This window comes from Enterococcus termitis (genome assembly GCF_001730305.1).
GTDB classification, from domain to species: Bacteria; Bacillota; Bacilli; order Lactobacillales; family Enterococcaceae; genus Enterococcus_L; species Enterococcus_L termitis.
Genome location: NZ_MIJY01000047.1, coordinates 1 through 57,671 on the forward strand (window position 1 = coordinate 1; position 57,671 = coordinate 57,671).

The 57,671-nt window shown below is 37.9% G+C and carries 53 protein-coding genes (1 of these 53 running past the window's edge); 5 read left to right on the forward strand and 48 right to left on the reverse strand.

The features are described 5' to 3' along the window. Positions 1-406 precede the first annotated feature (406 nt). The 10 genes from BCR25_RS18875 to cysK all read right to left on the reverse strand — a co-directional run bounded on the left by BCR25_RS18875 (position 407) and on the right by cysK (position 15,609). A complete protein-coding gene (locus BCR25_RS18875; protein ID WP_069665165.1) occupies positions 407-718 on the reverse strand; it encodes a GNAT family N-acetyltransferase in 312 nt (103 codons plus the stop codon). Positions 719-833: 115 nt separating this feature from the next. Beyond that, positions 834-1,739, reverse strand: a complete 906-nt coding sequence (locus BCR25_RS18880) for a magnesium transporter CorA family protein (RefSeq protein ID WP_069665166.1) — start codon at positions 1,737-1,739, stop codon at positions 834-836. A 224-nt stretch (positions 1,740-1,963) separates the two neighbouring features. Next, positions 1,964-3,307 carry an FAD-dependent oxidoreductase gene (locus tag BCR25_RS18885; protein ID WP_069665167.1) on the reverse strand — a complete coding sequence of 448 codons (1,344 nt, stop codon included), beginning with the start codon at positions 3,305-3,307 and terminating at the stop codon, positions 1,964-1,966. A 219-nt stretch (positions 3,308-3,526) separates the two neighbouring features. Beyond that, positions 3,527-4,456 carry a homoserine O-acetyltransferase MetA gene (gene metA, locus BCR25_RS18890; RefSeq protein ID WP_069665168.1) on the reverse strand — a complete coding sequence of 310 codons (930 nt, stop codon included), beginning with the start codon at positions 4,454-4,456 and terminating at the stop codon, positions 3,527-3,529. Positions 4,457-4,654: 198 nt separating this feature from the next. Further along, positions 4,655-10,804 (reverse strand): Ig-like domain-containing protein, encoded by a 6,150-nt coding sequence (locus tag BCR25_RS18895; RefSeq protein ID WP_069665169.1) that lies wholly within the window; start codon positions 10,802-10,804, stop codon positions 4,655-4,657. A gap of 446 nt (positions 10,805-11,250) precedes the next feature. Then, entirely contained in the window at positions 11,251-11,880 is a 630-nt protein-coding gene (locus BCR25_RS18900) for a YczE/YyaS/YitT family protein (protein ID WP_069665170.1), read from the reverse strand. 185 nt (positions 11,881-12,065) lie between these two features. After that, entirely contained in the window at positions 12,066-13,415 is a 1,350-nt protein-coding gene (locus tag BCR25_RS18905) for an NADH oxidase (RefSeq protein ID WP_069665171.1), read from the reverse strand. A gap of 253 nt (positions 13,416-13,668) precedes the next feature. Continuing rightward, the gene (locus tag BCR25_RS18910) at positions 13,669-14,049 is read right to left on the reverse strand and encodes a RidA family protein (RefSeq protein WP_069665172.1); all 381 of its coding nucleotides are present in this window, start codon (positions 14,047-14,049) and stop codon (positions 13,669-13,671) included. A 13-nt stretch (positions 14,050-14,062) separates the two neighbouring features. Continuing rightward, positions 14,063-14,500 carry a peroxide-responsive transcriptional repressor PerR gene (gene perR / locus BCR25_RS18915; RefSeq protein WP_069665173.1) on the reverse strand — a complete coding sequence of 146 codons (438 nt, stop codon included), beginning with the start codon at positions 14,498-14,500 and terminating at the stop codon, positions 14,063-14,065. 179 nt (positions 14,501-14,679) lie between these two features. After that, positions 14,680-15,609, reverse strand: coding sequence for a cysteine synthase A (gene cysK, locus BCR25_RS18920; RefSeq protein WP_069665174.1), 930 nt, complete (start codon positions 15,607-15,609; stop codon positions 14,680-14,682). A 180-nt stretch (positions 15,610-15,789) separates the two neighbouring features. Here cysK and BCR25_RS18925 point away from each other — a divergent pair, with 180 nt between their 5' ends. Next, the gene (locus BCR25_RS18925; RefSeq protein WP_069665175.1) at positions 15,790-16,785 is read left to right on the forward strand and encodes a 4-hydroxy-3-methylbut-2-enyl diphosphate reductase; all 996 of its coding nucleotides are present in this window, start codon (positions 15,790-15,792) and stop codon (positions 16,783-16,785) included. A 41-nt stretch (positions 16,786-16,826) separates the two neighbouring features. Here the strand turns inward: BCR25_RS18925 and BCR25_RS18930 are convergent, their stop codons facing one another. The 3 genes from BCR25_RS18930 to BCR25_RS18940 all read right to left on the reverse strand — a co-directional run bounded on the left by BCR25_RS18930 (position 16,827) and on the right by BCR25_RS18940 (position 20,357). Next, entirely contained in the window at positions 16,827-17,669 is an 843-nt protein-coding gene (locus BCR25_RS18930; RefSeq protein WP_069665176.1) for a glucosaminidase domain-containing protein, read from the reverse strand. A gap of 352 nt (positions 17,670-18,021) precedes the next feature. Next, entirely contained in the window at positions 18,022-20,016 is a 1,995-nt protein-coding gene (gene tkt / locus BCR25_RS18935; protein WP_069665177.1) for a transketolase, read from the reverse strand. 98 nt (positions 20,017-20,114) lie between these two features. Next, complete coding sequence (locus BCR25_RS18940; RefSeq protein WP_069665178.1) at positions 20,115-20,357, reverse strand: DUF896 family protein; 243 nt, start codon at positions 20,355-20,357, stop codon at positions 20,115-20,117. 273 nt (positions 20,358-20,630) lie between these two features. On the opposite strand from BCR25_RS18940, the gene lexA reads away from it, so the two are divergent. Further along, entirely contained in the window at positions 20,631-21,251 is a 621-nt protein-coding gene (gene lexA, locus BCR25_RS18945) for a transcriptional repressor LexA (RefSeq protein ID WP_069665179.1), read from the forward strand. A gap of 49 nt (positions 21,252-21,300) precedes the next feature. On the opposite strand, the gene BCR25_RS18950 is transcribed toward lexA, so the two are convergent. The 22 genes from BCR25_RS18950 to BCR25_RS19055 all read right to left on the reverse strand — a co-directional run bounded on the left by BCR25_RS18950 (position 21,301) and on the right by BCR25_RS19055 (position 42,110). Then, positions 21,301-21,810 (reverse strand): dihydrofolate reductase, encoded by a 510-nt coding sequence (locus BCR25_RS18950; RefSeq protein ID WP_069665180.1) that lies wholly within the window; start codon positions 21,808-21,810, stop codon positions 21,301-21,303. 18 nt (positions 21,811-21,828) lie between these two features. Next, positions 21,829-22,776 carry a thymidylate synthase gene (locus BCR25_RS18955; protein ID WP_069665181.1) on the reverse strand — a complete coding sequence of 316 codons (948 nt, stop codon included), beginning with the start codon at positions 22,774-22,776 and terminating at the stop codon, positions 21,829-21,831. A gap of 11 nt (positions 22,777-22,787) precedes the next feature. Then, positions 22,788-24,674 (reverse strand): ABC-F family ATP-binding cassette domain-containing protein, encoded by a 1,887-nt coding sequence (locus BCR25_RS18960; protein WP_069665318.1) that lies wholly within the window; start codon positions 24,672-24,674, stop codon positions 22,788-22,790. A 69-nt stretch (positions 24,675-24,743) separates the two neighbouring features. Continuing rightward, positions 24,744-26,798 (reverse strand): cation:proton antiporter, encoded by a 2,055-nt coding sequence (locus tag BCR25_RS18965; RefSeq protein WP_069665182.1) that lies wholly within the window; start codon positions 26,796-26,798, stop codon positions 24,744-24,746. A 27-nt stretch (positions 26,799-26,825) separates the two neighbouring features. Continuing rightward, positions 26,826-27,104: a hypothetical protein gene (locus BCR25_RS18970; RefSeq protein WP_069665183.1), complete on the reverse strand. Its 279-nt coding sequence runs from the start codon at positions 27,102-27,104 to the stop codon at positions 26,826-26,828. A gap of 171 nt (positions 27,105-27,275) precedes the next feature. Beyond that, a complete protein-coding gene (locus BCR25_RS18975) occupies positions 27,276-27,758 on the reverse strand; it encodes a hypothetical protein (RefSeq protein ID WP_083242758.1) in 483 nt (160 codons plus the stop codon). Between the two features lie 35 nt (positions 27,759-27,793). Further along, positions 27,794-27,985, reverse strand: a complete 192-nt coding sequence (locus BCR25_RS18980) for a hypothetical protein (protein WP_069665184.1) — start codon at positions 27,983-27,985, stop codon at positions 27,794-27,796. 180 nt (positions 27,986-28,165) lie between these two features. Further along, positions 28,166-29,014, reverse strand: a complete 849-nt coding sequence (locus BCR25_RS18985; RefSeq protein WP_069665185.1) for a DegV family protein — start codon at positions 29,012-29,014, stop codon at positions 28,166-28,168. Between the two features lie 75 nt (positions 29,015-29,089). Next, on the reverse strand, positions 29,090-30,229 hold the full coding sequence (locus BCR25_RS18990) for an LCP family protein (RefSeq protein ID WP_069665186.1): 1,140 nt from the start codon (positions 30,227-30,229) through the stop codon (positions 29,090-29,092). 112 nt (positions 30,230-30,341) lie between these two features. Next, positions 30,342-31,190 (reverse strand): prephenate dehydratase, encoded by an 849-nt coding sequence (gene pheA / locus BCR25_RS20615; protein WP_069665187.1) that lies wholly within the window; start codon positions 31,188-31,190, stop codon positions 30,342-30,344. A gap of 12 nt (positions 31,191-31,202) precedes the next feature. Continuing rightward, the gene (locus BCR25_RS20620) at positions 31,203-31,703 is read right to left on the reverse strand and encodes a shikimate kinase (protein WP_069665188.1); all 501 of its coding nucleotides are present in this window, start codon (positions 31,701-31,703) and stop codon (positions 31,203-31,205) included. Positions 31,704-31,716: 13 nt separating this feature from the next. Beyond that, on the reverse strand, positions 31,717-33,000 hold the full coding sequence (gene aroA / locus BCR25_RS19005) for a 3-phosphoshikimate 1-carboxyvinyltransferase (RefSeq protein WP_069665189.1): 1,284 nt from the start codon (positions 32,998-33,000) through the stop codon (positions 31,717-31,719). Between the two features lie 37 nt (positions 33,001-33,037). Continuing rightward, a complete protein-coding gene (locus BCR25_RS19010) occupies positions 33,038-34,135 on the reverse strand; it encodes a prephenate dehydrogenase (RefSeq protein ID WP_069665190.1) in 1,098 nt (365 codons plus the stop codon). Between the two features lie 28 nt (positions 34,136-34,163). After that, the gene (aroC, locus tag BCR25_RS19015; RefSeq protein WP_069665191.1) at positions 34,164-35,330 is read right to left on the reverse strand and encodes a chorismate synthase; all 1,167 of its coding nucleotides are present in this window, start codon (positions 35,328-35,330) and stop codon (positions 34,164-34,166) included. A 12-nt stretch (positions 35,331-35,342) separates the two neighbouring features. Further along, on the reverse strand, positions 35,343-36,404 hold the full coding sequence (gene aroB / locus BCR25_RS19020; RefSeq protein ID WP_069665192.1) for a 3-dehydroquinate synthase: 1,062 nt from the start codon (positions 36,402-36,404) through the stop codon (positions 35,343-35,345). 62 nt (positions 36,405-36,466) lie between these two features. Further along, positions 36,467-37,492: a 3-deoxy-7-phosphoheptulonate synthase gene (gene aroF / locus BCR25_RS19025; RefSeq protein WP_069665193.1), complete on the reverse strand. Its 1,026-nt coding sequence runs from the start codon at positions 37,490-37,492 to the stop codon at positions 36,467-36,469. Positions 37,493-37,518: 26 nt separating this feature from the next. Further along, positions 37,519-38,388 carry a shikimate dehydrogenase gene (aroE, locus tag BCR25_RS19030; protein ID WP_069665194.1) on the reverse strand — a complete coding sequence of 290 codons (870 nt, stop codon included), beginning with the start codon at positions 38,386-38,388 and terminating at the stop codon, positions 37,519-37,521. A 473-nt stretch (positions 38,389-38,861) separates the two neighbouring features. Continuing rightward, positions 38,862-39,314 (reverse strand): hypothetical protein, encoded by a 453-nt coding sequence (locus tag BCR25_RS19035; RefSeq protein WP_069665195.1) that lies wholly within the window; start codon positions 39,312-39,314, stop codon positions 38,862-38,864. A gap of 81 nt (positions 39,315-39,395) precedes the next feature. Continuing rightward, complete coding sequence (locus tag BCR25_RS19040; protein WP_069665196.1) at positions 39,396-39,767, reverse strand: thioesterase family protein; 372 nt, start codon at positions 39,765-39,767, stop codon at positions 39,396-39,398. A gap of 5 nt (positions 39,768-39,772) precedes the next feature. Continuing rightward, a complete protein-coding gene (locus BCR25_RS19045; protein WP_069665197.1) occupies positions 39,773-40,984 on the reverse strand; it encodes a CCA tRNA nucleotidyltransferase in 1,212 nt (403 codons plus the stop codon). After that, on the reverse strand, positions 40,981-41,769 hold the full coding sequence (gene dapB, locus BCR25_RS19050) for a 4-hydroxy-tetrahydrodipicolinate reductase (protein ID WP_069665198.1): 789 nt from the start codon (positions 41,767-41,769) through the stop codon (positions 40,981-40,983). The genes BCR25_RS19045 and dapB overlap by 4 nt, the downstream gene beginning before the upstream one ends. After that, entirely contained in the window at positions 41,766-42,110 is a 345-nt protein-coding gene (locus BCR25_RS19055) for a nucleotide pyrophosphohydrolase (RefSeq protein ID WP_069665199.1), read from the reverse strand. The genes dapB and BCR25_RS19055 overlap by 4 nt, the downstream gene beginning before the upstream one ends. A gap of 162 nt (positions 42,111-42,272) precedes the next feature. On the opposite strand from BCR25_RS19055, the gene BCR25_RS19060 reads away from it, so the two are divergent. Next, complete coding sequence (locus tag BCR25_RS19060) at positions 42,273-43,163, forward strand: YitT family protein (RefSeq protein WP_069665200.1); 891 nt, start codon at positions 42,273-42,275, stop codon at positions 43,161-43,163. 66 nt (positions 43,164-43,229) lie between these two features. Here the strand turns inward: BCR25_RS19060 and BCR25_RS19065 are convergent, their stop codons facing one another. From BCR25_RS19065 to BCR25_RS19090, 6 genes are all read right to left on the reverse strand, one after another. Beyond that, positions 43,230-43,769: a ReoY family proteolytic degradation factor gene (locus BCR25_RS19065; RefSeq protein ID WP_069665201.1), complete on the reverse strand. Its 540-nt coding sequence runs from the start codon at positions 43,767-43,769 to the stop codon at positions 43,230-43,232. 9 nt (positions 43,770-43,778) lie between these two features. Next, positions 43,779-45,038 carry a tetratricopeptide repeat protein gene (locus BCR25_RS19070; RefSeq protein ID WP_069665202.1) on the reverse strand — a complete coding sequence of 420 codons (1,260 nt, stop codon included), beginning with the start codon at positions 45,036-45,038 and terminating at the stop codon, positions 43,779-43,781. Between the two features lie 3 nt (positions 45,039-45,041). Next, complete coding sequence (locus BCR25_RS19075) at positions 45,042-46,088, reverse strand: hypothetical protein (protein WP_069665203.1); 1,047 nt, start codon at positions 46,086-46,088, stop codon at positions 45,042-45,044. Between the two features lie 459 nt (positions 46,089-46,547). Next, complete coding sequence (locus BCR25_RS19080; RefSeq protein ID WP_010761417.1) at positions 46,548-46,823, reverse strand: HU family DNA-binding protein; 276 nt, start codon at positions 46,821-46,823, stop codon at positions 46,548-46,550. 246 nt (positions 46,824-47,069) lie between these two features. Continuing rightward, positions 47,070-48,380 (reverse strand): ribosome biogenesis GTPase Der, encoded by a 1,311-nt coding sequence (gene der, locus BCR25_RS19085; RefSeq protein ID WP_069665204.1) that lies wholly within the window; start codon positions 48,378-48,380, stop codon positions 47,070-47,072. A 226-nt stretch (positions 48,381-48,606) separates the two neighbouring features. Then, positions 48,607-49,947, reverse strand: a complete 1,341-nt coding sequence (locus BCR25_RS19090) for an aldehyde dehydrogenase family protein (RefSeq protein WP_069665205.1) — start codon at positions 49,945-49,947, stop codon at positions 48,607-48,609. Between the two features lie 203 nt (positions 49,948-50,150). On the opposite strand from BCR25_RS19090, the gene BCR25_RS19095 reads away from it, so the two are divergent. Continuing rightward, positions 50,151-50,927, forward strand: a complete 777-nt coding sequence (locus BCR25_RS19095) for a helix-turn-helix transcriptional regulator (RefSeq protein ID WP_069665206.1) — start codon at positions 50,151-50,153, stop codon at positions 50,925-50,927. Positions 50,928-50,993: 66 nt separating this feature from the next. On the opposite strand, the gene rpsA is transcribed toward BCR25_RS19095, so the two are convergent. The 5 genes from rpsA to BCR25_RS19120 all read right to left on the reverse strand — a co-directional run bounded on the left by rpsA (position 50,994) and on the right by BCR25_RS19120 (position 56,254). Then, entirely contained in the window at positions 50,994-52,205 is a 1,212-nt protein-coding gene (gene rpsA, locus BCR25_RS19100; RefSeq protein ID WP_069665207.1) for a 30S ribosomal protein S1, read from the reverse strand. Positions 52,206-52,394: 189 nt separating this feature from the next. Continuing rightward, entirely contained in the window at positions 52,395-53,063 is a 669-nt protein-coding gene (gene cmk / locus BCR25_RS19105; RefSeq protein WP_069665208.1) for a (d)CMP kinase, read from the reverse strand. 117 nt (positions 53,064-53,180) lie between these two features. Continuing rightward, positions 53,181-53,705 carry an SAG1386/EF1546 family surface-associated protein gene (locus tag BCR25_RS19110; protein WP_069665209.1) on the reverse strand — a complete coding sequence of 175 codons (525 nt, stop codon included), beginning with the start codon at positions 53,703-53,705 and terminating at the stop codon, positions 53,181-53,183. A gap of 81 nt (positions 53,706-53,786) precedes the next feature. Beyond that, a complete protein-coding gene (locus BCR25_RS19115; protein WP_083242759.1) occupies positions 53,787-55,226 on the reverse strand; it encodes a RecQ family ATP-dependent DNA helicase in 1,440 nt (479 codons plus the stop codon). 2 nt (positions 55,227-55,228) lie between these two features. Beyond that, complete coding sequence (locus BCR25_RS19120) at positions 55,229-56,254, reverse strand: helix-turn-helix domain-containing protein (protein WP_069665210.1); 1,026 nt, start codon at positions 56,252-56,254, stop codon at positions 55,229-55,231. Between the two features lie 39 nt (positions 56,255-56,293). Here BCR25_RS19120 and BCR25_RS19125 point away from each other — a divergent pair, with 39 nt between their 5' ends. Further along, the gene (locus tag BCR25_RS19125; RefSeq protein ID WP_069665211.1) at positions 56,294-56,506 is read left to right on the forward strand and encodes a ferredoxin; all 213 of its coding nucleotides are present in this window, start codon (positions 56,294-56,296) and stop codon (positions 56,504-56,506) included. Between the two features lie 58 nt (positions 56,507-56,564). Here BCR25_RS19125 and BCR25_RS19130 read toward each other — a convergent pair whose 3' ends face one another. Together BCR25_RS19130 and BCR25_RS19135 are read right to left on the reverse strand one after the other, a co-directional pair. Then, positions 56,565-57,290 carry an alpha/beta hydrolase gene (locus BCR25_RS19130; RefSeq protein ID WP_069665212.1) on the reverse strand — a complete coding sequence of 242 codons (726 nt, stop codon included), beginning with the start codon at positions 57,288-57,290 and terminating at the stop codon, positions 56,565-56,567. A 142-nt stretch (positions 57,291-57,432) separates the two neighbouring features. Continuing rightward, positions 57,433-57,671 carry the 3' portion of an ECF transporter S component gene (locus BCR25_RS19135; RefSeq protein WP_069665213.1) on the reverse strand. It continues 367 nt past the right edge of the window, so 239 of the gene's 606 nt are visible here — the last part of the coding sequence; its start codon lies off the right edge, out of view — the gene reads right to left on this strand; its stop codon occupies positions 57,433-57,435.

Below are 57,671 nucleotides of genomic sequence, written 5' to 3' on the forward strand. Positions count from 1 at the left end.
TTGTCTTTTCCCTTCAAAAATAACCACTTAAACAATAACAATAGAGAGGTAATGGGAATTCCCCCTTTGTCGCATTTACTTTTGATATATAAGAGTAGATTCATTTTTGATTAGAGAGACTTTAAATGTTTGTGTGGCTGACACACTTAAGCTTATGTAATTAACTAATGATTTCTATTTGCTTTTAAAGCTCGGAGCATTGTTCAAGTCAATAATAAATCGAGTATACAGTCCATTATATACTCGATTTATTTATCTATGAGCTTACTTTGTATGTCATTGGCACATATTTGATCCCATCTTTGTCTATAATCGTCGCACTTTCAGTGAAAAATCCTACTGTGAGTTTAACCAGAACTTTTGTAGGCATTTATAGCAAATGGACTTGAATTGACAGTTATTACAGTCAATTTTTCACGTGCTCAAACAAGGCTCTGGCGATCCCTTTTTTATGAAATTGTTCATCCACAAATAATAAACTAATATGATTAGGCAGTTTTATGCCAAGAACACCTACTATCTGATAATTTAAATAATAACCATACAGTTCTAGTTCATTCCTACTGATTAACTTTGAAATAAAATCTTTATCTATGAATCGATAAAAACTCGTGACTCCTTCTGGAGAATACTCAGGTACTTGAAATTTTTCAAAAACATTTGTTATCAAACTCAATCCGTCTTTTAGATCTGCTTCTGTTTGTATAAGTTTTATCATAGGATCCTCTCCTCCTGATTATAATAATACAATTATAACAAGAAGTAGCATGAATAACTTTGTGAGATCGTGAAAGAAGTTTTAATTACCTAACCCGCACGCTACCTCCCCTTCTCTACTTCATTAATTTGCGTAAAATCAACGACAGTCCAAACCATAAAATGACACTAATTACGATTGTGATCAACCAGCCAAAAACATTGTGTTCTAATGGCAAGGGCATATTCATCCCGAAAAATCCTGATATGATTGTCGGAATAGTCAACAAAATGGATAAGACAGTCAGTATTTTCATAGTATCGTTCAAATTATTATTTAAAACATTATTATATGTTCCAGATAGTTGTTGCAAAATTTGAGAAGATAATTGCGTCATTTCTACAAGTTGTTTCGCTTCAATCAATACATCTTCCAGCTCTTCTCTTTCGTTTTCGTTGAGTAAACGATGAATATAATGTGTTTTAACTTGCTCCAGCAGCATCACATTTTGCTTTGATGCAGAAACAAAATACACAATACCTGTTTCCAGATCAGATAATAGCAATAAATTTTGTTTGGTCGTTTTCTCCTTTAATTTATTATTGATTCGTTTCCGATCATTGTTCATTTCTTCTACAAATGGGAAAAATAAGTCCACAATCATAAATAAACTTCCGAATAAGAAATCAAAGATAGTCAGCTCTTGATTTTTCTCTAAAAACTTTTTCATTTCATAAAAAATGTGTTGATTTGTCTCGTTCGTCACAGTGATCAAATGAGTATCTTTCACAATAAAAGTCATTGGAATGGTTTCGTAATGATCATCAATCTTTTCTAACTTAGGTACATTAAAAATGAGCACGAATGTATTGGTGCTTTTATCATAATCTAAATGAGCTCGTTCGTTTTTGTCTAATGAATAAGCAACAATTTCCTCATCGATGGCATAGTCTTGATAGAGTTTTGTTAGTGTTTCTTTGTCGCTGGTATTAATATTGATCCAATAATCATCCGTATAGCTTAAAGGGGTTTTAGTAATCATTAGTTGTACTCCTCATTTCTTCAAAATACACTTTAAAAGTTAAATTGTGCGATTTTTCTGAAAAAGTCTTTTTGAAAAAAGTTGTTTGTGCAGTTTTGTCGAAAAGTCTTTTTGTTTTTTCAGAATGACTCAATTATACCGACAGCTGACTGTTAAAGCAAATGACTTCAGTGTAAAAAAATGGAAACATAACTCGTAACGTTATGTTTCCATTTTTTATTTATTTATCGTTCTGCTTTTAATGCGTTTAAAGCGGCTGTATTAATAATGTTCCAAGGTTTATCAAATGATGGTTGGAAGAAGAAGTCTGCGTAAGCCAAATCTTCAATCGTCATTTTCGCTTTAATTGCCAATGAAATGGCATTAATGTTTGCTGTCAAATCTGCTTTGGACATCAATTGTGCCCCTAGAATTTGAGTTGTTTCTGGATCATACACTAGTTTGAACCACGCTTTTTGTTTATCTGGGTTAAAGTCCATTAAATAATCCTCGACAACTAACACAGATTTTGTTTGCTTGTCTAATTTTTTAGCCATCTCTTCGTTGATACCTGTAGAAGCGAATTTATAATCAAATACGGCCAATCCTGAAGAGCCTTGAATACCAGGGAATGGTTTGACAGGTGCTTCTAAGTTCTTCACTGCAAAACGACCTTGCTTCCGGGCGTTGGTAGCTAAAGCAATATTGACTTCTGTATTACCAGGGTTGTATTTAATCAGTGTAGCATCTCCTACTGCAAATACATCTGGTGCACTTGTTTGCATGAATTCGTCTGTTTTGATCAATCCATTTGGATGAAGATCAAGTGTATCTTTCAACCAACCTGTATTTGGACGGACACCAACTGCTACAACAACTAGATCTGCATTGTACTCTGACTTATCTGTCACAACGCTTTGCACATGCCCTTCACCTTTGTAACTTTGAACAGTTTCATTTGTGACAACTTTGATGTTGTTTGCTTCCATTTCTTCAGTTAACACGTCGGTGAACTCTTTATCAAGATAAACTCCTAGTGGGCGATCCAAAATGTCGATAACCGTTACATTTTTTCCAGCTTTAGCGAATGATTCAGCTGCTTCGATCCCGATATAGCCGCTACCGATCACAACTACATTGTTTACTTCTGGATCGACAGTTTTTTGTTTCAATTTAATTGCCCATTTTCTGCCACGCATTAAATAGATATTTTCCAAATCTTTTCCCGGAAGATTTAGTTCAAATGGTACAGCTCCGGGACTAATAATAAGTTTGTCATAGTCTTCAGTACGTTCAGTACCAGTTAGTAAATCTTTGACTGTCACTTGATGAGCCTCAGGTTTGATTGCAGTAATTTCTGTGTTTGAAAAGACGTTGACACCTCTTTTTTCCATACCTTCAGCTGTCATATAACGAACTGAATTGACATCTTTTACTTTCCCTTCCAAGTAGAGCTGCATTCCGCAAGATAGAAAAGAAATAAAGTCTCCTTTTTCGTACCATTGAATTTCTGACTCTGGGTAAAGATTTAACAGCTCTTCAACTGCTTCGTAGCCTCCATGAGATGAACCTAAAACAATAACTTTCATATATTGATCCTCCAATACTATTTATTATATAATAAATAGTATCACATAATTGCATTAAAATACAAGCGTTTCTATAATTTATTCTCAATTAAACAATCTTAATTGAGAATAAATTATAGAGCTTACATAATATAATTATGGTTAACTAAATAATTAAAAAAAGAAAAAACATAAACCAGCTCTTATTGGGTTCCATGTTCTTCTTTTAAATTCATCTACTTATATTTCCTCTTTAGACAAAGAAGATAAATCGTAGGGTGTATTTTGATAGACAGCATAGTTTAACCAATTTGAAAAAAGTAATGAAGCAGCCATATGCCAACGTAATTGCGGGTATTTTTGGCTATCATCATTTGGAAAATAATGTTCAGGGAGCTTTGGTCGTATCCCCTTTGCTTGATCACGGTAAAATTCTTGCTGCAAGGTTTCTCTATCATATTCTAAATGCCCCATCGCGTAAAACGCACGATTATTCTTATTTCCAACGAGAAAAATTCCCGCTTCTGCTGATTCGGCTAAAATAGCTAGCTCTTCGACTCCTTCAATAGCTGCTCTATTAACTGTTGTATAGCGCGAATGCGGTGCCAAAAAAACATCATCAAATCCTTTTAATATGCTCCAAGTTGGTGTTAATACGTCATGTAAATATATTCCTGATAATTTTTTATCCAATGGATGCTTTTGGATATGATGATGGTAGTAAAGTCCAGCCTGCGCGCCCCAACAAATATGAAATGTCGAAAACACATGAGTTTTACTCCACTGAAATATATCAGTTAACTCATTCCAATAATCTACCTCTTCAAAAGGAAGTTGCTCAACTGGAGCTCCCGTGACAATTAAACCGTCATAGTACTTTTCTTTTACATCACTGAACTGATGGTAAAAACGTTTTAAATGATCCTTTGAGGTGTTTTTCGCTTCATGACTGCTCATATGTAAAAAATCAACATTAATTTGAAGTGGTGTATTACTTAATAAACGTAATAATTGTACCTCAGTCTCATCTTTTTTTGGCATCAAATTTAGAATTAAAATTTGTAAAGGTCGAATATCCTGATGCATGGCGCGATCTTCGTCCATCACAAATATTTTCTCTTTTTCTAAGACTTTAATTGCTGGTAATTCTTTTGGTACACGAATCGGCATACATATATTCCTCCCTTTCTTGTCATGTAAGTTTATTCTACGCTATAACATGACATAAAGAAAGTTTATTTAGTCCTGTTTATTCAGAAATTGTCGTACATTTCTGAATAGGAGTATTTTATTTCGCAACAAAAAACACGAGATAAAGACAACGTCCTTATCTCGTGTAACTTATGGAAGAAAAATCGTTTATTGAGCTTACTCTTCTTCTTTCCTATTCTTACGGTTAATACCGAATAAACCTAATGCACCAAGTAACAATGCACCAACTAAGCTCCAATTGCTAATGATTTCACCATTATTAGGGAGATCTTTTCTAGAACCTGAGCTTAAATTTTTCAATCCGGATTGTCCATTAGAACCATTACTATTACTATTTCCATTATTACCATTATTGTTACCATTGCCTGATCCTGGATCGACTGGAATTAGGAATTCCGTAGGCAGACTTTGGATGCCATTTTCATCAATAGCGATTGCTGTATCTTTTTCTCTTGGCATTACCATTCCGACTGGGATAGCGATGCTATAGTTTCCATTGGTATCTGTTTGGCCTGTTCCGACTAAAACGCCTTTATCATTCAGTAGATTTACTGTATTTTCAGGATCAGCCGTACCGGTCACTGTATAGCCAGTTGTCGAAGTACCTGTAACACTCTCCACAATTGGTGCTGAAACAGTTGCTACACCAGGATCTGAAGGTAATTCAAACAATGTAGGTGTACTTTGATTGTCGTCACTATCTTTTGCAATAGCGGTTAATTGTTCATTAGGTGTTGCTAATCCAATTGGTAATGTAATTGTAAAGCTACCCTCTTGATCAACCGCGAATGTTTGGGCACCAGAGATTTCTCCATCTGCAACTGCTTGACCTAAAAGTTCTCCGTCAGCATTGTAGATTTCAACTGTATTCCCATAAGTTGTAGTACCTACAATTGTATACCCAGTTAAAGAAGTACCTGTTGCTTTTTTGATAACTGGTGGTGCTACTGTAATTGTAGTAGGATCTGCTGGTGTCATGAATGATGTAGCTGAACTAGTATTGTTAGCCCCGTCTTTAGCTACTGCATTCAATTGTTCTCTTGCAGATGCAGCTCCTGTTGGAAGGATAATTGTATAGTCACCATTTTCATCTGCCACATCTGATCCAAGTACAGTTCCTTCAGTATTACGAATTTCTACTGTATTTTCAGCCGTCGCTTTACCTGTCACTGTATAGCCAGTAGTTGAGGTTCCTGTTACATTCTCAACGGTTGGTGCTAGAACATTTACTGGATCAGCTGGTGTTGTAAATGGTGTAGCAGAACTAGTATTACCTTCATCGTCTTTAGCGGTTGCCGTTAATTGTTCATTTGGTGTTGCAGAACCGGCTGGAATTGTTACAGTGTAATCGCCATTTTCGTCAGCTGTAGCCGAACCAATGACCGTACCACCTGTATTTTTAATTTCAACAGTACTTCCTTCCGGAGCAGTTCCTGTGACTGTATAACCAGTTGAAGAAGTACCTGTAACGCTGTCAATCGTTGGTGCGGTTACTACTACTGGATCTGCTGGTGTTACAAAAGTTGTGCCAGGACTAGTATTACCTTCTTCATCTTTAGCAGTTGCGGTTAATTGTTCATTTGGCGTTGCAGAGCCAGCTGGGATCGTGATTGTGTAATCGCCAATTTCATCTGCTGTAGCTGAACCGATTACTGTACCACCTGTATTTTTAATTTCAACAGTGCTGCCTTCTGGAGCAGTCCCTGTTACTGTGTAACCAGTTGAAGAAGTACCTGTAACAGAATCTACTGTTGGTGCAGTTACTGATACTGGATCTGCTGGTGTGGTAAAGGTTGTTCCAGGGCTAGTATTACCTTCATCATCTTTAGCAGTTGCGGTTAATTGTTCATTTGGCGTTGCAGAGCCAGCAGGTATTGTTATTGTGTAATCGCCATTTTCATCTGCTGTAGCTGAACCGATTACTGTACCACCGGTATTTTTAATTTCAACAGTGCTTCCTTCTGGAGCAGTCCCTGTTACTGTGTAACCAGTTGAAGAAGTACCTGTAACGCTGTCAACCGTTGGAGCAGTTACTGATACTGGATCTGCTGGTGTGGTAAATGTTGTTCCTGGACTAGTATTTCCTTCATCGTCTTTAGCAGTTGCTGTTAATTGTTCATTTGGTGTTGCAGAACCGGCTGGAATTGTTACAGTGTAATCGCCATTTTCGTCAGCTGTAGCCGAACCAATGACCGTACCACCTGTATTTTTAATTTCAACAGTACTTCCTTCTGGGGCAGTCCCTGTCACTGTGTAACCAGTCGAAGAATTCCCTGTAACAGAATCTACTGTTGGTGCAGTTACTGATACTGGATCTGCTGGTGTTACAAAGGTTGTTCCAGGGCTAGTATTACCTTCATCATCTTTAGCGGTTGCCGTTAATTGTTCATTCGGTGTAGCAGAGCCAGCAGGAATTGTTACAGTGTAATCGCCATTTTCGTCTGCTGTAGCTGAACCAATCACTGTACCGCCGGTATTTTTAATTTCAACAGTGCTTCCTTCCGGAGCAGTACCTGTTACTGTATAGCCATCTGATGAATTCCCTGTAACAGAATCTACTGTTGGAGCAGTTACCGTTACTGGATCTGCTGGTGTGGTAAATGTTGTTCCAGGACTAGTATTTCCTTCATCGTCTTTAGCGGTTGCCGTTAATTGTTCATTTGGTGTTGCAGAACCGGCTGGAATTGTTACAGTGTAATCGCCATTTTCGTCAGCTGTAGCTGAGCCAATCACTGTACCACCTGTATTTTTAATTTCAACAGTGCTTCCTTCCGGAGCAGTCCCTGTCACTGTATAGCCATCTGATGAATTCCCTGTAACAGAATCTACTGTTGGAGCAGTTACCGTTACTGGATCAGCTGGTGTTACAAAGGTTGTTCCAGGGCTAGTATTTCCTTCATCGTCTTTAGCGGTTGCCGTTAATTGTTCATTTGGTGTTGCAGAACCGGCTGGAATTGTTACAGTATAGTCACCATTTTCGTCAGCTGTAGCTGAACCAATCACTGTTCCACCAGTGTTTTTAATTTCAACAGTACTTCCTTCTGGAGCAGTCCCTGTGACTGTGTAACCATCTGATGAATTCCCTGTAACAGAATCTACTGTTGGAGCAGTTACCGTTACTGGATCTGCTGGTGTTACAAAGGTTGTTCCAGGGCTAGTATTTCCTTCGTCATCTTTAGCTGTTGCCGTTAATTGTTCATTCGGTGTAGCAGAGCCAGCAGGAATTGTTACAGTGTAATCGCCATTTTCATCTGCTGTAGCTGAACCGATCACTGTACCACCAGTATTTTTAATTTCAACAGTGCTTCCTTCCGGAGCAGTCCCTGTCACTGTATAACCAGTTGAGGAAGTCCCTGTGACATTATCAACTGTAGGTGCGGTTATTTCAACTGGATCGGTTGGAGTGGTGAATGGTGTAGGTGAACTTTGATGATCTAAGAGATCTCTTGCGATTGCAGACAACTGTTCACTTGGTGTTGCTGCTCCAATAGGAATCACAACTGTATAATCTCCATTCAGATCGACAGTAGTCGTACCAATCACTGTACCTCCAGTATTTTTAATGTCAACAAAATCACCAGGAGTTGCTTTACCTTTAACCGTGTAACCAGTAGCTGCTGTACCAGTTACTGTATCAACTGTAGGTGCTGTTACTTCAACTGGATCGGCTGGAGTAGTGAAAGTTGTTGGTAAACTTTCATTTTCTCCATCTTTGGCAACAGCTGTTAAAACTTCATTTGCGGTTGCTTGTCCTTGTGGGATTGTGATGGTGAAGTCACCATTTTCATTTACAATTCCTGATCCGATCGTTGTGCCTCCTATATTGCGAATATCAACTGTATCTCCTGCACTCGCAGTACCTTTCACGGTATAACCAGTTGCAGCAGTCCCTGTCGTTTCTGTTACTGTAGGAGAAGCTACATCAACGATTGGATCCGCTGGCGTAATAAATGCTGTTGGCAAGCTTTCATTTGCTCCGTCTTTTGCAATAGCAGTTAACGCTTCATTTGCTGTAGCAGCACCTCCTGGTAGAGTGATGGTAAAGTCACCATTCTCATCAGCGATTCCAGTTCCAATGGTTTCTCCGCTGAGATTCCGAATATTGATTGTATTACCTGCCACTGCTGTACCTTTAATCGTATAACCAACGGTCGAGTTTCCAGTAGTGCTTGTGACAACTGGTGGCAATAAAGCTTCTACGTCAGCTGGTGTCACGAACGGCGTTGGAGTACTTTCATTTTCTCCATTTTTTGCAATAGCAGTCAACGCTTCGTTTGCAGAGGCATTTCCTGGTGCAAGAGTGATAGTGAAGTCACCGTTCTCGTCAACAGTTCCAGTCCCGATTGTTTCGTCGCTAAGATTACGGATATCAACTGTGTCTCCGGCTGTTGCAGTACCTTTTATAGTATAGCCTGTTGCAGAGTTTCCGCTAGCACTTGTAACCACTGGTGGGAGTACCACTGCTACATCAGCCGGTGTAGTAAACGGGGTAGGAATACTTTCGTTCGCTCCGTTTTTCGCAACTGCAGTTAAAGCCTCATTTGCAGAAGCCTCTCCCTGTGCAAGAGTGATAGTGAAGTCACCATTTTCGTCAGCAATCCCAGTTCCAATCGTTTCTCCACTAAGATTACGAATGTCAACTGTATCTCCAGCTGTTGCAGTACCTTTTACGGTATATCCAGTTGTAGAAGTTCCGGTAGTGCTTGTGACAACTGGTGGTGACACAAGTGCAACATCAAGTGGTGTTTTGAATGGTGTTGGTGTACTTTCATTTTCCCCATCTTTGGCAACAGCTGTTAAAGATTCATTTGCTTCTGCTTGGCCTAAAGAAAGTGTAATAGTAAAATTCCCGCCTTCATCGGCTATTGCTGAACCAATTGTTGTACCATTGCTGTTACGAACGTCAACTGTATTTCCAGCAGTTGCTGTACCCTTAACTGTATTACCAGTTAGAGAGGTTCCTGTTGTACTCGTGACTACTGGAGGAGCGACAACGATTGCATCCGCTGGCGTAGTGAATGGTGTTGGTGTACTTTCTTCATCGCCATCCTTCGCGATGGCATTCAATGCTTCGTTTGCAGTTGCTTGACCTTGTGCAAGAGTGATTGTGAAGTTTCCGCTCTCATCTACAAGACCAGTTCCAATTGTCGAACCGCTGCCGTTACGAATATCAACAGTATTACCAGCAGTTGCTGTACCAGTTACTGTGTAGCCTGTTGCTGAAGTTCCTGTGGTATTTGTTACAACAGGTGGTGCAACTGCTGCCGCAGTTCCTGCATAATAAAGGTCGGAAACTCCATTTGCAGTTTTAATTAAAGAAACGTCAATAAAATCTGCTTTTACAACTGTTCCAACAAACCGAGCATCTAGATTTTGAGTTAAACCTGTTGGGCTAAGAACTGTTGTAGGAATGTTGATTGTGGTTCCTCCTAAAACAGAGGCATCTGCTAATTGATTAACTGCATCGCCGCCGATTCCAACTAAGGGTAAAGCCAAATTGATTGCAGCATCAACTGTTCCTTTAACTGGAAGTAACGTAGTATTAATAAGTCCTGCTACAACATTACTTGCGATACCACTACCCGTAGCATTTAGTGCGTCAACCGCTGCTTTTAAATCTTGTAGCAAGGTTGAAACGTTTTGTGCTAGAACTAATCCTAAGCCATCGTCGATATCAGCATGAATGTACGATCCATCTGGTGAAAGAACTGCATTACTAGTAAAAGATGCACTACCGAAATTTTCAAGATTATTCAAAGCGTCAATTTTTTGATTAACAGTGGTTAAATTTAGGGTAACACCTGTCAAACTACCTAATGTTCCATCCAGGATATTAGTTAATACGTTTGTCAAATCATTAACTGCATTCAATGTTCCTGTTAAAAAGGTTAAATCTCCGACTGTCAATGTAACGTTTGTATCGATTTGTGCTACTCCGTTTGGAGAAACACGATTTTGTAGCTCATTTGGGATAGCTAAAACTGCTTGTTTTGTTCCGTCAGCAACCGCTGATGCACCAACAAGTTCTCCACCAGAAATTGAAAAATTTACATTTTTAGAAGAACCATCAGCAGCCCACCGATTTGCTGTATTTGTTCCACTATCGTTCGAACTAGCGATGTTTGACAAAATTTCAGCATCAAGAACCGCTGCGGAAGCTGTAATTCCTCCAGGTAGATAAAATGACAATGGAACAGTCAATGGTGCAATTACTAAGCTGCTTGTTAATACTAACGATAATGCACGATACTTATTTTGCTTTTTTGACTTGGTGGTGCTTTTCTTTTTTTGCTTATCATTTTTCATGATTGTCCTCCTCTTTACAATTAAGTTAATAACACAAAACAAACAGATAGAAGCTTTCCAAAACCAATAAGACACTCTCCCTTCATAAAATATGAGCAACGTAAAAATTTATTCAAGCTTCTAATAAAGGATTTTATAACCTTTATAATATTTTTGAAAATATTATGTACTCAAATTTGCAATTTTATTTTAATTAATAAAAATAAAAAAATGATTCTTGTAAGGAAAAACATATTAAAATGCTTATATTAAAGGGTTTTCGTTTCTTGTATATACTAATATTCATTTAATCTAAATTTTATATTCTAATAAATATATATTATACATATAATATTCATTTATTGGGATTCACAAGGGAAACGTTTTCTTTTTGTTGCGCAAATAAAATAACAGAAATAAAAAAAGCGAAGCTCAACTGAATTGGCCTCACTCTTTTTCTATTTCTGTTATTTTTTGACACTTTTTTCAACAATAGGCACGCTTACTTTTTTATTCCAAAAATCGATCAATGGACCTGTTAAGAACGCATTGATGACTGTTCCGATTCCAACTGGACCGCCAAAAATGAAGGCCAATAAGACAAAAAAGACATCTTGCGAAACACGGACCAACTGGTACGATGCACGGGTTCTATCCACGATAATTGGCGCAACTGCATCATAAGGCGCATTCCCTAATTTCGCAGACATGTACAAAGAAGCTCCAAATGTGAATATGATAACGCCGATAGTAAGTAATAAAAGCTGTGTGAAATGATTGATACGGAGGGGAATAAAATTTGTATAAATCCATGTGTAAAAATCAATAAAAAATCCGGTTAAAACCATATTGATAACTGTTCCGATCCCGATGTATTTTCTACCAAAAATAAAAACAAGTACTAAAATAGCACAATTGATCATTAATTGATACACACCTAATGAAAGACCTAGACTGTTCCCTATTCCGATATTAGCAGCAGTATAGGGATCTAAACCGACTTTACCAACACGTAGGGTCGCAGCACCAAACGCTAAAATTGCAACACCGAATAGTGCATACAACGAACGAATGATATTTTCTCTGTTTTTTTTCATTATGACAACTCCATTCAGTTTATATACTATAGCTTCTCAAAAAAATAACGAAAAAGCAAAATATCTGGTTCTAGAGTAAGAAAAATAGCAAAAAAAGAATCAAGCGTACAACTTTGTGAGTCATCTCTTGATTCTTTTTTCATCTCGCAATTTTTTTGTAATACGCTCTTTTTAGAACGTTGTAACTACTTTTTAGCGATATCTTTTAATGCAGCTTGTGCTAATAAGTTTAAGTAGTTCCACGGACGATCAAAATGTGGCTGGAAGAAGAAATCAGATAAAGCTAGATCTTCTACAGTCATTTTATTTTGAACCGCCAAAGATAATGTATTTGCAGATTGTGTAATGTCATACTTAGACATTAATTGCCCACCAACGATCCGATTTGAGCCTTTTTCATAGACTAATTCCATCATAACATTCTCCGTTGTTGGCATAAACTCTGGGCGGTAATTATCTTCAAATAGCGTTGCATCTACCTCAAGGTTGTTCATTTTTGCACTTTCTAAGGTAACACCCGTTGATCCGATTTTCCAACCAAACAAGTACAACCCAGAAGTTCCTTGGGTTCCGCGATATGCTAGCTTTTGTTCGGTTAAATTGTAGCCAACCAGCATCCCTTGACGCACTGCATTTGTTGCTAATGGAATATAGTTTGTTGAACCACTTGGATTATAGTGTACAACTGCACTATCACCTGCAGCAAGAATATCTGGATTACTTGATCTCATATATTTATCTACAACTATGGCACCATTAGGCAACATATCGACTTTTTCTTTAAGTAAAGATGTGTTCGGAGTGAAACCAACACACATGATCACCATATCAGCATCAAACTCTTGGCTTGGTGTAATTACTTTATTCACATGACCACTTGCATCTGCTTTAAATTCTTGCACATTCTCTCCAAGCGCTAAGTTTACGCCACGATCAACAAGTTCTTTTTCTAAAACGTCTGTAAACGGTTTGTCTAGATATTTGTTTAGAATACGATCCAAGCCATCGATCAGTGTAACTTCTTTGCCTGATTCTACAAAAGCTTCCACTAATTCGATTCCAATGTAACCTCCGCCAACAACAACAACTTTTTTTGCATCTTTTGCACGATCAATGATAACATTCGCTTGATTGAAGTTTTTACATAATAAAATGTTTTCTGCTTCAATTCCTTTGATTGGTGGAATGATTGGCCACGAACCTGTAGTCATCACTAATTTATCATATGACACAGTCTCAACTTTATCTGTGTGTAAATTTTTGGCAGTAACAGTTTTATGATCAACGTCAATAGTCTCAACTTCATGTTCCATTTTAACTGTAGCACCTAGCGATGCTAGCTCTTCAGGACTTGAATAGAATAAACTGTCAGCCTCCTTCACCACACCTCCAACATATAGAGCGATTCCGCATGATAAAAATGATACATTATCATTTCGTTCATAAACGGTTACCTCCGCATTTGGGTGATTTGTTAAAATACTTTTGATTGCAGCTGTTCCTGCATGCGTACATCCTACGACTACGACTTTCATTTTGTAAATCCCTTCTTTCAAGTTAAATTTTTCACCAATAAGCGGTTAAATTGCTACTGGTCTATTTAAAATATAACAAAGTCAAAAGCCAGTTTCGAGTTCTTTGCTTGTGAATCACAAAGATATTTTTTCACAAACTATACTGTTTTTAATTGCATTTTAACAGTTTTTAATTTTATTCTTAACAAGAATACTGATTTAACAACAAAAAAAGTTGAGGAATGAATTTTCCTCAACTTGTGAAAATGCTGTGTTATTGTTTGACTGCAGCAATAATTTCTATTTCAACAAGAACATCTTTTGGTAAGCGGGCTACCTCAACTGCCGAACGTGCAGGTAATTGAGCTGAAAATGCTGCTCCATAAATCTCATTAAATGCTGCAAAATCATTCATATTTTTCAAAAAGCAGGTCGTTTTGACAACATGATCAAAGTCGCTGCCAGCTTCATTCAAAATCGCAGTGATATTTTTTAAGACTTGCTTCGTTTGTTCTTCAATAGTGCTCCCTACAACTTCTCCTGTTTCTGGATCTAAAGGTACTTGACCAGAGGCAAATAATAAGCCATTGATGATATTGCCTTGAACGTACGGACCAATTGCTTTGGGCGCTTTATCTGTATGTATCGATTTCATCTTCTCACTCATTTCATTCTTTTTCAGCTTTTTGACACTCAGGACATAATCCATATAATTCTAATCTATGCTCGTTGATCTCAAAACCAGTCAGCTTGCTTGCTGCCATTTCTACATCTTCTAGACCTGGATAATGAAAATCGACGATCTTACCACAGTTTTGGCAAATCGCATGATAGTGTTTTTTTGAACTAAAGTCAAAACGGCTGGATGCATCACCATAATTCATCTCTTGAACAAAACCGATATCCGTAAACAGTCGTAAATTATTATACACTGTAGCGACACTCATATTTGGAAAACGATCTTCCAATGAGCGGTAGATTTCATCAGCAGTTGGATGACTATGATTCTCAATTAGATACTCTAAAATCGCATATCTTTGAGGAGTAATGCGGATATTGGCTTCTTTTAGCTCTTCAAGTGCATTTTTCACCAATACATTGTCCATTTTGTTCCCCTCCCAGTCTTCTTTATTAAATAATACTATTTATAAACTGAGTTGACAAGAATAATCGAGAAATAAAGCGGTATTTCTTGATTTTATTAGGTTTTATGACACAAAATAAATTTATTGCTATCTTCTTGCAAATATATTTAGACAAAAACCATTACTCTTCTATTTCCTCTTTATTCAGGAAAGTTATAAAGAGCAGTAGATAGATAGCGTTCTCCATTATCCGGAATGATCGTCAATACCTTTTTCCCAGCGCCTATTTCTTTTGCTTTTTCAATAGCAGCATAAACAGCAGCACCAGCAGATATACCAACTAAAAGACCTTCTTGTGACGCTAGCTGACGAGCTGTTTCCATTGCCGCTTCGCTTGAAACAGCAGTAACTTTCTCATAGATTTCTGTATCTAAAATTTTTGGTACGAATCCAGCACCGATTCCTTGAATTTTATGAGGTCCAGGAGTACCTCCTTCTAAAACAGGTGATTCTGAAGGTTCGACAGCAATAATCGAAATGTTAGGATAAACACGTTTCAATTCCTTGCCGACACCTGTGATCGTACCGCCTGTACCAATACCCGCTACGAAAGCATCAAGGCCTGCAGGACCAAATGCATCTTGGATTTCTTTTCCAGTTGTCTTTTCGTGGGTAAGTGCATTCGCTGGATTTTCAAATTGCATCGGCATAAAATAACCATCTTGCTCAGCTAGTTCAGACGCTTTCGCAATGGCGCCTTTCATCCCTTCTGCACCAGGAGTTAATAAAAGTTCTGCTCCATAAGCCTGCATTAATTTTCTGCGCTCAATACTCATGGTATCAGGCATAACGATTACTACCCTATACCCTTTTGCTGCACCAACCATTGATAAACCAATCCCTGTATTTCCACTGGTTGGCTCTACGATTGTATCTCCCTTTTTTAGCGATCCATTTTTTTCAGCTGCTTCGATCATACTAAGGGCTACTCTATCTTTTACACTTCCACCAGGATTGAAAAACTCTAATTTAACAAATACATCCGCAGCATCTTCCGGCACAATATTTCCCAATTTAACAATAGGTGTTTTTCCAATTAAATCTGTAACTGAATGAACGATTTGAGTCATAATAGATTCCCCCATTTTTTTGATCATTGAAAGCTTATTTTAATAATAGCTCATATTTTTTAGAATGGCTATCATTTTGCTATTGTAAACCAATTGATATGCACTCTTTAAACAATTTTAATAAAAATGTTGTATAGTAGAGAAGATATTAAAATTTTAATACTAGGAGTTACTTTATTCATGAAAATAATAAATATTAGTCCCAGAGGCTATTGTTATGGTGTTGTTGATGCAATGGTCATCGCTAGAAATGCTTCTCTTGATGAAAACTTACCTCGACCTATCTATATTTTAGGTATGATCGTTCATAATAAACATGTGACAGATGCATTTGAAAGTATCGGCATCCATACATTAGATGGTGAAAACCGTGAAGATATTCTTGCACAAGTCGATGAAGGCACAGTCATCTTTACTGCGCATGGAACTTCGCCAAAAGTAAAAGAAATGGCTGTAAAAAAAGGATTAACTGTGATTGATGCAACTTGTCCTGATGTAATGATCACACATGAACTGATCGCAGAAAAAGTCGCTGACGGTTACGAAATTATTTATATTGGAAAAAAGAATCATCCCGAACCAGAAGGTGCGCTTGGTGTTTCTCCTGAACATGTTCATCTGGTTTCAAATGCTCAAGAAATCGACTCGTTGAATTTATCAGCAAGCAAGATCTTTGTCACTAACCAAACAACGATGAGTCAATGGGATGTTAGTGACTTAATGGACTTGATCAAAGTTAAATATCCGCACGTATTGATTCATAAAGATATTTGTAAAGCAACGCAAGTTCGACAAGAAGCAGTTGTTGAGCAAGCTCAAGGGTGTGATTTAACAATCGTGGTTGGTGATCCTAAAAGCAACAATAGTAACCGATTAGCTCAAGTCTCAATCGAACAGGCTGGAGTCAACGCTTTCCGAATCTCAGATGTTTCTCAAATTGATCCTAATTGGCTTTTTAATGTAAATCAAATTGCCGTTACGGCTGGTGCTTCCACCCCTACTCAAATCGTTCGTGAAGTAATCGAGTATTTGAAAAACTTTGACCCAAAGGATCCTACCACACATACAAAAAAATCCACCACTACTCCTGATTCGATTTTGCCAAGACCAAGAATCAAGGATTTAACTAAAAATCGCCAACGTCGTTTAGACGAGTTACGCGCAGGAAAGCGTTAAAAAAGCAAGAAATCCACATGCTTCATGGATTTCTTGCTTTTTTATACTTGTAATGTTTGACCGACCGTGATCAACTCTGCTGATAAACCATTAGAGGCCATCAATTGATCCACGGAAACGCCAAATTTTTCTGCAATTCCCCATAACGTATCTCCAGACGAAACAGTGTAAGATTGGCCAGAAGAGACAGCGATTGTTTCTGTGCTTTGACCGATAGTTTCTTGTTCAGTAGTTACGACGGCTGCTGCTGTAGAAACATCTGTAGTTCCCCAATCATACGCTGTTAAGCCGTAAGCTGAAATCAGCCAGTTTAATTTTTCAGCATAACTTGGATCAGTCGCATAGCGTCCTGCTAAAGCTGCGGTGGCATCTAAATAACTACTTGTGTTGCTTTTCCAAGCGCCAGAATAAGTATAACTACTCAATACATTCGCATGATCTTGAAAGGACTCAGCGTACGAAGGATAGCTTCTAAACGGTTCCGTTAATGTGACCCATTCTCCATTTAAATATTCTTTGGTTGGCATGTAGACCGTTTGTCCACCGTAGCTGCCTTTCACACCAAAGAGATTATAGTTTGGTGCAGAAGCTAAACCAGATGTTCCGTAGCTACTTTCTAGTAACGCTTGGGCAATCATAACAGATGCATATAAATCACTTGAGCCAGCTACAGAAGCCGCCGAATAACCAATAGAATCAATAAATGCTTGTGGCGAAACAGCTTCTTGTTGCTCAAATTCAGTAGCATGAGCGCCAACTGGTAACAAATTGCTAGCAATTGGAAGAAATACCAATGATGTCCCGATCACTGACATTGCTCTTTTTCCACTATTCTTTTTTGTCTTAAGCTGGTGTCTACTACTTCTTGTTTTTTTCTCGTCCATTCATTTGTTCCTCCTCAATAGAACATCGTACCACTATTCTACTAGGAGTCTTTTTTATAAACAATCATTTAGATTTAAAAAAAGTATATTTAAACCGAACGTAATCTAGCTGAAATGTTTGTTTTATTGTTTAATTTCTATTTGTTTCGTATTTATCACAAGACGTTTTCAAATTTTTGTTAAATTTATTTACAAACACTAGATTAATCAGTTTCTAAGAAGAATTTTAATATACCTGTTTCAGATGTCGATTCTTTCATTTTTGTTACGACTATTTCAGATACTCCATCTTTTCTCAACTAAAAAAGCAGAAATCTTTAACAATAGATTTCTGCTTTACTATTAAGAATTTTTATAATGCGTTGTATGTTGAAACAACATTTTCAGGCGTGAAGCCAAATTCTTTAAGCACTAAATCGCCAGGCGCTGAAGCACCAAAGTGATCGATTGTTACAGTTGCACCGTTAGCTCCGACATAACGTTCCCATCCAAATGGAGAAGCCGCCTCGATCGCTACACGTTTTGTTACATTTTTTGGTAAAACTGATTCTTTATAATCAGCTGATTGTTTTTCAAACAAGTCAAAACTTGGCATAGAAACAACAGAAACATCTTTCCCTTGTTCTGCTAAGGCTTTTTGAGACTCGATCGCTAGATTCACTTCAGAACCTGTAGCAATCAAAATCCCTTCAGGTGTCGCACCTTTTTGAGCAGAAATCACATAAGCGCCTTTTGCGACAAGCTCATCGGCATTTTCTTTTGTTCCTTCAATTACTGGTAAGTTTTGACGACTTAAGACTAAAATCGTTGGTGCATCTTTTGTTGTCATCGCAATCTTCCATGCTGCAACGGTTTCGTTTCCATCTGCTGGACGAATCACTTGAACACCTGGCATACAGCGAATACTTGCTAACTGTTCCACTGGCTCATGCGTTGGTCCATCTTCTCCAACCGCAACAGAATCATGTGTTAATACATAAGTTACAGGAGTATTTTGAATTGCAGCTAAACGAACTGCTGGACGCAGATAATCCGTAAATACAAAGAATGTTCCTCCATAAATACGACTTCCGCCATGTAGCTGAATACCATTCATTGCAGCTGCCATAGCAAATTCACGAACGCCAAACCAAATATTGCGCCCGTCGTATTGACCAGGTTCAAAATCTTTTTCGGAAGCAACCATTGTATTATTTGATGCAGATAAATCAGCAGAGCCGCCCCAGAAACTAGGAATCGCTTTTGAAAGTGCTTGGATCGTTTCTTTGCTCGTTACACGACTTGCCGCACTAGTTCCCACTTCATAGCTTGGTAATTCGCTGTCCCAGTTTTCAGGCAGTTCATCAGCAAATGCTTGTTTAAATTGTTTAGCTAATTCTGGATGTTCCTTTGTATAGTTTTCAAACATCGTATTCCATTGCGCTTCAGCTTTTTCGCCTTCATCGATCATTGCTTCTTTGAATCGTGCAGCAACTTCATCTGGAACGGTGAAATCTGGATATTCCCAACCGTAAACAGCTTTAGCAGCAGTAATCCCATCTGCTCCAAGTGGTGCGCCATGAACAGCTGAAGTTCCTTCTTTTGGTGATCCAAAACCAATGACTGTTTTTACTTCGATTAATGTTGGCTTGTCTGTTTCAGCTTTTGCCGCTTCAATTGCTTGAGAAATTTCTTCTAGATCATTTCCGTCTTTAACCAAAATGTGTTGCCAGCCATATGCTTCATAACGGGCTCCGACATTTTCAGTAAAGGCTTTTGAAGTTGGTCCATCTAATGAGATGTCATTTGAATCATAAAGCACAATCAATTTACCAAGTTTCATATGACCGGCCATAGAACTTGCTTCTTGTGAAACACCTTCCATTAAATCGCCGTCTCCGCAAAGAGCATACGTATAGTGGTCGATTACTGGGAAGCTATCGCGGTTATAAACAGCGGCAGTATGTGCTTCTGCCATTGCCATTCCTACAGCCATCGCAATTCCTTGACCTAATGGACCAGTTGTCGCTTCAACACCGTCTGTGTGATGGACTTCTGGGTGTCCTGGAGTTAAGCTGTCCCATTGGCGGAAACTTTTTAGATCGTCTATTGAAACTTTATATCCAGATAAATGAAGTAAACTGTAAAGCATCGCTGAACCATGTCCCGCCGATAAAATGAACCGATCTCTATCAGCCCAGTTTCTTGATGTTTTAGGATTTACCTTTAAATGCTTTGTCCAAAGCGCATATGCCATTGGTGCAGCACCCATTGGTAATCCAGGATGTCCTGAATTGGCTTTTTGAATCGCTTCGATACTTAAGGTACGGATTGTATTGACGCCTAACTGATCAGTGTTGTCGAACAAAAAAATCATCTCCTATTTAGGTTTTTTTTACCTTTATTATCTCTATTTTAGCGCATTTCTATTATGAAAGCAATTACTTTTAGTAAAAAAAACTGAAATTATTTTCTATTATGCAGTCCTTTTTCTTTTTGGATTTTTTTTAATTTATCGGGTGTGACATCTTTTCCTTCTGGATCTACAACTTTCATTCCCTCGATGTGATGCCGCATGCCGCTACGAAACGTTGCCAGATATTCCTGACGAAGCTCTTTTTGTTCTTCTTTTTCTTGTTCTGATAAGCCGCTTTCTTTTGCTTTTTTAGCTAGTGAATTGATGCGGTCCATTTTTTCTGATGATAGCATTTGTTGTCCTCCTTAATAAAAGGTTATCAAAATTCCTGTATTTAGTGTGTGTAAATCGTGTTTACTTTCCATGTCTATCTTATAAGATGAACTGTAAAAATACAACTATATTCTAATCAAAAGAATCATCCTGTTATTTTTCTTCACAGAAATCCCTTTCTTTAGCCGCAAAATCCAGTTATTTCTCTTTTTGTTTAAAAATACGAACGCTTGTTTGATTCCTGTTAGAAACTATGGTACACTAAAAATATAAATCGAAAGAAGGTGCGGGTTTTGGTGAAACGTACAGACACAAGACAAGTCGAAGTATTAAAATATATATACGAACAAGTTGAACTTAAAGGATATCCCCCGACCGTGCGAGAGATTGGAAAGGCTGTTGACCTATCCTCTACCTCTACTGTTCATGGTCACTTAGCACGTTTAGAGAAAAAAGGATTGATAGTTAGAGACCCTACTAAACCTAGAGCAATCGAATTGACTGCAGAAGGCTTAGAGAAAATCGGTATCAAGCCAACGGTTATTCCCATGCTTGGAGTAGTAACCGCAGGAGAACCGATTCTAGCTGTTGAAGAGGCTTCAGACTTTTTTCCTCTGCCACCTGATCTACAATCAGAAGAAAATTCTTTATTCATGCTGACTATTCGTGGAGAAAGCATGATCAACGCAGGTATACTAGATGGAGATCAAGTCATTGTTCGTAAACAAACTGCTGCTTCAAATGGTGATATTGTTATTGCGATGACAGATGAAGATGAAGCAACCTGCAAACGATTCTTTAAAGAATCAGACCACATACGCTTACAGCCTGAAAATGACGCTTTAGAACCGATTATTTTGGCTAATGTCAGTATTTTGGGTAAAGTGGTCGGGCTATACCGCAATCATATCTAATAAAAAAAGTTAGCACAATCAACTACTGATTCTGCTAACTTTTTATTTTTTAGTTTTCTTGTTCTGGACAAACTTTGCGCTGATAGGTTTCAAATTGATAAGAATAAAGATTATTCTCATCTTGTTCTCCCTCGCTTAGGTTGATCAAAGTCCAATCTTCCCAAGCAACTTCTGGAAATGTGGCGTCACCTTCAAAGACATGATTGATTACTGTACGATATAAGACATCACAATACGGTAAAAATTCTTTGTAAACAGCAGATCCGCCAGCGATAAAAGTGATACCCGAAAAATTCTGTGCGTATGCTAGTACTTCTTCCACTGTATGAACAACAATTATTCCGGGCGCTTCATACTCTTTCTCTCTGGTCATAACGATCGTCTGACGATTAGGCAGCGGTCTGCTTCCCATTCCTTCAAATGTTTTTCTTCCCATGACAATCGTGTTATCCTCAGTCATTTGTTTAAAAAACTTTAAATCATTTGGCAGATGCCACGGCAAACGATTCTCTTTTCCAATCGTCCCCTGTTCATCTTGGGCCCATATGGCTGCTAACATTGGTTACTCCTTTCAAATTTAAACGGCTATCGGCGCTTTAATTGCTGGATGTGGATCATAACCTTCAATCACGATATCTTCCATTTCAAAATCAAAAACTGACTGTTTTTCATGATTTAATTTTAATGTAGGAAATGAGCGAATGTCTCTTGTTAGTTGTTCATTCATTTGATCAATATGATTTGTATACAAATGTGCATCTCCAAGTGTATGAACAAAATCGCCAACTTCTAAACCTGTTTCGTGGGCAATTAAATGAGTCAATAAGGCATAACTGGCAATATTGAACGGCACGCCTAGGAAAACATCTCCACTGCGTTGGTATAACTGACAGCTTAACTTTCCATCGTTGACATAAAACTGAAACATTGTATGGCAAGGAGGCAATGCCATTGTAGGAACATCTTCTGGATTCCAGGCAGAAACAATTAGTCGACGTGAATCAGGCGTCGTTTTGATCATATCGATCACATTTTTTAATTGATCGATAAAACGTCCATCCTTCGTTTCCCAATGACGCCACTGAGCACCGTATATATTCCCCAATTCTCCATATTTTGCTGCAAAATCATCATCAGCTAAAATTTTATCACAAAAGGCTTTTAGTTCTACTTCGTAGCTTTGCTTAAACGCTTCGTCTTGCAATACTCTACGACCAAAATTACGCATATCCGGACCCTGATAATCGTCACTTTTAATATAACGCTCAAATGCCCATTCATCCCAGATATGATTATTATGTTCCAACAAATAGCGAATATTTGTATCTCCTTTTAAAAACCATAATAATTCACTTTTGATCAAACCAAAAGGCACACGTTTCGTTGTAAGTAGGGGGAATCCTTTTGACAGATCAAAACGCATTTGATAACCGAAAAGACTTTTTGTCCCAGTTCCTGTACGATCTTCTTTTACGTGACCTTCTTCTAAAATTTTTCGGCCTAATGTTAAGTATGCTTCTTCCATAGTTTTGCCTCCTAATTTTCTACAAATTCACTCAAGTATTCCCAACGCTCCAATTTTTCTTCCAGCTTTTGCTCAACCGTTGTCAGCTCTGTCTGAAGTTGTTGAAGCTTAGTGAAATCATCGCCTTGATGATTCATCTCTTCACTAAGTTTATCTACTTGATCTTCAAGTTCACCAATCTCACTTTCGATCGTTTCCCATTCTTTTTGCTCCATATAGGTCAGTTTTGTTTTTGCCTTTTTTTCAACCGCTTGTGTCGGTTTAGATTCAGGTTTTACCACTTTTTTTTCTGACTCTTTCGTTAGAGATAGATAGTCACTCATCGAACCAAAGTAGGTACTGATCTGCCCTTCTCCGTTAAAGACAAGAAGCTTTTCCATCGTCTTATCAAGAAAATAACGATCATGTGAAACGGCGATGACGGCACCTTTAAAGGTGTGAATATAGTCTTCTAAAATCGTCAATGTATCAATATCTAAATCGTTAGTGGGTTCGTCCAATAATAACACATTCGGCTGACTAATCAATAGTTTTAGCAGATATAAACGACGTTTTTCTCCACCAGAAAGTTTTCCAATAATTGTACCATGCATAAAACGTGGGAATAAAAAACGTTCAAGTAATTCAGCCACACCAATACTACTGCCGTCAGTGCGCTGCACTTGTTCAGCCGCTTCTTGCAAATAAGCGATCATGCGTTGTCCAGGATCCATTGCTTCGTTCTGCTGTGTGTAATAAGCTAATCGTACTGTTTCACCGATTGAGTAAATACCACTATCAAGAGGCAAGCGACCCGCTAGTATATTTAGTAACGTTGATTTTCCAGCACCGTTCTTTCCTGTAATGCCGATCCGATCGTTTGCTTGAATCAGAAGATCAAACTGATTTAAAATCAATTTGTGTTCAATCTGAAAAGTTCCTTCTTTGATCTCTAATACTTTTTTTCCAAGTCTCTGAGTGGCAACATCGATTTCTAGTTGGCTCTTTTGATTAACTTGATGCAAATTTTCTTTCAAGTCATGGAATCGATCCTGTCTAGCCTGTTGTTTTGTTCCACGAGCCTGTACGCCTGCACGCATCCATTCTAGTTCTTGTTTGTATAATTGCTTTCTTTTTTCTTCTTGATCAGCTTCTACTCGCTCACGTTCTGCTTTAGCTAAAATGTATGCTTCGTAGTTTCCTTTATACTCATATAACTTTCCGAATGATAATTCGAAAATTCGATTCGTTACCCGATCTAAAAAATAGCGATCATGGGTAACCATTAAAATAGCGCCCCGATAACCGTTTAAGAAACTTTCCAACCAGCTGATTGCTTCGTAATCAAGATGATTGGTCGGCTCATCTAGTATAAGTAGATTGGGTGATTCGATCAAAACTTGGGCCAAGCTAACACGCTTTTTTTGACCACCGGATAACTCACCTATTTTTTTATGCAGTGTTTCGATACCTAATTTTTGTAAAATTATTTTTGCGTCAGTATCGGCAGTCCAAGCGTCCTCTTTATTCATGCGTTCTTCTGCTTGTGCATATTGTTTTTGGGCTTGTTCGCTGCTGCCATCTGCAGCTAAAGCTATTAGAGCTAATTCATAATTTTTCACCGCTTGAATAATTGGCGTCTCACCTTGAAACACTGCTTCAACAACAGTTAGTTCAGGATCAAAGGTCTGATCTTGTGAAAGATAGCCGATTTGGTAGTCGTTGGGCTGTTGAATTGCTTGAATATCTCCATCCCCGCTATCTTTTCCTGCTAAAATGTTCAGCAAACTTGTTTTTCCAGTTCCGTTTGTTCCGATCAAACCGATCCGATCTTTGTCATGGATATGGAAAGAAATATGATCAAATAACGTTTTTTCTCCATATGTTTTAGTTAATTCACTAACTTTTAATTCTTTCATTTGTCTGCTCACACCCTTTTCATCCTGCCTATTGTATCAAAAATAAGTAAAAAAAAGAAGCTTGTTTTCTTAGTCAGCTTCTTTTTTCATTTTTTTCGGCCATTTTCTAAATGGAATAGTATTTGAATCGTCATTGATCGAGTACGATTCTAACAAATTGACATTTTTTCGATATTCATTTGCTTCTAACGAAGTGATTTTTTCGCACAGTTCATAGTCATCAATTACTTTTCGTTCTTCTTGGTATCCGATCAGTAGTTCTTTTACATAATTCGATTGAGAACGAACAATAAAGGAATCGATAAATGTTCCGTCTTCGAGTCGTTGAGCTAATTGTAGTCGGCTGTCAATGAAAAAACGAATGATTTCATCATCATAAACACCCTTTAGATTGTCCAAACTTTTTAGAATAACTTCAGTGTTCTGTATAAAGACTTGTCGAACATTTTCTAATTCTTCATTTTGAAATTCACGTCTACTTTCTTCATTATTGTGAGCAAACAAGAATTTAGGATGGACAAAGAAGGCAATGATCTGACGTACAAATAGTAGCCAAAAACCTATTATAGAAAGTAACTGACGTGCAATTGAGCGTTCCATTCGAGAAATCAGACGTCCATATAAACGATAGCCCTCGACATCGATTTCATGCTGGCGAAAACTTTCTTCCAAACCATCTCTTTCAATAGAGACAATCAACGCACGTAATTCCTGTACTTCTTGTTTTTGATCAGAAGGTAATTGACTGGTATACAATTCTTTTAAACGATCTTGGTAGTTTTCAATCACGACATTCATTTCAACGTGAGGATCTTCCTTATTGATTACTTTCAGTTTTTCAATAACTTCCTGCAACAAAGTAATTCCGTGTGGATTGATTTCCTCTACTTCGTCAGACTCAGTTAAAAACGGTAAAACGAGAATGCCTCCAACCAAAGTGACCAAGATAACACATGCCGTTATGAATAAAAGTAAGGAGCGTTCTTCAAAGGTTTGTCCGTTTATTGTTAATGGTAAAATAAAAATAGTTGCTAAACTGACTGTTCCTTTGACTCCGCCAAACGTCAATATCAGCATTTCATTCATAGACTGCCATACGTTTTTTAAGCCTTTTTTCACGCTATAGATCAAAAAGATCGATAGAAAACGAGCGAAAAATAAGGTTACGCTTAAAAGTAAAATGACCAGCATTAAAAAGCTGTTTGAATAGGTTTCGCTGTTCCAGATCGGCGAAAACACTTGCGATAATTCTACACCTAGAAATAAAAATACTAAGGCGTTCAAGGTAAATGTGATCGTTCCCCAAGTGCTCTCTGAAACACTGGACAACTCAGCTTCAAATAACGATACTTTTTTGAAAGTTGCGGCCTGCATGACCCCAGCAGCTACAGCTGCGATGATTCCTGAAACATTGAACAGCTCTGCTACCATATAAGCCAAAAATGGCAATAGCAACTCTAATAATAAATAGCCTGTTACATCTCTCGCTGAAGCTTTTTCTAAAATCATAACGACTTGTCTTTTGATCATAACTAAAAGTACACCAACAACTCCACCACCAATACTAGAAACGATCAGCATAATACCAGCATCTGTTGCTGAAAAAGAACCTGTCAATAGCGCTGCTAAAGCAAACTGAAACGCTGTAACGCCTGAAGCGTCATTGATTAGTCCTTCTCCTTCTAAAATATGCATCGCTTTTTCTGGTATTTGGATTTTTCCAGACAATGAACCAACTGCTACAGCATCAGTAGGGCCTAAGGCAGCCCCTAAGGCAAAACAAGCCGCAAGTGGTAAGGCTGGAATAATCATATGTAAAGCCCAACCCACACTGATCAACGTGATCAGCACGCCGAAAAACGCTAAAAATAAAATGACACTAAAATTTTTCAACGTAGATCGGATATCATTTCTCTCACCCTCGCGAAACAACAGCGGAGCAATGATCATTACTAAAAATATCTCTGGTTCAAATACTATTTCATGCCCAATTTCAGTAACACCGATCAAAACGCCAACAATAATCTGAACAATCGGCAATGGAATAATTGGGACGATTCGATTAAAGACATTAGAAAAGGTAATAGCAAAAGCAAATACAATAATTAAATAAACAAACTCCATCTCGTATCCCCCTTTTGGCAAATGGTTTTATTTAATCATTTGTTTGTCTAAACAGCGCAATAACTTTTCTTTTTTGCAGCTGATTTTTTTCTCGATCAAGCCAAGCTCTTTTTCTTTGTCACAGAGCTCTAATTGTGCCCGACGAGCTTCTAGACGTAATAATTCAGACTTGATCAATTCGATCTTTTTATAGTTTAGGAAGTTTTTCCTTTTAATATGGCGTTCCAACTCTGCTTTTTTCTCAGGAGGCAGTTGTTTATATTTTTCCTTTAATTCAGCAAGCCGTTCTTCTATTTCTTTATGCACAATGATACTTCCTTTCAGAATTTCTCTGACACATTATAGCAAACTGTTTGAAAAATACCTATCAAAAATTCTTATTATTTTGAAAAAAAATTTTCTTTTACCCTATTCTCTTGAAACTCTAATAAAAGTGAAAACAACGTACGTTGATTCGTACCTCATTTCCACCTTTTCTTAGTTCTCTTCATCAACAAGTATATTGATTTGTGCTTCTTCAGTTAAACGATCCGAAAGGAATGCCAGTAGTTCTTCTAAAGGAATCGAAAAGCTCATCATCGGACCTCTACGACCATTTTTGAAAAAGTTCAGGCGAATTTCTTCTCCCCTTAATAACAAAGCTATTTTTTCTATATCTTGATAAAGGACTCCCTTGCGATCAAACGGCCCTAAAATCAAACGATCATCAGAAAAACCTTTCGTATCTAATAGAAAACTAAAAATAAGTAAAACAGCTAGAAATCCCCGAATCCGTTGATCCAAACTTCGCTCCATACCAACAGTGAGTAGGATAACGACCAAACTAGAGCCGAATACAAGGACATAAACGATTTTTTTTCTAGTGCTTTTTATCACTATACTTTTTCTGACCAAAATCAAATAGATATACATGAGTAAAACAAAAATAGTAAGCAAAACGGTAAAAAAGTCTATAATCAAAACTTGCTCCTTTTAACAAGAACAGCTTCTATGCGCTATTCTTTTGTATTTAATTCTGTTAATTGTTGATTGATTTTTTTTATTTTATCTTTACATGCGAGGATGTCTCGAATCATTTGATCCCTTTGATCTCCAAGGGGCAAACGGTTAATCACTTGGTAGTATGCTGCGAGCAGTTGAACCTGCTTCATTTTTTCTTTTTGCAATCGTTCTTCAATTAGATTCATCCACTCGCCTCCTTTTCTTTAAGTATACCTTACTTTTAAAGAAAAATGACTATCGAACTGTTATTTTTATTGAAAAATAGAACTTGTCATTTATTGTAGCACATTATTTCTTTTCTTGTGAACGATATGAAAAGAATAGGATGAAGCAAAACGAACCGTCTCACCCCATCCTATATCCTATTATTGAGCTAAAATACAAAGCCCTATTGCTTTTTCACCTAAATGAGTCCCGATAACAGGACCAAAATGACCAATTTCAATAATTGCATCTGGATATTGTTCCTCAAGTTTTGCTTTTTCTTCCTCTGCTACAGTTAAGTTATTTGCATGGATCACATATAATTTAACGGGACGATTGATTTCCTTTTCTCGTTTGCCGATGATTTCTTCAGCTCGGGTAAAGGCTTTTTTACTAGAACGAATTTTTTCGAATAATACGATTTTTCCATCTTCAAAAGTTAGAATTGGTTTGATCTTCAAGAGACCGGCAATCAAAGCTGCACCGTTTGTTAAACGGCCCCCACGAACTAAATTATTCAGATCATCAACAATCAAATATGCGTAGGTATTGTCTCTGATGATATCCAAACGAGCAAATATCTCTTCTAAACTAGCACCCTCTTGAACCAAATCAAGGGCGACCTCTACCATGTGTCCCATCGGTACACTTGTGATCTTAGAATCATATGGGTAAAGCGTCACGCCTTTCACTGCCTCTGTTAATGTAAATAATGTATTAACAAAACCAGAGATCCCAGCGGAAAGATGGATGCTGATGATTGTATCGTAGCCCTTTGCTGCAATTCGTTCGTATAAATCAATGACTTCACCTAAAGCAGGCTGTGAAGTTGTCGGGAATTCTTTGCTACTATTTAATAAGCTATAATATTCATCTGCTTCGATATCGATGCCCTCATTATATATTTTACCATCGAGGATGACGGGTATCGGAATAACAAATAAATCAGGAGAATTCTTTATTCGCTCAGGTAAGTAAGCGGTACTATCTGTCACAATAGCGATTTTCATTTTGTAACCTCGTTTCAATAATTTTACACGGTATTATAAATATAGCATAAATCACCTGACATTTAAATAAAATACTTATTGGTCAAGGAAATTTTGAATAGCAGAACGATTCATATCAAGATCGATTTGAAGAACACTACCCGCATAGTCATAATCAACATTTTGCCACGAATCATCTACGGGAACAGTCAAACGTTCGATTCCACTGCCGCCTTTTAACAATAGTGAAGGTCCGTTTTTTACCATGAAGCTAGTGGGTACATCTGTAGACATATAGCCTACTAATCGGCCTAGTGATTCCGGGGTACGAAGTAACGCCAACGGATTCTTTAATTGCCCCATTACAGCACTCATCACTTGTTGCTGACGACGCACACGGCCAAAGTCTCCTTCTTCGTCCATTCTGAAACGAGCATATTGTAACAGCGTGTGTCCATCCATTTTCTGATTGCCTTGAGCAATGTCCACGCCATCTAGATTTAGATCTTTTTCAGCATCTAATTTCACGCCTTTAGGGAACATGGAATCAATAATCTTCTCGAAGGATTGAAAATCAACTTTTGCATAATAATTACACTGAATATTAAAATTCTCTGCAAGTGTTTGACGAACTAAATCTGCTCCGCCTAAAGCATACGAAGCATTTATTTTATTGGCATCATATCCGGGAATATCGACAAAGGTATCCCGCATAAATGAAATCAATTTAGGCTTTTTAGATGGACCGTCTAATTGCAGCACCATGATTGTATCTGCTCGACCGGAATCTTCTCCTCGCGTATCGCTACCTAAAATTAAAATATTATGCGCTCCGTTCGAACTTTTCACCCCATTAAATGTTTCAACCGCTTCTTTTGGTAATGATGCATCATTTTCAGCAAACGATTTCCCTTTGAAGAAAAAACCGACTGCTAAAACAATCACTAGCAATAATGCCAGCAAAATTCTTTTCGGCCAGCTAAATCTTCTTTTTCTTTTCGGTTTTTTTGGTGGTTTATCTTTCTTAAAAAATCGTTTCTTAGCTTTTGGATCTTCAAAGCTAGTTCTCGATCCCTCGTCTATTTCCGGTTCTATTGTTGGTTCTGAAGAATATTCTGATTCTCGATAGGTTGATTCTTCACTATAGCTCTTCTCTTTTCTAGGGTTAAAGCTTTTCTTTTCTTCTATTGGTTTTGCCTTATCATGTATATGTTTATAACGATCCACTCGGCTCATTACTTCCACCTCACTTACAATTTACAACACTAATAAGCATACCTTATTTTACACTAAAATCCTAATGCTTCGTTAAAAATTTAACAAAAAATAAAAAGACCTTTTCAGATCTTTATACGCCATCTATCAAATGGACCTTATATTTACCGAATATTTTGACTGTGCCGCCCATTAAACGCAATTCCTCCAGCGCATTTTCGAGTAAGCGTTGAGGTTGTTGAACATTGAGATCGATCAAAAAGAAATACTCTCCAAGCGTGGTCTTTAATGGTCGTGATTCGATTTTACTTAAATCGATATCTCGCCAACTAAATACTGACAATGCCTTATGAAGAGCGCCCGGCATGTTATTTGGCATTGTCAAAGCAATCGTCATTTTTTCATTTTCTACATTGAGTGGTAAACTGATCTTTTCTGCACCAATTACCCAAAAACGCGTTTGATTACTTGCGACATCTTGGATATTCTCTCCTACAACAGCAAGATCATAGGTTTCTGCTGATTTTTTTGGTGCAATTGCGGCAATTTTCAGTTCTGGATGCTCAGCAACGAAACTAGCGGCATAGGCTGTTGATGGTGTTGCTTCTAATAATGCATTTGGGAAATATGCCCGAATAAACTCTTGTGATTGAGCCAGCGCTTGAGGATGCGATAAAATCCGCTCAGTTTGCCGCCAGTTTTTTTGATTCTTTTTCGCAACCATGAACTGCTGATAAATCGGCAAGACAATTTCAGCTCCTACTGGAATCGTTGTTTGATGAAAAAGGTAGTCTACAGTTGTATTTACTGACCCTTCAATAGTGTTTTCAATTGGAACAACACCAAGGTCTACCTCGCCAAATTCTACAGCTTTGATACAGGCTGGGATCGAATGGAAAGGAATGAGTGCTTCACTAGGAAAAGCCGTTTTCGCTGCGTTATGTGTAAAAGAAGCTTCCGGTCCTAAAAAACCCACTTTCATTTTTTCACCTACTTATATTTTTTCTAAAATTTCTTGAACAATTTCTTCAGGAGTTCGTTCACTTGTTGCAATCACTAAACTCGCACTCTCTTCATAAAAAGGGATGCGCGGGGTAAACACGTCTTGAATTTCTTCTGGCGTTTTAGATAAAATCAAGGGTCGGACATTTTTCTGATCATTTTTAATTCTTGAAATAAAGGTCTCTGGTTCAGTATGCAAATAAATCACTGGTGCCATTTGCTTTAATAAGGCGCGATTCTCTGGTCTTAAAACAATGCCACCGCCAGTAGAAATCACTTGCTCGTGATCTAAAAAACGTTTCAGCAGGCTTGTCTCTTCGCGTCTAAAAGCAGCTTCTCCATATTCATCAAAAAACTCTTGAACGGACATACCAATTTCTTGAACAAGCAGATCATCAAAATCAATATGTTCCATCCCTGTTTTTTGTGCGAGCAATTTTCCAATAGTGGATTTACCAGATCCCATAAAACCAATTAAAATAATTCCCTTCATTCTTTACCACCGCCTATTGATACAATTTACTTAAATCTTCAAAAAAAGTAGGATAGGAGACTGAAATCGCTTCTGACTTTTCCAGTTCTACGGATCCATCTTTGACTAAAAGTGCAGCGATCTGCAGCATCATGCCAATCCGATGATCTCCATAACTAGTCACTGTTGCTCCATGTAGAGTTGTTTTACCATGGATTATCAATCCATCTTCTGTCGGTTCGATCGATGCACCCATTTTGTTAAGCTCAGTTGCAACAGCATCTATCCGGTTGGTTTCTTTTACTTTTAGTTCTTCAGCGTTGCGAATGACCGTCGTTCCTTGTGCTTGTGTGGCTAAAAGTGCAATGATTGGAAGTTCATCGATCAGTCTAGGAATGATTTCACCACTGATTTCGATGCCATGAAGCGCGCTAGTTTCAACGGTTAATTTACCGGCTTTATTCTCCTTGTCCCCAGTTTCTTCGATTGTCAAGTTTCCGCCCATCTGTTCGATCACATCGAGAATGCCTGTACGAGTTGGATTCAGTCCAACGTTATTCAAAACGATCCGACTATTCTCAATAATCAATCCTGCAACGAGGAAAAAAGCTGCTGACGAGATATCTCCAGGTACGTTGACTGCTTGCCCTGATAATTGTTGCGGACCGTTGATTCGGATTTCTTTGCCTGAAACAGTAATTTCGCCGCCAAATTGACGAATCATGTCTTCTGTATGATCGCGCGTTTTTTCTTTTTCTATAATCACTGACTCGCCGTTAGCTTGTAAAGCTGCAAATAAAATTGCTGATTTTACTTGTGCGCTGGCAACAGGCATCTCATAACGAATCGGCTGTAAGTGATTGGTTCCTTTGATTGTCAATGGCGGAAACTCTGTATCATCATGACCAGAGCATTCAGCGCCCATTTGATTGATCGGCAACAGCACCCGATTCATCGGACGTTTGGCAATAGATGAATCACCAAATAATTCCGTAGTAAATGTTGTACCTGCCAAAATTCCTGTGATCAAGCGAATCGTTGTGCCAGAATTTCCCACGTTGATCGCATTTTCTGCTGCTTTCAAGCCGCTGAAACCAGTGCCATGCACTGTAATTATATCGCCATCATCTTCAATTTTAACGCCCAAATCCTGAAAGGCTTTTAATGTGCTTAAGCAATCATCACCACGTAAAAAATTTTTGATAGTCGTCGTTCCATTAGCGATTGCTCCAAACATAATGCTTCTGTGCGAAATTGATTTATCGCTAGGAATATTGATTTCTCCTTTTAACCCCATTTGATTTACTGCTAATTTCAAACTATCCCTCCTCGATTTAAATAACTAGACTTCTGATTTATTTTTCATAACAAACATAGGCTGTCTGCTGTTCAATGTATGCTCTGGCCTTTTTAACATCTTTCTCTCGTTTAAACGTCAACTGCAAAATTCCAAAAATATCTTCGCGAGTCTCAAGAATTTTTAAATTGATCAATGAAAGATCGGCTTTACCTAAAAGTCCAGTGATTTCTGCAATCACTCCCGGTACATCCGGCACATCAACAAATAAATCATGAAATGCTGGAATCGCACCTTCTCTGTGAACTGGAAGTTGATTTCTAGTTTCTCTTGCTTCAGAAAAAAATTGGAAAATAGCTTGTTTATTCTCTGTGTCAATCCACTTTGCAACTTGCTCCATCTCTGCTTGCCAATTTTTCATCAATTCTAGCAAAGCTTCTTTGTTACTTAACAAAATATCTGTCCACATTTGCGGATCTGACGATGCAATTCTAGTAATGTCACGAAATCCTCCAGCCGCTAATTGTCGTGAGCGAGGATGATTTTCATTGAATCCTTTACTTTGATTGACTAATCCTGCCGCAATAATATGAGGAAGATGGCTAAGCATTCCTGTTATTTGATCGTGTTCTTCTGCACTTAGGACAACAAATTTTGCTCTAGTTCCTTGTAATAAGTGCTTCAAATCATTCAAATTATTTTGCTTCGTTTGCTCGGTTGTTGTGAGAATATAATAAGCATTCTCAAAAAGATTTTCATCTGCCGCAGTGACCCCTGATTTATGTGAGCCTGCCATAGGATGACCACCAATAAAGCAGTCTAAATTTAAGTCACAAGCTTTATCAAGAATCTCTTTTTTAGTACTACCGACATCAGTGATAGTGACTGTTTCTTTTAACGGTAGAGAACTAAGAAGCTCTAGTTGTGCCAATGTATTTTTGACTGGTGTGCACAAAAAGATGATGTCTGCTTTTACAGCTTCTTCATTTATAGAACGCCCTTTTTGATCAATAATTTGCCGTTTTACTGCAAAGTCTTCTGATGCTTCTTGAAGATCAATACCGATGATCGTTACTGAAGGATGCTTCTTTTTGATACACAAAGCCAATGAACTGCCAATTAACCCTAAACCAACAATTAGTACTCTTTTTTTCATCTCGCATCACTCTCCATTTATGATTTGATTAAAACGATTGAGTATAGCGACGATAATCTGTTACTTCCTTTTTCATTTGCTCAAACGCATCACTGCCGAACTTTTCTAGCATTGCTTGTGCAACTTCTGTAGCAACAACAGCTTCACATACCACACTTGCAGCGGGCACAGCAGTGCTGTCAGAGCGCTCCACACTTGCTTTATAAGGTTCTTTTGTATCGATATTGACACTTTGCAGCGGTTTATATAGTGTAGGAATCGGCTTCATTACGCCTCGGACGATAATAGGCATTCCGTTTGTCATTCCACCTTCAAATCCACCTAAATTGTTTGAAGTTCTAGTATAGCCAGTTGCTTTATCCCAAATGATTTCGTCCATCACTTGACTACCTGGACGATTTCCCATTTCAAAGCCGAGACCAAATTCCACACCTTTAAAGGCGTTGATACTCGTAACAGCTTGTGCGATTTTTGCGTCTAATTTGCGGTCCCATTGGACATAACTCCCCAAACCGATTGGCACGCCGCCAACCACAACTTCTACTACACCACCAATCGTATCTCCATTTTTCTTCGTTTGATCGATCAACTGCCGCATGTTTTCTTCAACGGAAGGGTCTAGCACACGAACATCCGATTGTTCAGAGCGTTCACGAATTTCAGAAACAGTTAAATTCTCTGGAATCTCTGCTTTGATTCCGCCTAAAACAGCTACATGTCCTGCAACTTCGATATCCAGTTCCTTCAATAATTTCTTTGCAACTGCACCAATAGCAACACGCATCGTTGTTTCACGAGCAGATGAGCGTTCTAGTACGTTTCGTAGGTCATCATGTTGATATTTGATCCCACCGACCAAATCAGCGTGCCCTGGACGTGGTTTATTGACACGGCGGATTTTCTTTTCTTTTTCTGATACTTCTTCGATAGACATCACAGAAGTCCAATTTTTCCAGTCCTTATTTTCGACAACAAGTGTTACTGGCGAACCTAATGTCTTACCATGACGAATTCCTGAAGTAATCTTGACTTGGTCTTTTTCGATCAGCATTCTGCCGCCACGTCCATAGCCGCCTTGTCTTCTTGCTAACTCAATATTGATATCTTCTGGTGATAATGGCATGCCAGCTGGTAAACCTTCGATAATTGCTGTCAGTTCTGGTCCGTGAGATTCTCCCGCAGTAATAAAACGCATATTTATTCCTCCCTAATCTAAATAACTCTTCATTTCTTCAATTGGAATACGAACGATTTTGGCTGTTCCGATTGCTTCTAGTAAAATAATATTGATTTTTCCGCCACGCGTCTTTTTATCATGGGTCAGCGCTGTATAAAGTGTCTGTTTATCCCAATGATCAGATGTAGTCGGTAAATGGAATTTTTGGATCATTTGTCTTAATTGATCTGTCGTTCCAGCAGGTGTCAACCCTTTTTCTTCAGCAATTCGGGTGATTTGGATCATTCCAATCGCCACCCCTTCACCATGTGTCAGCTTCCCATAGCCAGCAGTGTTTTCCAATGCATGCCCGATCGTATGACCAAAGTTTAGCAACAAACGAACGCCGTGATCCAATTCGTCTTCTTCAACTACTTTTCTTTTGATTTTACAGCAAGCTGCAATAATTTCAACTGCATGATCGATCAGATCCTGTTCATCTTTCATTGAGGCTAATTGTTGCCAAAGGTCTTTATCAGCAATCGCTGCTGATTTGATGATTTCTGCGATACCTTCTTGCACACGTCTAAGCTCCAAGGTATTCAAGGTGAGTGGATCAATCAACACCCCATCAGGTTGTGCAAATGTTCCTACTAGGTTTTTGGCTTTTGACGTGTTGACTGCTGTTTTACCACCAATGCTGCTGTCAACTTGTGCCAAAAGTGTCGTTGGCACTTGTAAAAAATGGAGTCCGCGCATGTAAGTAGAAGCGACAAAGCCAGCTAAATCTCCGACAACACCTCCACCTAAAGCAACGATACCATCACTTCTTGTTAAACCTTCTTCCGCCAAAAAATCATAGATTTCAGCAGCTGTCGCTAATGATTTACTCTGTTCTCCGGCTTCAATCACAAACGTTGAGGGCTCAAATCCTGCTTCTTTCAAGCTTTTTTCAACCTGATCACCATATAAAGGCTGAACATTAGTATCCGTTATGATCACTACTTTTTGCGGTGTCCATATTTTAGCAGCCCACTCACCAATGTGATTCAACAAGCCTTTTTCAATCGTCAAATCATATGAATGATTTGGTAACGTTACAGTTAATTTCATTTTGGTTCAACTCCTCTATTTGATTGGAAGAATGATTCTATTCAATTATTTAGTTCGTCTTTTTATTCATCTAATTCTTTGATCTCTTTCATTGCTTTTTCCATGATGTGAACTTCCTGCATCATCCGCATGTATGTTTTTTCGTTTAACGATTGCGGGCCATCAGACCAAGCATTAACTGGATCTGGATGGATTTCAACGATCAAACCGTCAGCGCCAGCAGCTACTCCAGCTCTAGCCATTGATGGAACAAGATCCCAAATACCAACACCATGACTTGGGTCAACAATGATTGGAAAATGGCTCAATTTTTTAATCAGCGGAACAGCGCTCAAATCCAGCGTATTGCGGGTAGCAGTTTCGTACGTACGAATACCACGTTCAATAAAAATTACATTGAAATTCCCTTGTGCTGCAATGTATTCAGCAGCATTCAACCACTCATCAATTGTACCAGATATTCCACGTTTCAAGCCAATCGGTTTTCCAGTTTTTCCAACAGCCTGTAATAATTTAAAGTTTTGCATATTCCGTGCACCAATTTGCAAGATGTCACTGTACTCAGCAATCATGTCGATATGTCCTTCGTCCATAACTTCTGTAATAACTTTCATGTCAAACTCATCCGCTGCTTGACGAATGTACTTCAAGCCTTCTTCTTCCAATCCTTGGAATGCGTATGGTGACGTTCTTGGTTTGAAGGCTCCACCGCGTAAAATTGTTGCTCCACCTGCTTTGGCGATTCTTGCACATTCCCGAATTTGATCTAGTCCTTCGATCGAACATGGTCCTGCCATCATGGTCATACTTCCATCACCAATTTTAACGCCATCAACATCCACGATTGTATTTTCTGGATGGAATTCGCGGCTTGTTAGTTTGTATGTCAATGAAATGCGTACTGCATTTTCAACCCCATCGTAGCTATTGAATGCTACATCTTGCATTTTACGTGTATCTCCAACCAATCCAATGATTGTTTGTTCTTTTCCTTCACTTAGATGAACTTCTAATCCTTCTTTTTTGACACGTTCAATAACGGATTTGATTTGAGCTTTTGTTGCTTCTGATTTCATGATTACGATCATTGTAATTCTCTCCTCTAGGTTCGATTTTAATTTTTTTCAATAATTGGTTTAACAATACTTATTGGTAATTCTTGCCCTGTCCATAGTTTAAAAGCCTCCGCTCCTTGATAAAGCAGCATGCCTAACCCATTTGCTGTCAGTGCACCACGTAAGCGGGCTTGTTTTAAAAAGGCAGTCTCTCTTGGGGTATAAATAGCATCATAAACGACTAAATCCGGGCCGATAATGGAAAAATCTTGAATAGGTGTTGCCTTTTCTAATGGTTTCATACCTACAGACGTTGTATTTAGTAGTAGACGACTTTCACCAACATCTTGAGCCAATGCTTTTTCGTCTGCCAAATCATTCAATGTGATTCGACAGTTTGTTTGCTCTGCAATATAACGTAATTTAGCTTTGGCTTGTTCATAAGAACGACTATTTCGGTTATATACAGCGATCTCTTTAACCCCATCTAACGCAGCTTGCGCAATGATCGCTGCAGCAGCACCTCCTGCGCCAAGAACAGTCATTTTGTGACCAATAATGGTAACGTTCATATCGTGTAAACTTCTCATAAAGCCGATACCATCTGTATTATGCCCGACTAAGAAACCGTCTTGATTTGTAATCGTGTTGATGGCACCGATCAAACGAGCAGCTTCACTTAATTTATCCATGTGATTCACAGCTAAAAGTTTATTTGGCATGGACAAGTTTGCACCTAGCATATCCAAATTTCTGATTGAAGCAATTGCTTGTTCCAATCCATCTGGACCTACTTCAAAAGCCAGATAGACCGCATCGATTCCTAATGCTTGAAACGCAGTATTGTGGATTATCGGTGAAACACTATGCCGAATCGGTGTAGCAAACAAAGCCGCTAATCGAGTATTTCCTGTAATCTTATTTTCCATCACATCTCCTCCTCTAACAATCTTTTCAACAAAAAAAGGGTTCACGTAAATTTTCAGAAAAATCTACAGTGAACACCTTGCAAAAAATAGGTAAAATAAAAGCCACTATAGATTTCTCATCTACGCGGCTGAAAGTCATCTCAAAATTCCCTAGCCATCATAGATACAAACTTGTCAGTCTGCATCCATAATGTTTATGAACACAAACTCATCTAAAATAGCTAAAGTAATAATTATTCAGTTGTAATTGGTTATGCTTCAAAATTGACATATGAATCACTCCGTAACTGATTATTTAAGAATTGTTCTCAGTATATACCTCAATTTTATCAGTGTCAACAGTTTTCTTTTCAGGCGATGTGAAAATAGTAAACTTGCTCTTTTAATTGGATCGATGTATTCTTTCTTTACTCATAAAAAAAGTGTTTGAGCAATCACTTGATAAGTGATCACTCAAACATTTGAAATTTAAATTATAATTCTTCACCGTAAACATCTTCAACCGTTTGTTTTGGATCGATCACGATGTATAAGCTTTTTGTTTTTTCGCTAACTTTCGTTGATTGGTAGACATTGTCTAACCCTTCATCAGTTTTATCTTTGTATGGGAAATAAACTAAATCTGGTGTACCTGTTTTGTATAGGATTTCCATACGTTCGATATCTTCATACTTCAACGCACGTGCAAACATTCCTAGTTCAAGTCCGCCAAGGTTGATATCGTGTGTTTGAACATGATCACCTTCTTGGAAGATTTCGATTTTAAACCCTTCACATGGGTGGATTTCCATAAATTCACTTCCGTGAATACGTCCAAAACTTGTTGTAATTTGTTTGATCCATAGATCTCCGATAAAACGACGACCAATCGTCCAAGTTTCGCCATTTCTAAAATAAAACTTCAATCCTGTCATTTCTCTACTCATAATATAAGTCTCCTCACTGAAATATTTTATACATTTTTAAGTTTAGCATAACTTTTAGCCTAGGTCACTCTATTCGCTTCATCATTTAGAAAGCGCTAATTTACTTAAAAATTCGTCGGTTAAGATAACAGCTCTTTGATGGTTTCCAGAGGCTGCTACACGATCATTATCTATTACTTCGAATGAAAAATTGATTTTCGAACGCTCTTTTGACTCTACCTTGATTTTAACTAGTAGCTCCGCACCGATTTTTGATGGTCGTAAATGCTTCGCGTTGATCAGTGTCCCTACGCTAGTTTCATTCTCCGCCAATTCATTGTTTAGCCATTCTTTTGCAGTGTTCTCGACCATTGCAATCATAATCGGTGTAGCGAGCACCTCTAAATCTCCAGAACCGATTCTTTTTGCTGTATCATTTGGACCAACAATAAATGATTTTGAAAATTCTTCCAAGTTTCTCACTCCTCACTAATCTTGTCTTTGGCGTACATAGTCAACGCACTTTGGCTATTCTCAACTTCTCCGTTTACTACAGCAGATTCCAATACTTGAATCAAGTCTCCTAACCATTTTCCAGGTTTTTTATCAAAAAATTGTAATAAGTCATTGCCCGAAACGGCTAATTCTTTTCGATCATGAATCGGTAAGTTTACGTAACGTTCCCTTACTTCTTCAAGTTTACTCTTTTGTCCATAATAAAACAATAATTTTTCTACAGATAAAGCAGCTTCTAGGCCTAAATTGAATAGATCCATTGGCTTCCAATCAGTAAGCAGTCGTTTATTCAACCCATAAAATAGCTGTTGTATCTCGTGAATCATCTGATTAGACAATTTCCATTTTTTTAAGAATCCGCGTAATTCATTTTCTTTTAAAGCCATTGTATGGGTCAATAAAGCCCAAACTTCAGCTTCAGAATCTATTTTTTTATTGGGTAATTCAGTAAAGGTCAGTAGTTCAGCCCCGTATTTTTTTAACCCTGGACAATACTGATAGCATTCCGTTTCAATAAAAGGACGTAGACCAGCTCGTCGGTTCTGTCCAAGTAATAACTTGCTGAATTCGACTGTAATTCTTTCCACAGAGATTTTCTCCAATAAGGCATGGAATTCTTGAATCGCAGCCAATGTTTTTTCCTCAATCGTAAAGTCCAGCTGGCTGGCAAAACGTAATCCACGCATCATTCGTAAAGCATCTTCATGAAAACGTTCTTTGGGATTACCAACAGCCCGAATGACCTGCTGTTTTAAATCAGCAACGCCATCAAACAAATCAATGATCTCCCCTTCAACTGTCATTGCCAACGCATTGATCGTAAAATCTCTTCGCTTTAAATCTTCTTCTAAAGATCGAACAAAAGTGACCTTGTCAGGTCGTCTAAAATCTTGATAAGTGGATTCCGTTCTAAAGGTTGTGATTTCATATTGCTCCTCACCAGCCAAAACAAGAACAGTTCCATGCTCGATTCCGACATCGATCGTCCGTTTAAATAGTTGCTTGATCTCCTCTGGATAGGCACTTGTTGCAATATCTACATCATGGATCGGCTGATGCAACAAGGCATCTCGAACACTTCCACCAACAAAAAAGGCTTCATACCCATGTGATTGAATCTCAGTCAGAATACTAGCAGCTTTGGTAAATTCCTCTGGTACCTCCTCTAATTTCATAGGAGATTTTCCAATCCATAAACTAATGTATTCAGCTGAACGACTTTTTCACAGCCAAGAGCTACACCTGTCATGAAAGAACTACGGTCATAGGAATCATGTCTAATTGTCAGTCCTTCGCCAATACCGCCAAATTGAACCTGTTGATGAGCGATCAATCCTGGTAAACGAACACTATGAATTTTCATTCCGTCAAAATCAGCTCCTCGTGCGCCTGCTAATAATTCTTTTTCTTCAGGATGACCTTGAGTTTTTTTCTTACGAACCTCACTCATCATCTCAGCAGTTTTAATGGCCGTACCACTTGGTGCATCCAGTTTATTATCGTGATGAAGCTCAATAATTTCAACGTCTGGAAAATATTCTGCTGCTTTTTGAGCAAACTGCATCATTAAAACAGCTCCTACAGCAAAATTCGGGGCAATCAATCCACCAACCTGTAGCTCTTCAGAACGAGCGGTCAATTCTTCTAACTGTTCTTCTGTCAGTCCAGTAGTGCCAACAACTGGCGAAATATGATGTTCGATCGCAAAGCGTGTATTCTCATAAGCCACTTTTGGAATAGTGAAATCGATCCAAACATCTGGCTGGACTGAAATGACCTCTTCTTTTGTTTTAAAGATAGGGACATCCAGCGTGGCATACTCAGGCAATTCTTGAAGATTATCTTTTTCTTCAAACGGATCCAATACACCTACTAATTCGAAACCTTCGTGATCTATAACCATTTTTGTTGCTGTAGCGCCCATTTTACCTTTAAAACCTGCAACTAAAATTTTAATCATTCTGTCTGTCCATCCTTTCGTTCAAAACGATACTTGTCTCGTTGATTGAATTTTTCCATATTTTTTTGAAATGCTTCCGTTAAATCTATATCTAGAGAGTTGGCCATAATCATCGTTACAAAAAGGACATCTCCTAGTTCTTCTGACACTGTTTTGGGCTTCTCATTAGCTTTCTTTGGTTTTTCACCGTAATAGTGATTGATTTCTCTCGCGAGTTCTCCAACTTCTTCGGTTAAACGAGCCATCTGACTCAAGGGAGAAAAATAACCTGTTTTAAACTGTTGAATATACTCGTCTACTTCTTGCTGCATCGAATGCAGTGACTGATTATTATCGTTCATCCACCTCAACCTTTCTTACTATTCATCTTAACAAAAACTTCGTCATCTGGAAAGGTTCTGCTTGTTGTTTTAAGATGAGAATGATAAAGTGAGTACTGAATATGATCAGCAGAGGCTTTGAAACTGCTGATTTGGATCATGAGTTATTGGGGAGTGAATAGTATGGAGGAAAAAAGATTTTATGTTAAGGATGTTTTGTTGATTCTCGCTGGAACGTGTCTTTATGCTTTTGGATTGGTAACATTTAATATTGCTAATGACTTAGCAGAGGGCGGTGTGACAGGGATCACGTTGATTTTACGGGCACTTTTCCAGATCGATCCAGCCTATTCAACATTGATCATCAATATTCCATTGATTTTGATTGGCGGAAAAGTCCTTGGTAAACACTCTTTCTACTATACTATTTTAGGTACCGTTTCTTTATCGGTCTTTTTATGGCTTTGGCAACGATTCCCGATTGAGGTCAACTTGGATCATGATTTGCTGATTGCTTCTTTACTCGCTGGGTTAGCAGCAGGTATTGGTAGCGGTTTTGTTTATCGCGTTGGCGGTACAACTGGAGGTACCGATGTTATTGCCCGTATTTTGGAAAAACATTACGGTGTTAGCATGGGACGTTCGCTGTTGATTTTTGACATTTTAGTTTTGGTTCTTTCCCTGAGCTACATTGATGTAAAACGAATGATGTATACACTGATCGTTTCTTTTGTTTTTAGTCGTGTTGTCGACTCTGTACTGGATGGAGCTTACGCTGCTAAGGGGATGCTTGTCATTTCTGACCACACTGAGGATATTGGCGAAGTGGTTATGGCTGTTTTGGAACGAGGGGTGACTTATTTAAATGGTCAAGGCGGCTATTCCCAAGGAGAGAAAAAAGTTCTCTATATGGTGGTAAGTCCCAGTGAATTGATGGAAATCAAACGGATCGTCCATGAAATAGATTCTAAAGCTTTTATTTCAGTCATTAATGTGCATGAAGCAATCGGCGAAGGTTTTACGTATGCACGCCCTGCCAAATCTTTATTTAAGAAAAAGAAAGCGTTGAATTGACCAATAAAAAAGAGAGAAAAACAACCGTTTATACGCGCTTGTTTTTCTCTCTTTTAGTTTTTCTGTTTATGAATTTTTTAAATGGTTCAATTCATCTGATAATTCTAGAAATGCTTCGTAATTATTGTCTTCCAACGCAAGATCAATTTGGCTGTATAACAAATCCATTTTGGCTTGCTTTTCTTCATGAGCAAAAAAATTGTTGATCGTTTCCACGACTTCTTCACTGACCTGTTCGTTCCAACGAGCATAAGGATTATCTTCTAAAATCGATAAATATTGACTATTTTGCCAAGAACCGTCAAATGCACATTCGACATATAACGCTTCTTTCCAGTTCATTCGGATTTCGTGAAAAATTTGATCAGTATCCGAAAACTCTTTCCCTGAAAGAAACAATTTGATTGGTTCTTCCTCTAATTCTCTTGAAGTTACCTTTAACCCGCGAACCGTCTTATTTGATTGTTCCACAAAATGAACATTGTTCAAGATAGCTTCATGATTGATCAAATAATTTAAAATCCATAAAACTTCTCTTTGACTAAAGGACACATTATTGACTAACCAAAGTAAAAATTCTTTTTTATCCGAGACATTGACAAACATTGACATCACCTATCTTTCTTCAATATCATCCAGTAATGATTGTGCATCTGTATCTCCAGGTTCATGGTGAAGATAATGTTGCAGCAGCTCTCTTGCTTTATCCAGCTGCCCTTCTTCACGTAAGAACACTGCATATTCTTTTAAAAAATCTGGTTCATGATTCAGTTCTTGATACGCTTGTTCATAATGAACCTTGGCGAGATCAAATTTTTCCAACTCATTATAGGCATGTGCGAGATTCCATTCAGCATAGGGATGTCCTTGTTCTTCTAACTGTTGAATAACCGTTATGACCTCATCAAAGCGCTGTTCATTTAGATATAAATTGCTTAATGTCAGTCTAGTTTCGTCCGTTTTTTCGCCAAGTTCCAGAGCTTGTTTTAATAGGGCTTCTGCTTGGTCTGTGTCGTGAAGGCGATACGCATTTTCAGATGCCAAATGATATAAATCTACTTGGAAAGGATTTTCTTTGATTCCTTCAGCCAATACCTCTCTTGCCTCTTCCAGCTGCTCTTCTTCTTGTAGCGCCTCACCCAGCGAAAGATAAAGAGCCTGATAATGAGGATTCAACACTCTCAACTGTTGGAGTAACGCAATCGCTTTTTGATTTTCATGAAGCTGTAGATAAGTAAAAGCTAATTGGAATAAGCGTTCATCAGTCTGCTCCTCTGTTATCGCTTTTTCTAAAAAAGGAATCGCTTGTTCAAATTCACCAGCCATACTATAACTGCTCCCTAAACGTTCGTTGATGGAAACCCCGGAAATCTCCGTTACTTCTTCTTCAAGTAAAGTAGTATATGCTTGAACTGCTTCACCAAACTGTCCGTTTACAAAGTATAACTCTCCTAGAGCAAATAAAAGCAGCGGTTCTTCTGGCAGTAATCGTTGCGCTTCTTTTAATTTTGCTTCACTGACTTCCGGTATTCCGATCACTTGATATAAGTCTGCCGTGACAAGCAAGCTTTGAACATAGCTGTCGCTTTCTTTAGAAACTTTTTCAAGATACGAAAATGCTTCATCGATCAAATTATTTTCAATAGCGATCTCCGCCAAAGGTATATTTAATCCTTCTGCTTCTGGAAAAATGGTCAATAAATGTTCGAATACGAATTGGGCTTCTTCTAAAAAACCTAAAGAGAGCAATGCTTCGCCCAAATCAGCAAGTGTATCGTCATCATCGTTTCTAATTGCTTCTGCCAGCATCAATTGTGCTTGGGCAAGATCTTCTTCATGTAATGCTTGCAGCATTTTTTCGCTATATGTTGTCATTATTTATCCTCTGATTTCTTTTATTATTGTTTTATAGTTCTCAACAGTCCGAATCAAGTCCTCCGCTTTAGGCACTTGCCACTGCTCATTTTTTCCAATCTCAGTTAAAAGAAGTGCTCGTTCTCCTTGTCTTACACATGTCAATACGCCTTCAACATAATCACTCACTAAAATCTGTTCAGGAAACTCAACAGGAAACCCTAAATGAATCAACCAGATCACGAAGTTTTTATAATGAAAGGAAAATTGATTGATTTCTTGCGACCAAAGCACTTGTAATAAGCAGCCTAACAGGCGTTTCATATGGCGCGAGAGTAAGTGTCCATTTGGCGTTTCTAAAAAACCATGCTCGAATAGTTTACCAAACTGATCGATTTTGTGTCCATCCGTTTCATAGTACCGAATCATTTCATTTAACAATCCAGTAAAGGACTGCTGGTTTAGCTTGGTGCGCTCGCTGTAATTTTTGAATAAGAGTCTCAAAAAATCATGACTGGAAACAATACCGCACCGAATAAAAACTAAAAAGTCTACTAATTTTCCATCTCCATGATCCGTGATCAAGGTATGATCATAAATAACCTTTTCTGGAAGTACTTCAGTAGTTAATGCAGGGTGATTCTTCAACTCGATAGTTGTTTTTCCAAGCAAACTTTTTGCTAACGCTCGAATGGATAAAGGCAACAGCCAACAATTTGATGTTAAAACAGATGTACTATGTAAAAAACTAGTTAGTTGAATAACACCTTCATTACCAATCCCTAAAAATAGAAAATCCTGTTGTTGATCAAAGTCAGAGATGAAGGCTAGCAAATTCTCTAGCTCGCTCATATTATTACAATAGGCATCATTTTTACAGATAAACCAGTCGATTTCCTGACCGAGGTCAAAAAACTGAATCAATTTATCTGCAAACAAATCATAATAACGTTGATTAGTGATCAAAAAAATATGGGTTGCTTTCACCGGACTTGCTTTAAGCTGTGAGGCGAACGTTTCACCATAACTAATCGTGGTTGTTAAATGATCTTTAATATATATTCGTTCCATTGCCGACACCCCTCTTCTTTATTCTACCATTATTAGCTGGAAAACTGAAAGAGGGAGAACCCATTTTCTGAAACTATCATTCTCTTTCTAAAAGGATCGTTCTTTATACTTTCTTTAAGAACAGGCATTATTGATTCACAATCGTCTGAAAAAAAACGAATTTTCAGCATATAATTGCCTTATTTACCCCTTATAATGATCTTGCTTAAAGAGAATGACTGATGAGGATCTAAGCGCAATCCAAGCTTTCATGATCAATAAGCATAGTGATTCGATCTAATTTGACTTATTCTTTTGGTAAACGTATCTTAGAAAAGATGTTCCAAAAGAATCCTATCCGCAAAAAAAGACTGAGATGAAAGCCTTTAGTTCCATGATCATGGAGCAGCTTTTACCTCAGTTTTTCATTTTTCAAAATAAAGAAGAACCCCTGACTAGTCAAGGGTTCTAAGAACTGTCTTATTTAACAGCATCTTTCAAGGCTTTACCTGGTTTGAACGCAGGTACTTTACTTGCAGCGATTTGAATTTCTTTACCAGTTTGTGGGTTACGTCCTTTACGAGCCGCACGTTCGCGAACTTCAAAGTTACCAAAACCGATTAATTGAACTTTTTCACCTTTAGCAAGAGATTCTTGGATTGTTGAAAATACAGCATCCACTGCTGCAGTTGCGTCTTTTTTAGTTAGACCAGTTGAAGATGCAACGTTTTCGATTAATTCTGCTTTATTTGCCATGGATTATTTCACCTCCTCCACAAGGATAGGATATCTAAAAGATATCTAATTTACGTTCATTTTTGAGTGGTCCAAAAATGACGTACAAATATTGATTTGGTTCAATATTCTGTTATCACGATATCATAGGAAGCTTGTAATAGCAAGGTTTTTGATGCTTTTTAACCAGTTTTTTCTAAAAATGTCATTTTTTTTTATATCTCAATGAATTTATTTGTACATTTGAAAAAAGTGTGGTAAAATGCGCTATTTCCGTCTTCTTGGAATAATTTTGATTGGTGTCCCTTCAAAAGTAAATGCTTTACGAATTTGATTTTCTAAAAATCGTGCATAAGAAAAATGCATTAATTCTTCTTCATTTACAAAAATGACAAAGGTTGGAGGTTTTACAGCAACTTGTGTCGCGTAAAAGACCTTTAGACGTTTTCCTTTATCAGTTGGTGTGGGATTGATTGCAATTGCATCCATTACTACATCATTTAATAATGCAGAAGGAATGCGCAAGTTTTGGTTCATGCTGACGGTTTCAATCAATTCCGGAAGCTTATTTAATCGTTGTTTTGTTAATGCTGAAACGAAAATGATAGGCGCGTAATCAAGATATTGGAACTCATCACGAATTTCTTCTTCAAAATCCCGCATTGTATTGGTTTCTTTTTCGACAGTATCCCATTTATTCACAACAATAATGATTCCTCGGCCTGCTTCGTGCGCATAACCAGCTACTTTCTTATCCTGCTCACGAATGCCTTCTTCCGCGTTCAACACCATAAGAACAATATCTGAGCGTTCAATCGCACGCATTGCCCGCATCACACTATATTTTTCAGTACTCTCATATACTTTTCCACGTTTACGCATCCCGGCAGTATCGATCATCAAGAACTTTTGACCCTCTTCAGACTCAAAATACGTATCGATCGCATCTCGTGTCGTTCCTTCTATATCAGAAACAATAACACGTTCTTCACCAAGAATCGCATTGATCAATGAAGATTTACCAACATTCGGGCGTCCAATCAAACTAAACTTGATCGTATCTTCATCTTCGTCTTCAATCTCCGTTGAGAAATGTTTTACAGCCTCGTCCAACACATCCCCAATTCCAAGTCCATGACTTCCAGAAATTGGAAACGGATCTCCTAAGCCTAAAGCATAGAACTCATAAATGTCATTTCTCATTTCCGGATTATCCACTTTATTCACAGCTAGAATCACTGGTTTATTACTGCGGTATAAAATTTTTGCTACAAGTTCATCTGCATCTGTGACACCTTCTCTACCGCTCGCTACAAAAATGATGACATCCGCTTCTTCAATCGCAATTTCTGCTTGGTGTTTGATTTGGTCCATAAACGGCTCGTCACCTAAATCGATGCCGCCTGTATCAATAATACTGAATTCTCGTCCTAACCACTCTCCTGTGGTATAAATACGGTCTCTAGTAACGCCTGGTGTATCTTCTACAATCGAAATACGTTCACCAGCTATACGGTTAAAAATTGTCGACTTTCCTACATTGGGGCGACCGACAATTGCTATTGTTGGATTTGCCATTCTAACTACCTCCTTGACAAGTTTTCAATCCTTACTAGTTTACCTAATGCCTGCCGAAGATGCAAGAAAAACTAGCAAAGGATTCATTAAAGAATAAAAAAGAACAACATTGCGTAATCATTTTAAATGATTATTGCGCGATGTTGTTCTTTTTCTGCTATTACTGTTCAGCCTCATATGTTAACAGTGACGAACAATAAGTGATTAACGTATCTTAAATACTGCTTTATTCTACACCATAGGCGATCCGCTTCACATTCATTAAATGATGTGCTGTGACATTATCAGTGGTACTGCTGCCGCCCATAGCGCCACATCCTAATGTCATTGATGGAGATAAATTCGTTGTAGCTCCGATTGCGCCTAAAGCGCCTAATGTATTGACCAAAATACGTGAAGCTTTCATCTCTAAACCAAATGTTTCCGCATTTTTATCGATCGTCGTATGAATCACAGCTGTATGTCCAGTGCCTTCATTTGCAAGTAACTGTTTACAAGTTTCTACGCCTTCTTCAAAGGAATTCACTGTATACAAGCCTAAAATTGGGGTTAATTTTTCTCTAGAAAATGGATTGTGGTGCCCGATTTCTGTTTGCTCTGAGATCAAGATAGTTGTTGTATCAGGAACTGAAATTCCTACTAACTGCGCCACATCCACAGCACTTTTCCCAACGATTTCTGGATTCAAAGTACCTGTTTCTCTTAAGATGTAACGACTGACTTTTTCTGCTTCTTCTTCGTTCATAAAATAGGCATGTTTTGCATTCAATTGTTCAATCACAGCGTCTTTTACAGATTTTTCTACAACTAATGCTTGTTCAGACGCACAAATGATTCCATTATCGAATGTTTTGCTGCTCACTACGCAGTTGATTGCATGGGCAATGTCCGCAGAAGCATCAATAAGCGCCGGCACATTGCCTGGGCCTACACCGATAGCCGGATTACCTGAACTGTATGCAGCTTGTACCATTGCTTTTCCGCCAGTTGCAAGAATCAATGAAATATCTGTATGTTTCATTAAAGCACTTGTTGCGTCAAGCGTTGGTTCATGGATCACCTGAACCAAACCGGCGGGAGCACCCGCTTCAACTGCTGCTGTTTCAATCACTTGAGCGGCTAATAAAATAGCATTCAAAGCTTTGGGATGTGGAGAAAAGATAATTGCATTTCTTGTTTTTAATGCAATCAAAGATTTGAAAATAACTGTTGCTGTTGGATTTGTTGATGGGATCAGCCCTGCTACGATTCCTAATGGGATACCGATTTCAATAATCTTTTCTTTCTCTAAGCGATTGATCACTCCGACAGTTGGAAGATCTTTGATGCTCTCATACACTTGCTCACTCGCAAAGGTATTTTTAATTATCTTATCTGATACTTTTCCAAAACCAGTTTCTTTATGTGCTGCTTCTGCTAATTTCTCAGCATTGTTTAACGTTGCTCGGTACACATTTTTCACAACAGCATCTACTTGTTCCTGTGTAAAATGCTCATATTCTCCTTGTGCTTTTTTAGCGGTCTCGACAAGTGTTTCAATTTCTTTTACATTAATTTTTTCAGTCATTTCAGCCACCCTTTCTTTTTAAACGCTTACAAATTGATTTTAATCTATTTTAGCCAATTTGTTAGGGTCAAATTTAAGGGAAATATGGAAAAAATTTACCTATTTACGTATTTTTTTCACAAAGATTTGCGCTTGAAAGCTGACATTATTAATTGTATGATAAGTATGTAAAAATAATTTCACAAAGAAAAGAGGGCTTATCTATGTGCCGATTATTGATCGTTAGTAATGATTTAGAGGAACAATCGATTCTTAAGCAATCGATCAGTGATGCGTTTATGAATATAAAAATTTTACCTTCTGCAACAACAGAAGCAGAAGCACTGCAAATCACCGAAAAATTTCTCCCTGAAATTTTACTGATTGCAATTGATCATTTAGAGGTCGATGGATTTGGTGTCAAACGTAAAATAGTGCAAGATTTACCAAATATCAAGGTGATTATTTTGACTGAACATGAATCCTTCCAAAGTCTACATCAAGCGTTGCGTTGCGGTGTAATCGATTACTTGCTTACTCCTGTTGATTTAGATGAACTTAAATTTGCGATTGATCGTTGTGTACGATCGTTGAATCAAGTTTCCTTGATGGATGTTTTAAATAATAAACCAACTGTTTTGGCAAAAGAACAGATCAACACCATTTTGGACTATATCCATGAGCACTATAATGAAGAAATAAATTTAACAACATTAGCAGATATCATGCATCTCAATCGGCATTATGTCAGTCGTTTCTTTAAAGAAGCTGTTGGAATGAATTTTATTGATTATTTAACTGCCTACCGTGTTGAAAAAGCAAAGCAGTTACTTATGAAGACAGAAGAATCCATTACCGAAATCGCTGGTACTGTCGGCTACATCGATTCAACTTATTTCAGCAAGCTCTTTAAGAAAAAGGTTGGTCAATCCCCCCACCAGTTTCGTAAACACTATCATGGAGAACATACACCCGCTGATTTGCGTGTCATTTTTCAATGAGTGAAATTGATCTATATATAAGTAAAAAAGAGTGAAGGCAGTTGCCTTCACTCTAAAAATTATCCATTATTCTGAATCAGAATCTTGTCCTTTTAGTGCATCACCTAAGATGTCACCCATAGTAAAACCAGTATTTTCTTCTGGTAATTCATATTCTTCTACTTCTTTTGGCTCTTCTTTCGATTCTGGTTTTGCTTCCAGTGCTTTGATGCTTAACGCAATACGATGTTCTTCCGGATTAACTTCTAGAACTTTCACTTGTACAGCATCACCTTCTTGTAAAACCTCATGAGGAGTTGCAATGTGTTTATGTGAAATTTGAGAAATATGCACTAAGCCTTCAACTCCAGGGAACACTTCGACAAACGCGCCAAAGCTTGTTAAACGTTTGACTGTTCCCTCAAGAACCGAGCCTGCAGCTGCTTTGTTTTCGATATCTTCCCATGGTCCAGCCAATGTTTCTTTTATAGATAAAGAAACTCGTTCTTCATCTGGATTAATTGAAAGGATCTTGACTTTTACATCGTCACCGACTGATAGGACATCACTTGGTTTGCCAACATGTTGATGGGCAATTTCAGATACGTGAACCAATCCATCGATACCGCCTAAATCAATAAATGCACCGAAGTCTGTCAAACGGGCAACTTTTCCTTCTACGATATCTCCATCGTGTAATTCAGCTAAAATATCTTTTTTCTTAGATTCTTTTTCAGCTTCAACCACAGCTTTATGAGATAAAATCAAACGATTTTCTGAAGGTTCGATTTCAATGATCTTAAATGTCAAGGTTTGGCCTTTGTATTCAGAGAAATCATCAACAAAATGATCTTCTACCATTGATGCAGGAACAAAACCGCGTACACCAACATCAACAACTAAACCACCTTTTACAACATTTGTAACAGGCGCTTCGATGATTTTTCCAGCTTCGAAATCTTGTTCGATCTCTTCCCAAACTTTTTTAGCATCTAAGCGGCGTTTTGAAAGTAAATAACTGCCATTTTCTTTATCTTTACCGATTGATGTGATGACAACTAAATCTAAAATGTCGCCAACTTTCACTAATTCGTTGATATCTTCTACTTGTGTAGTAGATAATTCTTTAGCTGGTACTACACCTTCAACACCAGCACCTTCAATTCCAACAACTACCTGTTTGTCTTCGATCGCAAGTACTTCACCTTTGACGATATCGCCAACGCTGACTTCTTGAACACTGTTGATTACATCTTCCATTGTTTCATTGCTGTTTTCCAATTGTTTGTCTTCTGTCATAAATACTTATCCTCCTATGCCACCAAAAATTCGTAAAAAACTGACCTACTCCTTTAATAGTAAGGGATTTTACTAAAAAAATAAAGCGATTTCTCTCATTTTCTTTTTTTTCTTTCGAATAAGAAGAAATTTTCTTTCTTAAAGACAAAGAAAGTATATCCTGATTGTGTTTTCCAAAGAAATCTTTGTTTAAAGAGTCGTTGAAATCACTTGTTCGATCGCCTCTACAACTTCTTCGATGTTCAATCCGGTAGTATCGATTTTCACTGCATCGTCCGCTTGTTTTAATGGAGATACAGTTCTTGTTGAGTCAAGATAATCTCGGTGTTCGATTTCTTGTTTCAAAGTGTCAAAATCAGTAGTGATTCCTTTTTCTTGATTTTCTTTAAAGCGTCTTTCAGCACGCTCAGACACACTGGCCACTAAAAATATTTTGACCTCTGCCTTCGGTAAAACGGCTGTTCCAATATCTCGTCCATCCATAACTACACCACCAGCTTGACCAATCTTTTGTTGTAGTTCAACCATTTTTTCACGAACCATTTTATGCTTCGCGACGATCGAAACTGCATTTGTTACATCAGGCTGTCTGATTGCTTGCGTTACTTCAGTATCATCAACAAAAACCAACTGTTCATTTTCTGTTTGCTTAAATGAAATGACATGTTCTAAACATAATTCAGCTAATTCAGACTCATCTTCAAAATCCACTTTTTCTTGGATCGCTAAATAGGTCAATGCCCGATACATCGCACCTGTATCGCAGTAAATATAATTCAATTTTTTTGCTAAAATTTTTGCTACAGTACTTTTCCCGGAAGAAGCCGGTCCATCGATTGCAATACTTATCTTTTTCATAATGAGCTCCCTTGTCTATCACATAGTAAAAGAGTCTGGTACAAAACAATCCATGTTTTGTTTCAGACCCTTAATAACAACAGAAAGCGTACAAGCCTTCTGTTGAGTAATTGTTTCTTATTTTACACGTAATTCATCGCCTGGTTGTAAAACAACATCGCTGCTGATTCCATTAAGTTGAAGCAATTCTTCCAGAGTAATGCCATTTCGTGCAGCTACTTGTTGCGGTCCTTCTCCGGCTTGAACAGTATCATATGCTGCTCCTGCTTCACTAGAAGAAGGGGTTGTTTCACCATTTGGATCAGTTACATCTTCTGATGAAGACGTAGATTGTTGTACCTCGCTTGTAGACGATGGCTGTGTTGAGCTATTTTTAGCCGATGATTGAACAACAACAGATGATGATGGTTGACTTGCTTGTTTGCTATCATCAGGTTTTTTGTCTCTCATTACATAAAGGTACGTACCTACAGGTAATGTAATGATCAATAGTAATAAGATAACTAAAATTGTTAGAAAAACTGTATTTCCTTTCTTTTGTTGACGCTTTTCTGAACGAGAACCGCCGGCATTCTTATCTGTATCATAAATCGATTGCTCCCAAGGTTCACGTACACCGTTTTTTTTATCTTTTTTACTCACGTATCTGTTCCTCCTAAAAATTCTCTCGTTTGCTATTATACCACAGCTTTTTCTCAGCTGCAGTCTAAAAAAAGATTATTTTTATTCTTTAAATAATCTTATCAAAATGTCCTCCCACCGGTTGGAGATTTCGTTTTCTTTTGGTGATTGTACTATTTGCTCTTGATAATTGTCAAAGAATAAGCCACAATTATCACAGCAATCAGCATGTTCTTTTACTTCAATTTTTTCAGAGAAATAGTGCTGAATGAATTGGCGGCGGCATTTTGTTTGATTGATATAGTTTAACATAATACTTAACTGTTGTTTACGCTCTTTCTCTTTTCTTAATAATCTTTCTTCTAATTCCTCGAGTGTATATTCTTGATTCAGATATCCTTCTACCCATTTCTGTTGAATTTCATTTAATTCCGCCGCCATGATCTCTTCTTTCGATTGGGATGCCAGCAGAGTATTTATTACTTCTCGGTCCAGCCGGCTTTCCGTTTGAAAATAGTGGTGGATTGATTCATCGCCCTGTTGGTAAAGTAAGATTGCCACACTAGGAAGTCCATCTCGACCTGCACGGCCAATTTCCTGCACATAGTTTTCTAAACTGTCTGGACAATCATAATGAATGACAAAACGAACGTCCGGCTTATCAATCCCCATACCAAAGGCATTCGTAGCACATAAAATATCCAACTGATTGCTCACGAATTGCTGCTGCAACAAACTACGTTCGTTCGGTGTTAATCCGCCATGATAATAGGCAGTTTTTAAAGAAGTCTGTTCTTTTATAAGACGAGCAATTTTTTCAGCTGTCTTTCGCGTAGCACAGTAAATAATCCCTTTTTGATTTAGTTTTGTTAAATATATAATCAAGCTTTCGTCTTTTTCGGTCGTTTTATTGACGATCAGTCCGATATTCGGCCTATTCACTGAATAAATGACTTGGGCTACTTCTTGACGATGGTTAAAAAGTTGTGCAATGATTTCCTTTTTGACAGCTGGAGTTGCTGTTGCAGTCAAAGCTAAGGTTAATGGAAATCTGCACTCCTGCTGGATTTGAAATAATTTGGTGTACTCCGGTCTAAAGTCCACTCCCCACTGCGCAACACAGTGAGCCTCATCAACTACAAATAGAGCTATTCTCAATTTAGAAAGTTTGATTCTGACCTCTTTTTGCATTAAGGTTTCTGGACTGATAAAAATAAATTTATAATTGCTTAGCCGATCAAGCACATAATGTTTCTCTATATAAGATAAACTGCTATTTAAGGCAATCACACGTGATTCCCCCTTTTTTTGAAGCTGAATTACTTGATCTTCCATCAATGATAGTAATGGTGAAACGATAATAACTGTTCCCTCCAGCAATTGGCCGATCATTTGATAGCACAATGATTTCCCAGTGCCTGTTGGTAAAACAGCCAGCGTATCTTTACCATTCAACAGTTGTTCAATGACTTCTTTTTGACCTGGTTTAAACGTAGTAAAGCCAAATTTTCTCTGTAACACCTGCTCTAAATCGATCATGATGCCTACACATCTCTTTCTTTTCTTAGTTTTTGAATTTGATACAGACGATATTCAAAATAATCGAGAGTGTCATTCTCTTTTTTCAGTGAACGATAAATCCATTGCTCACAAGGCGTTTGGAGCTTATCCAAGTAGTGATAGGTTTCTGCTGAAATATAGCGGTCAATAAAAATCTGTTCTGTTAAAGCAAGTTCTATTAAATGATCTTGAATCGTACTTTGTTTCATTTTTCTTTGCCAAGCAATTTCCTCTACTGAGAGATGTTCTTTTAAGAGCAATTTTGTCTCGTTCATACTTTGATTTTCATTTTTTTGTAAAAAGGGTTGAATGGTTTCTTTCAGAAAGCTAGTTTCTGCTAAATTTTCTATCAAAAACAACAAATGATGCAGCCGCTCTTTTTTTAACAAGTAGCGATCAAATGGTGCAATAGTTTCATCCAACAGTTGAAATGCTGTTTTTCCAATTTGTTGATAGCCTGAAAACTGCATGGCAAAGTAATCAGCCTCTTCTTTTGATAACTGAGAAAAGACTGAATACCAGTCCGTTTTGAGTTTTTTTATTAATTCAGCTCTCGGTAATGAAGTGATCCTCTTTTTTAAATGTCCTTGATACAACGGTGATTGCTCTAGTGGAACATATTGTTTATTATTATAAGATAAATGAGAAACGACTTGCACCATAAACTGTAAAAAACGCCAGATTTCTTCGTCTGTTTTGCCAAAACGGTAGTTATTGATCCACTGATGGGCGTTCTTTTGACTTTTAAGTAGCTCGTCTCCTGCAACAGTTAATTGGACGTCGCCGTCTTTATCTTTATTAAGTAGCTGCTCTTCCAGCAATGTATTCACCAATTTGTTAAACTGTGATTCTGTTAATTCAGGTGTCAATTGAAAGAAACGTAAATTTTGATACATGAAACCATAGATTAGTACGGAACTTGTTCGTTTTCCTTTTAAAAGATGATACAAAGTCGATGTTCGTACCTTGTATCCATGTTGAAATAACGTTAAAATAAAGTACGGATCCATTGTTTCACCTCTTTGAATGATAGAATAGGATGTGTCCCTATGTTATGTAAAATAATTCCAGAAAAATGCATTGCCTGTGGCTTATGTCAAGTCTATGCACCAGAAATTTTTGATTACGACGATGATGGTCTTGTGATTTTGGCCCGTGATCATTCAGCTCACCAAGAATTTATCCCTAAAAACGAACAAGCCGATGTGTTAACAGCGTACCGCAAATGCCCTGTTCGTGCAATAGAGATCAGCGAAAAATAAAGAAAATAACAGCAGATAAATGCACATGCACGCATCTTGTTCTGCTGTTATTTTCTTTTTAACCGATGTTATCTAACCACTTAATCAACTGATCAGCGATTACTTGTTGTTGTTCATCATTATTGATTGAAGCAGGCTTGTCCCCTTTTTGCTGTCCATAGCTGCCAAAACCAGCATGATTCCCACCTTGGATTTCTTCGTACGAGGTTTGCTTAGGCAAATATTTTTTAGAGGCCTCATACGCGCTCCAATTCAAAACACCATCTTCAGATCCTGTTAATGACAATACAGGTCCGGTAAATGTTCGCAAACTCCCTTTTTCATCTGGATAACTCGCTAAGAAGAACACACCTTTCAGCCCTTCATGATTTTTTTGATCCGCTGCAAATCGGCTGGCCATAACGCCGCCTAAAGAGTGACCGCCAATCACATAATTAGTTATATGGTTCTTTTGAATGACAGATTCTGCTTTATTTTGTCCTAATACAGCTAAGTTGAGCGGCTCTTTCACTAGATAAACTGTATGACCAGCCTCAGCCACTTGTTGTGCCCAGATACTATAGCTGGTATTTTCAACTAAAGCACCTTGATAAAATATAAGTGCAGTTTTCTTGGAATCACCTTTAAAAACGAGAGTCCCCTCTTCTGTTTTTGCTTGCTCAGCGCTTTTTATAGCTGCTGTCGTTGGTGTATACGTAACTGTTTTGAGATAAAATAAACCCACTAACACACTTGTGATAAATACACCTAGTATCCACAGCAAACGTTTTTGCCATTTTTTCATGTTGATTTACACTCCTTTCCGTCTCCACTCTATCTTACCAAAAAGAAGCAGATAAATAGATCATTTTGTTCTGCTAGGACCTATTTTTTGACTATCCGCAAAAAAAGATCGAGAACTTGTCTCGACCTTTTATTCAATCATTTTATATTATTGGTTTTTTATTGCCTAATTGATGTTGTTTTCTAGAAAGCCAAGGTAAAAGCTTAGCATGTAAAACCAAGAAAACAGCACTGACAATAGCCCCTTTTATCAAGTTGAATGGAAGAATACCAATAGTTACATATCTAGCTAAAGACATTCCTAAAAAATCTCCGGCTGATACACCGAATAGTTTTAAATAAAGCGGCGTAATCACAAAGTAATTAGCGATACTCATAAAAG

Bases quoted from the DNA above. Each gene is read 5' to 3' on its own strand.
- der (WP_069665204.1), bottom strand. From the start codon at position 48,380: ATGGCAAATCCAACAATAGCAATTGTCGGTCGCCCCAATGTAGGAAAG.
- aroB (WP_069665192.1), bottom strand. From the start codon at position 36,404: ATGAAATTAACTGTAACGTTACCAAATCATTCATATGATTTGACGATT.
- metA (WP_069665168.1), bottom strand. From the start codon at position 4,456: ATGCCGATTCGTGTACCAAAAGAATTACCAGCAATTAAAGTCTTAGAA.
- BCR25_RS18905 (WP_069665171.1), bottom strand. From the start codon at position 13,415: ATGAAAGTCGTAGTCGTAGGATGTACGCATGCAGGAACAGCTGCAATC.
- BCR25_RS19095 (WP_069665206.1), top strand. From the start codon at position 50,151: ATGTGCCGATTATTGATCGTTAGTAATGATTTAGAGGAACAATCGATT.
- BCR25_RS18885 (WP_069665167.1), bottom strand. From the start codon at position 3,307: ATGAAAGTTATTGTTTTAGGTTCATCTCATGGAGGCTACGAAGCAGTT.
- BCR25_RS18950 (WP_069665180.1), bottom strand. From the start codon at position 21,810: ATGTTAGCAGCCATATGGGCCCAAGATGAACAGGGGACGATTGGAAAA.
- BCR25_RS19055 (WP_069665199.1), bottom strand. From the start codon at position 42,110: ATGAACGATAATAATCAGTCACTGCATTCGATGCAGCAAGAAGTAGAC.
- BCR25_RS19060 (WP_069665200.1), top strand. From the start codon at position 42,273: ATGGAGGAAAAAAGATTTTATGTTAAGGATGTTTTGTTGATTCTCGCT.
- BCR25_RS18965 (WP_069665182.1), bottom strand. From the start codon at position 26,798: ATGGAGTTTGTTTATTTAATTATTGTATTTGCTTTTGCTATTACCTTT.
- BCR25_RS18980 (WP_069665184.1), bottom strand. From the start codon at position 27,985: ATGAATCTAATTGAAGAACGATTGCAAAAAGAAAAAATGAAGCAGGTT.
- BCR25_RS18880 (WP_069665166.1), bottom strand. From the start codon at position 1,739: ATGATTACTAAAACCCCTTTAAGCTATACGGATGATTATTGGATCAAT.
- BCR25_RS19065 (WP_069665201.1), bottom strand. From the start codon at position 43,769: ATGTTTGTCAATGTCTCGGATAAAAAAGAATTTTTACTTTGGTTAGTC.
- BCR25_RS19080 (WP_010761417.1), bottom strand. From the start codon at position 46,823: ATGGCAAATAAAGCAGAATTAATCGAAAACGTTGCATCTTCAACTGGT.
- BCR25_RS19120 (WP_069665210.1), bottom strand. From the start codon at position 56,254: ATGGATCCGTACTTTATTTTAACGTTATTTCAACATGGATACAAGGTA.
- BCR25_RS20620 (WP_069665188.1), bottom strand. From the start codon at position 31,703: ATGAAGGGAATTATTTTAATTGGTTTTATGGGATCTGGTAAATCCACT.
- BCR25_RS19090 (WP_069665205.1), bottom strand. From the start codon at position 49,947: ATGACTGAAAAAATTAATGTAAAAGAAATTGAAACACTTGTCGAGACC.
- BCR25_RS18955 (WP_069665181.1), bottom strand. From the start codon at position 22,776: ATGGAAGAAGCATACTTAACATTAGGCCGAAAAATTTTAGAAGAAGGT.
- BCR25_RS18910 (WP_069665172.1), bottom strand. From the start codon at position 14,049: ATGAAATCGATACATACAGATAAAGCGCCCAAAGCAATTGGTCCGTAC.
- rpsA (WP_069665207.1), bottom strand. From the start codon at position 52,205: ATGACAGAAGACAAACAATTGGAAAACAGCAATGAAACAATGGAAGAT.
- cysK (WP_069665174.1), bottom strand. From the start codon at position 15,609: ATGACTCAAATCGTTCATTCAGTTACAGATTTAATTGGAAAAACACCT.
- BCR25_RS18990 (WP_069665186.1), bottom strand. From the start codon at position 30,229: ATGAGCCGAGTGGATCGTTATAAACATATACATGATAAGGCAAAACCA.
- BCR25_RS18895 (WP_069665169.1), bottom strand. From the start codon at position 10,804: ATGAAAAATGATAAGCAAAAAAAGAAAAGCACCACCAAGTCAAAAAAG.
- BCR25_RS19130 (WP_069665212.1), bottom strand. From the start codon at position 57,290: ATGAAAAAATGGCAAAAACGTTTGCTGTGGATACTAGGTGTATTTATC.
- BCR25_RS19125 (WP_069665211.1), top strand. From the start codon at position 56,294: ATGTTATGTAAAATAATTCCAGAAAAATGCATTGCCTGTGGCTTATGT.
- aroF (WP_069665193.1), bottom strand. From the start codon at position 37,492: ATGATCGTAATCATGAAATCAGAAGCAACAAAAGCTCAAATCAAATCC.
- perR (WP_069665173.1), bottom strand. From the start codon at position 14,500: ATGGACAATGTATTGGTGAAAAATGCACTTGAAGAGCTAAAAGAAGCC.
- BCR25_RS18985 (WP_069665185.1), bottom strand. From the start codon at position 29,014: ATGAAAATCGCTATTGTGACAGATAGTACCGCTTACTTACCTGAGCGA.
- cmk (WP_069665208.1), bottom strand. From the start codon at position 53,063: ATGAAAAAGATAAGTATTGCAATCGATGGACCGGCTTCTTCCGGGAAA.
- BCR25_RS19075 (WP_069665203.1), bottom strand. From the start codon at position 46,088: ATGGAACGAATATATATTAAAGATCATTTAACAACCACGATTAGTTAT.
- BCR25_RS19035 (WP_069665195.1), bottom strand. From the start codon at position 39,314: ATGAGTAGAGAAATGACAGGATTGAAGTTTTATTTTAGAAATGGCGAA.
- BCR25_RS19045 (WP_069665197.1), bottom strand. From the start codon at position 40,984: ATGAAATTAGAGGAGGTACCAGAGGAATTTACCAAAGCTGCTAGTATT.
- aroE (WP_069665194.1), bottom strand. From the start codon at position 38,388: ATGGAAAATAAGATTACAGGAAATACTCGATTAGCGGCTTTGTTTGCT.
- BCR25_RS18960 (WP_069665318.1), bottom strand. From the start codon at position 24,674: ATGAAAGAATTAAAAGTTAGTGAATTAACTAAAACATATGGAGAAAAA.
- BCR25_RS18875 (WP_069665165.1), bottom strand. From the start codon at position 718: ATGATAAAACTTATACAAACAGAAGCAGATCTAAAAGACGGATTGAGT.
- BCR25_RS19010 (WP_069665190.1), bottom strand. From the start codon at position 34,135: ATGAAAAAAAGAGTACTAATTGTTGGTTTAGGGTTAATTGGCAGTTCA.
- aroC (WP_069665191.1), bottom strand. From the start codon at position 35,330: ATGCGTTTTATTACTGCGGGAGAATCTCACGGACCAGAACTGACAGCA.
- BCR25_RS18925 (WP_069665175.1), top strand. From the start codon at position 15,790: ATGAAAATAATAAATATTAGTCCCAGAGGCTATTGTTATGGTGTTGTT.
- BCR25_RS18940 (WP_069665178.1), bottom strand. From the start codon at position 20,357: ATGCTATCATCAGAAAAAATGGACCGCATCAATTCACTAGCTAAAAAA.
- dapB (WP_069665198.1), bottom strand. From the start codon at position 41,769: ATGATTAAAATTTTAGTTGCAGGTTTTAAAGGTAAAATGGGCGCTACA.
- BCR25_RS18930 (WP_069665176.1), bottom strand. From the start codon at position 17,669: ATGGACGAGAAAAAAACAAGAAGTAGTAGACACCAGCTTAAGACAAAA.
- BCR25_RS19070 (WP_069665202.1), bottom strand. From the start codon at position 45,038: ATGACAACATATAGCGAAAAAATGCTGCAAGCATTACATGAAGAAGAT.
- BCR25_RS18900 (WP_069665170.1), bottom strand. From the start codon at position 11,880: ATGAAAAAAAACAGAGAAAATATCATTCGTTCGTTGTATGCACTATTC.
- pheA (WP_069665187.1), bottom strand. From the start codon at position 31,190: ATGAAAGTGGGTTTTTTAGGACCGGAAGCTTCTTTTACACATAACGCA.